47 protein-coding genes and 1 tRNA gene (2 of these 48 cut by a window edge) are annotated in these 57,671 nt (G+C 49.0%); 24 read left to right on the forward strand and 24 right to left on the reverse strand.

What is annotated here, in order from left to right; translation table 11 throughout:
- Positions 1 to 448, forward strand: the 3' portion of a protein-coding gene (locus tag BMW71_RS16730; RefSeq protein WP_143057659.1) for a hypothetical protein. The gene continues 83 nt to the left of window position 1, outside the view; the window shows 448 of its 531 coding nt (coding positions 84–531); its start codon lies beyond the left edge, outside the window; the stop codon is at positions 446 to 448.
- A gap of 132 nt (positions 449 to 580) precedes the next feature.
- Here the strand turns inward: BMW71_RS16730 and BMW71_RS16735 are convergent, their stop codons facing one another.
- The 17 genes from BMW71_RS16735 to BMW71_RS16815 all read right to left on the reverse strand — a co-directional run bounded on the left by BMW71_RS16735 (position 581) and on the right by BMW71_RS16815 (position 17,681).
- Complete coding sequence (locus BMW71_RS16735; RefSeq protein ID WP_177179684.1) at positions 581 to 1,162, reverse strand: hypothetical protein; 582 nt, start codon at positions 1,160 to 1,162, stop codon at positions 581 to 583.
- On the reverse strand, positions 1,117 to 1,443 hold the full coding sequence (locus tag BMW71_RS23915; protein WP_449390439.1) for a GDCCVxC domain-containing (seleno)protein: 327 nt from the start codon (positions 1,441 to 1,443) through the stop codon (positions 1,117 to 1,119). The genes BMW71_RS16735 and BMW71_RS23915 overlap by 46 nt, the downstream gene beginning before the upstream one ends.
- A gap of 6 nt (positions 1,444 to 1,449) precedes the next feature.
- Positions 1,450 to 2,289, reverse strand: coding sequence for a metallophosphoesterase (locus BMW71_RS16745; RefSeq protein WP_092176571.1), 840 nt, complete (start codon positions 2,287 to 2,289; stop codon positions 1,450 to 1,452).
- A 192-nt stretch (positions 2,290 to 2,481) separates the two neighbouring features.
- Complete coding sequence (dnaN, locus tag BMW71_RS16750) at positions 2,482 to 3,606, reverse strand: DNA polymerase III subunit beta (RefSeq protein WP_092176574.1); 1,125 nt, start codon at positions 3,604 to 3,606, stop codon at positions 2,482 to 2,484.
- 235 nt (positions 3,607 to 3,841) lie between these two features.
- Positions 3,842 to 5,536 carry a gliding motility-associated ABC transporter substrate-binding protein GldG gene (gene gldG / locus BMW71_RS16755; RefSeq protein WP_092176577.1) on the reverse strand — a complete coding sequence of 565 codons (1,695 nt, stop codon included), beginning with the start codon at positions 5,534 to 5,536 and terminating at the stop codon, positions 3,842 to 3,844.
- Positions 5,529 to 6,251 (reverse strand): gliding motility-associated ABC transporter permease subunit GldF, encoded by a 723-nt coding sequence (gene gldF, locus BMW71_RS16760; RefSeq protein WP_092176579.1) that lies wholly within the window; start codon positions 6,249 to 6,251, stop codon positions 5,529 to 5,531. The genes gldG and gldF overlap by 8 nt, the downstream gene beginning before the upstream one ends.
- 4 nt (positions 6,252 to 6,255) lie before the next feature.
- Complete coding sequence (gene gldA / locus BMW71_RS16765; RefSeq protein ID WP_092176582.1) at positions 6,256 to 7,164, reverse strand: gliding motility-associated ABC transporter ATP-binding subunit GldA; 909 nt, start codon at positions 7,162 to 7,164, stop codon at positions 6,256 to 6,258.
- A 238-nt stretch (positions 7,165 to 7,402) separates the two neighbouring features.
- On the reverse strand, positions 7,403 to 8,602 hold the full coding sequence (locus tag BMW71_RS16770) for a phosphoglycerate kinase (RefSeq protein WP_092176584.1): 1,200 nt from the start codon (positions 8,600 to 8,602) through the stop codon (positions 7,403 to 7,405).
- 37 nt (positions 8,603 to 8,639) lie between these two features.
- Positions 8,640 to 9,602: an L-threonylcarbamoyladenylate synthase gene (locus BMW71_RS16775; protein WP_092176587.1), complete on the reverse strand. Its 963-nt coding sequence runs from the start codon at positions 9,600 to 9,602 to the stop codon at positions 8,640 to 8,642.
- The gene (locus BMW71_RS16780; RefSeq protein WP_092176590.1) at positions 9,602 to 10,315 is read right to left on the reverse strand and encodes a tetratricopeptide repeat protein; all 714 of its coding nucleotides are present in this window, start codon (positions 10,313 to 10,315) and stop codon (positions 9,602 to 9,604) included. Before BMW71_RS16780 ends, BMW71_RS16775 begins: the two co-directional genes overlap by 1 nt.
- 83 nt (positions 10,316 to 10,398) lie before the next feature.
- Positions 10,399 to 10,950: an NUDIX hydrolase gene (locus tag BMW71_RS16785; protein WP_092176592.1), complete on the reverse strand. Its 552-nt coding sequence runs from the start codon at positions 10,948 to 10,950 to the stop codon at positions 10,399 to 10,401.
- A gap of 3 nt (positions 10,951 to 10,953) precedes the next feature.
- Entirely contained in the window at positions 10,954 to 11,541 is a 588-nt protein-coding gene (locus BMW71_RS16790; protein ID WP_092176595.1) for a hypothetical protein, read from the reverse strand.
- Positions 11,538 to 13,460 carry a RecQ family ATP-dependent DNA helicase gene (locus BMW71_RS16795; protein ID WP_092176597.1) on the reverse strand — a complete coding sequence of 641 codons (1,923 nt, stop codon included), beginning with the start codon at positions 13,458 to 13,460 and terminating at the stop codon, positions 11,538 to 11,540. The genes BMW71_RS16790 and BMW71_RS16795 overlap by 4 nt, the downstream gene beginning before the upstream one ends.
- 67 nt (positions 13,461 to 13,527) lie before the next feature.
- Entirely contained in the window at positions 13,528 to 15,588 is a 2,061-nt protein-coding gene (locus BMW71_RS16800) for a ComEC/Rec2 family competence protein (RefSeq protein WP_092176602.1), read from the reverse strand.
- An 87-nt stretch (positions 15,589 to 15,675) separates the two neighbouring features.
- Positions 15,676 to 16,242: a DUF3575 domain-containing protein gene (locus tag BMW71_RS16805; RefSeq protein ID WP_143057661.1), complete on the reverse strand. Its 567-nt coding sequence runs from the start codon at positions 16,240 to 16,242 to the stop codon at positions 15,676 to 15,678.
- 30 nt (positions 16,243 to 16,272) lie between these two features.
- On the reverse strand, positions 16,273 to 16,722 hold the full coding sequence (locus tag BMW71_RS16810; protein ID WP_092176607.1) for a GNAT family N-acetyltransferase: 450 nt from the start codon (positions 16,720 to 16,722) through the stop codon (positions 16,273 to 16,275).
- A complete protein-coding gene (locus tag BMW71_RS16815; protein ID WP_092176609.1) occupies positions 16,719 to 17,681 on the reverse strand; it encodes a PhoH family protein in 963 nt (320 codons plus the stop codon). The genes BMW71_RS16810 and BMW71_RS16815 overlap by 4 nt, the downstream gene beginning before the upstream one ends.
- A 101-nt stretch (positions 17,682 to 17,782) precedes the next feature.
- On the opposite strand from BMW71_RS16815, the gene BMW71_RS16820 reads away from it, so the two are divergent.
- The 6 genes from BMW71_RS16820 to BMW71_RS16845 all read left to right on the forward strand — a co-directional run bounded on the left by BMW71_RS16820 (position 17,783) and on the right by BMW71_RS16845 (position 22,500).
- A complete protein-coding gene (locus tag BMW71_RS16820) occupies positions 17,783 to 18,553 on the forward strand; it encodes an SAM hydrolase/SAM-dependent halogenase family protein (RefSeq protein WP_092176612.1) in 771 nt (256 codons plus the stop codon).
- Between the two features lie 166 nt (positions 18,554 to 18,719).
- Positions 18,720 to 18,803 (forward strand) — tRNA-Leu (locus tag BMW71_RS16825).
- Positions 18,804 to 19,059: 256 nt separating this feature from the next.
- On the forward strand, positions 19,060 to 19,215 hold the full coding sequence (locus BMW71_RS24140) for an Arm DNA-binding domain-containing protein (protein ID WP_177179685.1): 156 nt from the start codon (positions 19,060 to 19,062) through the stop codon (positions 19,213 to 19,215).
- Positions 19,216 to 19,278: 63 nt separating this feature from the next.
- Entirely contained in the window at positions 19,279 to 19,578 is a 300-nt protein-coding gene (locus BMW71_RS16835) for a hypothetical protein (protein WP_177179686.1), read from the forward strand.
- Positions 19,579 to 20,045: 467 nt separating this feature from the next.
- Positions 20,046 to 21,749 (forward strand): asparagine synthase-related protein, encoded by a 1,704-nt coding sequence (locus BMW71_RS16840; RefSeq protein ID WP_092176620.1) that lies wholly within the window; start codon positions 20,046 to 20,048, stop codon positions 21,747 to 21,749.
- A 370-nt stretch (positions 21,750 to 22,119) separates the two neighbouring features.
- Positions 22,120 to 22,500, forward strand: coding sequence for a hypothetical protein (locus BMW71_RS16845; protein ID WP_092176622.1), 381 nt, complete (start codon positions 22,120 to 22,122; stop codon positions 22,498 to 22,500).
- A gap of 14 nt (positions 22,501 to 22,514) precedes the next feature.
- On the opposite strand, the gene BMW71_RS16850 is transcribed toward BMW71_RS16845, so the two are convergent.
- The 3 genes from BMW71_RS16850 to BMW71_RS16860 are packed head-to-tail and all read right to left on the reverse strand — an operon-like array spanning position 22,515 to position 25,558.
- Positions 22,515 to 23,234 carry a DUF4197 domain-containing protein gene (locus tag BMW71_RS16850; protein WP_092176625.1) on the reverse strand — a complete coding sequence of 240 codons (720 nt, stop codon included), beginning with the start codon at positions 23,232 to 23,234 and terminating at the stop codon, positions 22,515 to 22,517.
- Complete coding sequence (locus tag BMW71_RS16855; RefSeq protein WP_092176627.1) at positions 23,231 to 24,169, reverse strand: hypothetical protein; 939 nt, start codon at positions 24,167 to 24,169, stop codon at positions 23,231 to 23,233. Before BMW71_RS16855 ends, BMW71_RS16850 begins: the two co-directional genes overlap by 4 nt.
- Before the next feature lie 6 nt (positions 24,170 to 24,175).
- Positions 24,176 to 25,558, reverse strand: coding sequence for an MBOAT family O-acyltransferase (locus tag BMW71_RS16860; RefSeq protein WP_092176630.1), 1,383 nt, complete (start codon positions 25,556 to 25,558; stop codon positions 24,176 to 24,178).
- A 683-nt stretch (positions 25,559 to 26,241) separates the two neighbouring features.
- Between BMW71_RS16860 and BMW71_RS16870 the strand changes: the two genes are divergently transcribed.
- From BMW71_RS16870 to BMW71_RS16890, 5 genes are all read left to right on the forward strand, one after another.
- Positions 26,242 to 27,306, forward strand: a complete 1,065-nt coding sequence (locus tag BMW71_RS16870) for an AI-2E family transporter (RefSeq protein WP_092176635.1) — start codon at positions 26,242 to 26,244, stop codon at positions 27,304 to 27,306.
- A 307-nt stretch (positions 27,307 to 27,613) separates the two neighbouring features.
- A complete protein-coding gene (locus BMW71_RS16875) occupies positions 27,614 to 28,516 on the forward strand; it encodes a helix-turn-helix domain-containing protein (RefSeq protein WP_092176638.1) in 903 nt (300 codons plus the stop codon).
- A gap of 79 nt (positions 28,517 to 28,595) precedes the next feature.
- A complete protein-coding gene (locus BMW71_RS16880; RefSeq protein ID WP_092176640.1) occupies positions 28,596 to 29,078 on the forward strand; it encodes a DUF2141 domain-containing protein in 483 nt (160 codons plus the stop codon).
- Entirely contained in the window at positions 29,075 to 29,971 is an 897-nt protein-coding gene (locus tag BMW71_RS16885) for an oxidoreductase (protein ID WP_092176643.1), read from the forward strand. The genes BMW71_RS16880 and BMW71_RS16885 overlap by 4 nt, the downstream gene beginning before the upstream one ends.
- A 19-nt stretch (positions 29,972 to 29,990) precedes the next feature.
- Complete coding sequence (locus BMW71_RS16890; protein ID WP_092176645.1) at positions 29,991 to 32,363, forward strand: TonB-dependent receptor; 2,373 nt, start codon at positions 29,991 to 29,993, stop codon at positions 32,361 to 32,363.
- Positions 32,364 to 32,731: 368 nt separating this feature from the next.
- Here the strand turns inward: BMW71_RS16890 and ffh are convergent, their stop codons facing one another.
- Entirely contained in the window at positions 32,732 to 34,069 is a 1,338-nt protein-coding gene (gene ffh / locus BMW71_RS16895) for a signal recognition particle protein (protein ID WP_092176648.1), read from the reverse strand.
- Positions 34,070 to 34,353: 284 nt separating this feature from the next.
- On the opposite strand from ffh, the gene BMW71_RS16900 reads away from it, so the two are divergent.
- The 6 genes from BMW71_RS16900 (at position 34,354) to BMW71_RS16925 (ending at position 44,907) form a co-directional block, all read left to right on the forward strand.
- Positions 34,354 to 34,842: a DUF6508 domain-containing protein gene (locus BMW71_RS16900; RefSeq protein ID WP_143057663.1), complete on the forward strand. Its 489-nt coding sequence runs from the start codon at positions 34,354 to 34,356 to the stop codon at positions 34,840 to 34,842.
- A gap of 299 nt (positions 34,843 to 35,141) precedes the next feature.
- Positions 35,142 to 39,500 (forward strand): T9SS type B sorting domain-containing protein, encoded by a 4,359-nt coding sequence (locus BMW71_RS16905; RefSeq protein WP_092176653.1) that lies wholly within the window; start codon positions 35,142 to 35,144, stop codon positions 39,498 to 39,500.
- Between the two features lies 1 nt (position 39,501).
- Positions 39,502 to 40,479 (forward strand): PorP/SprF family type IX secretion system membrane protein, encoded by a 978-nt coding sequence (locus BMW71_RS16910; RefSeq protein WP_092176656.1) that lies wholly within the window; start codon positions 39,502 to 39,504, stop codon positions 40,477 to 40,479.
- A gap of 45 nt (positions 40,480 to 40,524) precedes the next feature.
- Positions 40,525 to 43,014: a glycosyltransferase family protein gene (locus BMW71_RS16915; protein WP_317041159.1), complete on the forward strand. Its 2,490-nt coding sequence runs from the start codon at positions 40,525 to 40,527 to the stop codon at positions 43,012 to 43,014.
- Positions 43,011 to 44,066, forward strand: a complete 1,056-nt coding sequence (locus BMW71_RS16920; RefSeq protein WP_092176658.1) for a glycosyltransferase family 4 protein — start codon at positions 43,011 to 43,013, stop codon at positions 44,064 to 44,066. Before BMW71_RS16915 ends, BMW71_RS16920 begins: the two co-directional genes overlap by 4 nt.
- Positions 44,050 to 44,907: an FkbM family methyltransferase gene (locus BMW71_RS16925; protein ID WP_092176661.1), complete on the forward strand. Its 858-nt coding sequence runs from the start codon at positions 44,050 to 44,052 to the stop codon at positions 44,905 to 44,907. Before BMW71_RS16920 ends, BMW71_RS16925 begins: the two co-directional genes overlap by 17 nt.
- On the opposite strand, the gene BMW71_RS16930 is transcribed toward BMW71_RS16925, so the two are convergent.
- The gene (locus tag BMW71_RS16930; RefSeq protein ID WP_092176664.1) at positions 44,908 to 47,862 is read right to left on the reverse strand and encodes a T9SS type B sorting domain-containing protein; all 2,955 of its coding nucleotides are present in this window, start codon (positions 47,860 to 47,862) and stop codon (positions 44,908 to 44,910) included.
- A gap of 195 nt (positions 47,863 to 48,057) precedes the next feature.
- Here BMW71_RS16930 and BMW71_RS16935 point away from each other — a divergent pair, with 195 nt between their 5' ends.
- Positions 48,058 to 49,548, forward strand: a complete 1,491-nt coding sequence (locus BMW71_RS16935; protein WP_092176666.1) for a lipopolysaccharide biosynthesis protein — start codon at positions 48,058 to 48,060, stop codon at positions 49,546 to 49,548.
- On the opposite strand, the gene BMW71_RS16940 is transcribed toward BMW71_RS16935, so the two are convergent.
- Together BMW71_RS16940 and BMW71_RS16945 are read right to left on the reverse strand one after the other, a co-directional pair.
- Positions 49,545 to 50,831, reverse strand: a complete 1,287-nt coding sequence (locus tag BMW71_RS16940) for a glycosyltransferase family 4 protein (RefSeq protein ID WP_092176669.1) — start codon at positions 50,829 to 50,831, stop codon at positions 49,545 to 49,547. The genes BMW71_RS16935 and BMW71_RS16940 overlap by 4 nt on opposite strands.
- A gap of 63 nt (positions 50,832 to 50,894) precedes the next feature.
- On the reverse strand, positions 50,895 to 52,361 hold the full coding sequence (locus BMW71_RS16945) for an NADP-dependent isocitrate dehydrogenase (protein ID WP_092176671.1): 1,467 nt from the start codon (positions 52,359 to 52,361) through the stop codon (positions 50,895 to 50,897).
- Positions 52,362 to 52,675: 314 nt separating this feature from the next.
- Between BMW71_RS16945 and BMW71_RS16950 the strand changes: the two genes are divergently transcribed.
- The 5 genes from BMW71_RS16950 to BMW71_RS16970 all read left to right on the forward strand — a co-directional run.
- Complete coding sequence (locus tag BMW71_RS16950) at positions 52,676 to 53,461, forward strand: enoyl-CoA hydratase/isomerase family protein (RefSeq protein WP_092176674.1); 786 nt, start codon at positions 52,676 to 52,678, stop codon at positions 53,459 to 53,461.
- A gap of 18 nt (positions 53,462 to 53,479) precedes the next feature.
- Positions 53,480 to 55,009 carry a lipopolysaccharide biosynthesis protein gene (locus BMW71_RS16955; RefSeq protein ID WP_092176676.1) on the forward strand — a complete coding sequence of 510 codons (1,530 nt, stop codon included), beginning with the start codon at positions 53,480 to 53,482 and terminating at the stop codon, positions 55,007 to 55,009.
- Positions 54,999 to 55,430 (forward strand): dUTP diphosphatase, encoded by a 432-nt coding sequence (dut, locus tag BMW71_RS16960; protein ID WP_092176679.1) that lies wholly within the window; start codon positions 54,999 to 55,001, stop codon positions 55,428 to 55,430. Before BMW71_RS16955 ends, dut begins: the two co-directional genes overlap by 11 nt.
- A 193-nt stretch (positions 55,431 to 55,623) precedes the next feature.
- On the forward strand, positions 55,624 to 57,369 hold the full coding sequence (locus BMW71_RS16965; RefSeq protein WP_092176681.1) for a tetratricopeptide repeat protein: 1,746 nt from the start codon (positions 55,624 to 55,626) through the stop codon (positions 57,367 to 57,369).
- Positions 57,362 to 57,671, forward strand: partial view of a lipoprotein insertase outer membrane protein LolB1 gene (locus tag BMW71_RS16970; RefSeq protein WP_092176684.1) — the start only. The gene runs 434 nt beyond the window's last position; 310 of the gene's 744 nt are visible here — the first part of the coding sequence; it begins with the start codon at positions 57,362 to 57,364; its stop codon lies beyond the right edge, outside the window. The genes BMW71_RS16965 and BMW71_RS16970 overlap by 8 nt, the downstream gene beginning before the upstream one ends.

Consider the following 57,671-nt stretch of genomic DNA (forward strand, 5'->3'; position numbering starts at 1 on the left):
TTTTGAAACCGAACGGATACTGGATACCGAGACCGGAGATGCCTATTACGTAAAGAATCCAGACACCTTGACCGTGGTACACATCGATGGGGTGGCCGAACCAGTGACGGTAAGCAGTACACCCTTTGCAGAAAGCGAAGAATTGGAGCAACTGATGGACCGGTACGAAGAAAAGCTTGAAGCGCGGAAAGATTCCGTCCTGAGGGTGCAAAAAGCACAGATTAAAGAAAACCGGAAGCAACGGTACGCCGCTTACAGCGACGATGAATTGATGAATCGCTTCAATGAATTGAAAGAAGAAGGTGCCCCCTTTGCGCAGCAAATGGACATGATGGCGGAACTGGTTCGACGGGAGGTCGTCCTGGAAATAGACCTTCCAGAAATCCTGGATATTGATCCGGAGGACATCGATATGGACATGGAATACGATCCGGAAGCAGAAAGCTAATTCGTCAAAGGCGTCCGAACGGGCGTCTTTTTTTTTGCCATTTGCCAGGTTGTTTTTCTTCGAATGCTTTTTCCCGTTGAGAAACATTTTTGGTTCCGGGGTTCGCTGCCTGGCAAAGAAGGCGCTTTTTCTCTATTCGGTTCCTTGTCTCCCAGGCTTGGTGGATTGCGAAATAGGAAGGACCAATTTGCATTTCAGGGCTGAAGCCAACAACTGTGCCTGTTCCAGCGCTTTGTCTCCATTTGTATACACGAAGACAAACAGCGGACGCGGGGCCGATGCATACATTAGGATTGTGAATTCGATGACATTACCGGAGAGTGTTGGGCTTATTCCATTCGGTTGGTTGGTACGCCTCCGCTTGGTTTCGATCAATTCCACCCGCACAATGAGAGGAAGTGTTTTCCACGCGCCCTGTCTGAACCCGGCGATGGACCGATAGTTTTTGTAGCGATTGCCTGAAAAATCAATGCGCGTGCCCCCGTAGGTAGAAAGGATAGGTAGTCCCAGGAGAATGGCAGCCATCCCAACCGCAAGATTTCTTTCCAGGGAGTCGCCGAGGTTTAGGAATGACGTGCCTACCAAGGCAAGTATACCGGACAGGATCAGCAGCGAGCCCAGCAAATGGGGGCCTGAAATCAGGGTGCGTCGCTTAAAGTCAAAGGTGATTACGTTCGGTTGCAGCAATTCGTATCGGCTTGTACGGGTGGACACTTAACGGTAGCGTAACTGCAATACACGCAACAATCTCCCGGCTTTGGTTTTAGTACGTTGCTGCAATTATTGCATGTGTAAAAATACACACAGGCGTCGGTAGGCATGGTTTCCGCTTTTTGATGGCCGCATACCGGGCAGCGGATGATGGTTTGGCGTTGTATATTCATTCCTTTTTTGCCCCTTGTCATTGGACCGATTTCTGAACCAAAACACAGAAGCGTGCAACGGTTCTTTTTTACGAAGGGTATTCTGACCAACAGTTTGCCCAGGCGCGCCATAGGACGCTAGTTTACGAAAGATGTAGTGGGTACGGAATCGGCTCCCGTAGCTTCCAGGGGCACAAAGTGATGGTACAGGCTGTCTGCCGATACCTGCCATACCCGGAAGCCCAATGGCCGCCCGTCAAAGTTCTTGCTGCTCGTCTCCCCACTTACCAGTTGGATGTTCTCGTAGGTATTCTTCGTCAATTTGTGCGTATGACCAGACAAATAGGCTACCACGTTATTTTCCACAAACAAATCCAGCAATCGCTTTCGCGTTGGCAGGGGCAGGTTGTAGTAGTGTTCTTCTTCGTCCGGATGCTCCGTATACAGGGGATAATGCCCCAACACAAACACCGGATACCCACGCTCCCCTTGTTCGATAAGGCTTTTTTCAAACCAGGCTCGGTGTTTTTCGGATTCCTCTTCCACCGCTACTTTCCATAACTGCGTATTGGTGACTACGAAGGAGTGGTTTTTGTGGTCGAATTGGTAGTAATCCTCCCCAATGGTTTCCCGGTAATACCGCAAGCTGGAGTCGGTGGGTGTATTGCCCACGTCATGGTTTCCGGAAACCAGGTAACTGGGGAGCTGTAAACCGTCCCGAATGGTCCGAAAGTCGGCGTAGGAACGGTCGTTGGCATCGTGAACCAAATCGCCGCAAATCACCACAAAATCTACCTCCAGTTCGTTTATCTGCCTGACAGCCTGCTGAAATGTCAGCAGATCGTGTTCGTAGCCACCCATCCCCAACTGCGTATCGCACATTTGTACAAAGGCGAAGGGCTCCAGCGGTTTTTCGGAACAGGAGGTGTTGCCGAAAAGCAAGGCAAACAGGGGAATCAAGAGAGGTAATCGTCGCATCGCATGGTTTGGTTTCGTAGTATCCGGAAGCCATTTACTGCCGACCCGGTATTCCTGCCCTTAGGAACGGCCCTGCTCCTTCAAAAGCGGTTGGACAGGCCCGGTTTCCGTCAAGCACCGCATTTTTCAGGTGTCTGGAACGCTCGGTTAGGTGGTTGGCGCTCCCAATAACAGCAACCTGTGGCGCCCGATTTACACGTAATTGCTCAGCATCACCGGCATCACCAGCATGAGGATATCCTCGTTTTCACTCATATCGGAGGGCAAAATCAAGCCTGCCCGGTTGGGCGCACTAAATTTCAGCGTCACTTCTTTGGCTGAAATATTGTTGAGCATTTCCACCAGGAATTTGGCGTTGAATCCGATTTCGATGTCTTCGCCCTCGTGTTCACAAGAAAGCCGTTCGTTGGCCTCGTTGGAAAAATCCAGGTCTTCTGCAGAAATTTGCAACTCGCTCCCGGTCAGTTTCAAACGAACCTGGTGTGTGGTTTTGTTGGCATATATGGCAATTCTCCGCAGGGAGCCTAAAAACTCCTGTCGGTTGATGACCATATCGTTGTTATTATCCATTGGGATGACGTTTTCGTAATCCGGAAAACGTTCGTCAATCAACCGACAGATCATCTTGATGGTGTTGAATTTAAAGTAGGCATTGCTGCTGTTGAACTCGACGGTTACGGGTACATTCTCGGCCGGAAGAGTAGTCTTTAGCAGGTTTAGCGCCTTTCGCGGTACAATGATGCTGGCTGCTTCCGGTGAGGCGATGTCCACCCGTCGGTACCGGATAAGGCGGTGCCCGTCTGTGGCGACAAAAGTGGTATTGGTATCACTAAGATTGATATACACGCCGGTCATGGCAGGCCGGAGTTCGTCGTTGCTGGTAGCAAAAATGGTATTTGCAATGGCGCTACTCAACACCTCGGTGGACATCTCTACGGTTGTGGCGTTGCTCACTCCGGGAATTCGCGGGAAATCCGTGGCATTTTCACCGGCCAATTTGTACCTACCGTTATCGGAACTAATTTCAATGCTGTAGGTATCCTTATCGATGCTAAAGGTAACCGGCTGTTCGGGAAGGTTTTTGAGGGTTTCAATGAGTATCTTCGCAGGCACCGCAATATTGCCATCTTCTTTTGCCTCCACCTCTATTTCGGTAATCATGGATGTTTGCAGGTCAGAAGCCGTCACCGTGAGTTTACTGTCTTTGATTTCAAAGAGAAAGTTTTCTAAAATCGGCACCACCGGGTTGGTAGTCACTACCCCATTGATGGAAGACAGCTGCTTCAGTAGGGATGAAGAAGAAACAATAAATTTCATAGGTGTATTTTATTTATTACGTCGGTCAATTGATTGCACTGCAGTTCCGTTTAATCACGGAAAAGAACGCCGATAAAAAAGATGATTTCGGATAGACAAAGCTTTGCCGGTAAGCAAAATTTGATTCCCCGGATGCATCCCATGTATTTAACAGGGTAAAGTTATAAATAAAATCACAAAAGCCCTCATAGGGATTTGAATAGATGGCATAAAATTAGCCCCGGATTTTATCAAACTAGCTGTTACGGGAATCCTTTTCGTACTTTCGCTTCTTAAAAATGTATTGTACCCAGCCGATGAGGAATACCATTCCTACCGGTACTAGCAGGTTGATGGTTTGCCAAAGCGTCTTTTGACGGGATACTTTGCGTTTATTCAAGGGCCGGATTTCAAACTGCTTGCGCTTCGATGCCATGATTCCATCCGGATCAACCAGAAAATTTACTGCGTTCTGTAAAAATTCCCGATTTGCCATCTGATTTTCTGAAAAAGGGCTGATTCCCAGGGGAAGCGGCTGCTTTTCGTTGGGATCCACCCAGCTTTTTACCACATCTGCATCACCGGCTACGAGTATGCGTCCTGTATTGCCTTCCGGAAGAAACAAGCTGGCATCAAACTCCTCTGGCACAAATCTGTTTTTAAAATACGAGGAAAAGGTCCCTTCCAGCAGGTATACCAAGGGTAGATTTTGCAACGTAAACGAGGCCATGTCGGGTTCTACAGACATGTCTTCAAACGCTACCCGCACCGGAGCACTCAATCTTTTGGTGAAATTACTGCTGAATACCAGGGGCGTCTTTTTCACACCATCCGCCTTTACCGTATCCAGCGTACTGACAAACCGAAATTGTACCTGATCCAATCCCTTGGTGATGGGGTGATTGGCCATGTTTCCGGCATGCACGTAGAAGGGCCAGGGCAAGGGGACGATTTGGGACTGATTCCCAAAATCTCCGGCCACCACCGGATGGTAGCCAAAATTCAAATCCTGAATCAGGTCTCGGTTGATGCGGATCCCGTACCGGAACAGCATCTCGTCCAATCCGTTATCAACCGGCATGGCCACCGTACCGCCATCTCCGGCATCTTCCAGGTTTACCTGCAGCTGATCCACAAAAAACAGCAGGTTTCCCCCGTACATTAAATACTGGTCCAGCAGGTACTTTTCCCGCTCCCCATAGGCCTCCTTTGGGCCTGCTACCAACAGCACTTCGAAGCTGAGCAGGTCCTCTACCGACTTTGCCTGTTCAAAGGGCACTTTGTACACCTCGTAATCTTCGTTTAAGGCCTCCACCATCCCAAATCCGTTATCCGCATCCATTTCCCCCTGTCCGATAATGACGCCCACAGCCCGTTTGTTTCTTGTATAGAGCCGTTTCAAGGCCTGGGCAATTTCGAATTCCAGGTTTTCGATGGAAAGGTTTAGCGTCTCATCCGGGCTCATTCCCATTTCTCCCTTTAATAGCAAGACCCCTAATTCGTAGCTTTCGGTGCGCAGAACGATTCCCGGAAATATCAGACGGGAGGTTTGCGCCCCATTTTGGGTGCTGAAAAGGTTGGTAGGGTTGATACCAAAGGCAGCAAGGTCCGCAATGTAGGCCTCCCGGGACTCGCGATCCAGTTGTAGGGGATCCTTGTAAACAATTCGGATGTCTTCGTTGGCGTAATTTCGGAAGGTTTTGACGGTTTCTTCTATTCCCTTCTGAAAGCGCTTCATTCCGGCAGGCAAATCGCCTTGCAGCAAGATCTCTACTTCCAGCCGTTCGTCCATATTTTCCAGAATCTCCAGGGTCGCTTCCGAAAGGGAGTAGCGTCCCTCTTCGGTAAGGTCCAGGCGAAACTTCCAGCTACTCTCAAGCATTCCCAGGGCCAGCCATAGGAGAAGCAGCGCCATAACTCCGATCAAGATGGTGCGGTTGCCTCTAGCCATTTCTCTCTATCAGCATCCAGGTTAACATAAGCCAGGTCAGAATCATACCCAGGAAATAAAACAGGTTTTCGGAAACGATCACTCCCCTTCCCATTTGTTCAAAATGGAAACTGATTCCAAGCGATTCCAAAAAAAGCGCCAAATCGCCAAGGGCCAATGCGGCCAGTGCGCCCATCCCTCCGTAAAACAGAAAACATAAAAAAACCGCTAGTACAAACGCCATGATCTGATTGGACGTGAGCGAAGAACTAAACAAGCCCATTGCCGCAAAAAGGGCCGCCACCAGAAATAAGCCGATATACGACCCGAAAAATCCGGCACTGTCAATATTGCCCACGGGGTCCCCCAGTTGCACTACACTGAAGTAATAAATCAGGGTGGGAAGCAGCGCAAAAAGAACCAGCAACAAGGCGGCCAGGTACTTCGCCAGGATGATGTGGTGGCTTCGGAGCGGCGACGTCTTCAATAGCTCCCAGGTTCCGGTGTTTTTTTCCTCCGCCACCATCCCCATGGTAATGGCCGGTATCAAAAAAATAAACACAAACGGCGTATACGTAAACAAGCTATCCAAGTCTGCGTATCCGTATTCCAGCACGCTACTTCCGGGAAATACCCAGACGATCAAACCCAGTGCCACCAGAAAAATACTGGTAATCAAATAGGCCGATAGGTTGCTGAAAAACGCATGTACCTCCTTAAACAACAAACTTACCACGACGTCAATGTTGGGTTAATTGGTGAAAAATCGATTCCAGGTTATTTTCCTGCTGCCGGATACTGACCAGGTTTACATTTCTCTCCTGCACCAGCCGCATGAGTTCCAGGCGCAATTTTTTGGAATCCGGACAGGAAAAGACACAAGTAGTCGGATTGGGACGGGAAAGCTTGGAATACGACAAATCCTCAAGCCATTCCGGAGCCAGCGTTTCTTCGGATTCAAAGACCAACTGACTTTCCTCCTGCCCGGACTTCAGGTGTTCCAGCAGATCCTGTGCCACCACCCTTCCTTTGTGAATGATGACCACCTTGTCGCAGAGTGCCTCCACTTCCTGCATGATATGGGTGCTCAAAATGAGCGTCTTGTCCCTGCTGACATTTTTAATCAGCTGCCGGATTTCCACCAGCTGATTGGGATCCAGCCCGGAAGTGGGCTCGTCCAGCACAATGATCTCCGGATCGTGTACCAGGCTTTTGGCCAGCCCGACCCGTTGCTTGAACCCTTTGGAAAGCAGGCCGATTTTCTTCTTCCTTTCCGGCATCAAACCGCATTGCTCCATGACCGTCTGTACCCGCTGCGCCAGATCGCGACCCCTGAGCCGGTACAATCCCCCGACAAAACGTAGAAACTCGGGAATGTACATGTCGGGATACAGGGGGTTGTGCTCGGGTAAATAGCCGATAAGCTTACTGCTGATCTTCGGATACCTCGCTACAGAAATCCCTTTCACCAAAACCTCGCCTTCGTCCGCCGTCAGGTAGCCGGTCAGAATCTTCATCGTAGTGGATTTACCGGCACCATTGGGCCCCAGAAAACCCAGAACCTGGCCCGGTTTGGCCTGAAAGCTCACTTGCTGGAGCACTTGCTGCTGACCGAATTTTTTTGATACCTGATGGATTTCTATGGACATGAAAAGCTATACATTTAAACCAAGATCCATTTTCCAAACGAAACGGGAACCCTGGCTATTGCCTTGTAAGAAAATTCCTCCTGCCGGGCAACTCCCGTGCAGGAGGACGCTTTCTTGCCAACAGCATGCCGTCATGCCTACGGCTGTCGGCAGACTCACCCACCAATTCCGGCTCGCACGCGATCGAGCTTGCTAGAGGGCGAGCTGAAGCCGTCACGGGCATCCGTTGGAGCAATACTTAGGGTTCCAGCGCTTTAACGCCGGGCAGAATTTTTCCTTCCATTAATTCCAGCAAGGCACCGCCGCCTGTAGAAACAAAGGATACCCGGTCTCCATACCCAAATTTGTTGACCGCAGCGGCCGAATCGCCGCCTCCTATTAAGGTAAAGGCTCCTTTTTCTGTAGCTTCGACTACTGCTTCGGCAATGGCCTTTGTGCCTTTTTCGAAACTAGACATCTCAAACACGCCCATAGGGCCGTTCCACAAGACGGTTTTGGAAGCGAGAATAACATCGGTAAACTTTTCCCGGCTTTCCGGACCGATGTCCAGCCCCATCCAGCCATCCGGTATTTGCCCTTTTTTGGCCGTTCCCTGTTCCGCATCGTTGGCAAATGCCTTGGAGGTAACCGAATCCGCCGGCAACAGCAGGTTTACGTTTAATTTTTTGGCCTTTTCCACCAATTGGAGGGCCAGTCCCATCTTATCTTCTTCCAACAGGGAGTCGCCGATGGTGCCTCCCTGCGCCTTGGCAAAGGTGTAGGACATACCCCCTCCGATGATCAGCGTATCTACCTTGTCCAGTAGCTTATCGATCAGCAATATTTTGTCGGAGATCTTGGCTCCACCCATAATGGCCGTAAAGGGCCTTTCTGGCGCTTCCAGTACTTTTTCCGCATTGACCAATTCTGCCTGCATCAGGTATCCAGCCACCTTATCGTTAAAAAATTCGGCGACGATTGCCGTGGATGCATGGGCGCGGTGGGCGGTTCCAAAGGCGTCGTTTACGTAGATATCGCCCAAAGCCGCCAGTTTCCTCGCAAATTCCTTGTCTCCTTTTTCCTCTTCTTTGTGAAACCTCAGGTTCTCCAATAGCAATACTTCTCCAGGATTAAGGCTGGTAGCCAGTTGCGTTGCTTCCGTGCCAACGCAATCTTTTGCAAAAGTGACCGATAGTTCCAGTGCCTTGTTTAGCTCGGTTACGATGTGTTTCAAAGAAAATTTATCTTCCGGGCCAGACTTTGGCCGTCCCAAATGCGACATCAGGATAACGGCACCGCCATCGTTCAAAATTTTCTTGATGGTAGGCAGGGCGGCAACGATACGGGTGTCGTCGGTAATGTTAAACTGATCATCCAGGGGAACATTAAAATCTACCCGAACCAGGGCTTTCTTGCCTTTAAAATCAACATTATCGACTGTCTTAATTCTATTATTCATACGTTGTAGGTTTAAAATTCACTCAAAAATAATCAATTTATTTGGCAGCTGCCCGTCTCAGTCGGTCATTTATGGCTTTTCCTAAATGAATTTCGGGCAGTTCCTCCGCCAAAATCACATCCGCCTCGCTGGCATCCAGTAGGCGCATGGAAGAAAATAGGTTTCGGGCCGCTTCGTCGTAATCCCCGTCCGGACTCAAGGCCAATTGCAGGGATTCGGGTAAATCCGGAAACGTACGGGTAAAAGACAGCACCGCAAAAACGGTTCCTTTTTGCCTATACCCTTCAATCAATGCCTCCAGGTCTCCCAAAACCACCGGTTTTTTCGGAGCATAATGACTTTTTAGCATGCCGGGAGACTTGGGATTGCTGCTGGATTGCGGAAGAATCAACACCTTTCCTACCGTTTGTTCCAGATCGGAAACGGATATGCCACCCAGGCGGTATACGATGACCTGTCCCTCTTCCATGCCCACGATGGTGCTTTCCAACCCCACTTCGCAAACGCCCCCATCCAAAATGTATGGAATCTGCTCGCCCAGTTGGTCCTGCACGTGGCTGGCACGGGTAGGACTGATGTATCCAAAGGGATTGGCACTTGGGGCCGCAAGGGGATAATCCAGGGATTGCAGCAATTTCCGGGTAAGCGGATGACGGGGAATACGTACGCCAACCGTATCCAATCCGCTGGTTATCAGATCGGAGATGACTGGTTTTTTGGAAACCAGCAAAGTTAGGGGCCCGGGCCAAAAACGTTCGGCCAATCGCTGCAGTTCTTCGGGTATTTCCCGAACGTATTCGTTTAACTGACTTTTATCGCCCAGGTGAATGATCAGGGGATCAAACTCTGGGCGCTTTTTTGTCTTAAAAATTCGCAGCACCGCCTGCTCGTCCAGCGCATTGCCGGCCAGACCGTAAACGGTCTCCGTGGGAATGGCTACTAGCTGCCCCGAGGACAATATTCGAGCCGCTTTTTCAATGTCTTTTCCTATTTCTGCCATTATTCCTCGCAAAATTCATCCACCCATTCTTTGGCCTGCGTGTAGCCCAAAGATAGGGCCATTTTCAATTGGGTGCAGCCCTTTTCCTTGTTTCCGAGGGCACTCATCTCGGTAACGCCCAATAAGTAATAGGCAGACGCATTGCGCTGATCGAGACGGACCACTTCGTTTAGGCTGGCAATGGCGTTTACCGGATCGTTGTTGCCCAATTGGGCTTTTGCCTTATTGAACAAAACCGCCGGCTGCTCCGGATTTGCCTGCAAGGCCATGTCAAAGTCCACCAGGGCATCTTCGTACATTTCCAGCCCAAGCAGGGACAGGCCCCGGTTGTAATAAATATCGGACTGCTGAAAATCCAGCCCGTTTGCGCGGTTGTAATCGATCAGTGCTTCCCGGTAGGACTGCTTCTCCATCCAGGCATTGCCCCGGTTAAAAAAGGGCTTGTAATTGAGGGAATCCAGTTTGATGGATTTGGTAAACGATTCGATGGCCTCGTCGAGAGCACCTTGCTGAAAAAATGCGATGCCCCGTACATTCCAGGCAGCTGCATGGCTGCTGTCTTTCTCTACCAGCCGGTCTAAGTACGCGATGGATTCTTTGTAATTTTGTTCTTCCAGTGAAGTGACCCCTGCCTGAAAGAGCTCCTCCACAGAGGGTTGGCAGGAAGCCAAAAGGAGAAACAGGGCCAGGGAAGGGAAAAGGTAGTTGTACATCTCAAAATTTTTGGCGAAGATACGAATTCCCCGGCGCAGAAACCCAATAAAGCGCCTACAAAAACCAAAAGTGCCGCTTCGCCTTACAAGAGTATTTCCGATCGGCTGGTTTTTTCCAACATGCGCAGAATAGAGGCGTTGTATCCGACGAGTTCTGCCGTCATATCAAAACCCACCCATGCCAGGTCCTTGCTTTCGGGACTGATGAGCAGCGGCTCGTCCATCTCTGCCTCGATCAAAAACCGGACATCGTAGTGAAAATGCTGCGCATCCACCGCATTTGCCGGGATAAGGTGCACATCCAGGTCAAAGATAAACCGGTCCACCAAGCGCAGGGAAGTTAATCCGCTCTCTTCGCGGGCCTCGTTCATGGCTACCTCCAGCAGGTTTTGGTTGTCATCGGCATGCCCCCCGAGCTGCAGCCATTTTTCCAATTTCCGGTGCAGGGTGAGCAAGGTATGCGTCCTCCTTCGGTTGACAATCCAGGCGGAGGCCGTGAAATGCCCTTCTTTTCGGTCCCGGCTAAAGGCCATTGGGTCGGCAAGTAGCTCCAGAAAATCCGGGATCATCGCCATCTCTTCCTCGAACGGCGTTTTGTAATTACGTATATATTCCCCGAGTAGTTTGCTATCCATAGTTTAGTCCTGCTTGAATAATTCTTCCATAAAACGATCAAAAGGCGCTGCCTTGTGGTACAAGCTATCCGCATACACCGTGACCAACACTTTTAGGTAACTGGGAATATTGTTTACGTAAATTTTCTCGATACTAACGTTTCCAAACAGCTGATCGATCTTGCTTTTGAGATCAGCGGCCGAGAGGGGTGGTTTCAGGTAGCATTTCTCGGTCACCTTCACCTGCTCGTTTGTCTCTTCGATTTTGCGATCCAGACTGACGCGTCGGTACCCCAGGCCGGAAACTCCCTGTACCAACCCGAAAAACAAATTGGAAAACGTTTTTTCGGTAAGCGGGTCCTGGAAAGTCACCGCAAAACCGTTGGCATACGGTGACTGCAACACGTGCACCTCCGGTTTTTTGTTGATACCGGCCATTTTAAGGTGGTAGTTGTCATAGATTTGCCTGGCAAGTTCCTTTCCTTCCGATGAAATCATCCAATCAGAAATGCGGGTTTCTTCCTCAGCCGACACGGTAAAGTTTTCCCTGATGGACACTTTTCGGTCGTTATTGGGAAAGAGTCCCCCTAGTAATTCATCGATAAATTTCATTTTAATCTAATTTTTCCGTTCTCACCCGTATAGATGACCCCTTCGTCCTCCAGCCCGCGAAGCAGCCCGACGGAGAGATCGTCTACCTCTTCCCCACAATGCGCAAGCAAATCCCGCAAAGAAAACGCTTCTCCCCCTGCTAAAGTTTTGAGTATTTTACTTTCCAGCATTTTTTGGTGCTCGGAAAGGGCATTTTCCTTCTTTGTTTGAATACAGGTATCGCAAATCCCGCAGCTATAATCATTCTTATCCCCAAAATAATCTAAAATAAGGGAGGTACGGCAATTTTTTACATTTTTTACGTAGGCGACCATGCGAGCCGCCTTTTCGGAGGCCTGTTCCCTGCGCTGCCCGATGCGTTTTCTATCCAGCGGCAGCGAACCCGCATCCATTCTTGGGGTCAAAAAGGTCACTTGGGGTTTGTCTTTTTTCGCCATGTATGCCGCTAACCCCAATTCGTCCAGGCGATGCAGCATGTGTACCACCTCCTTTTCCGGGAGGTTTAGGAGCTGACCGATTCGACTTTCCTGTATGCGAACGTAATTGACGAAAAGCTCGCCTCCGTACATTCTGAGTAGTAGCTTGATCAGCGGATCCAATTTGGCATAGGCAATTTGCGCTTCGTAGATTTTGGTCTGGGATACACGAAAATGGAGCGAAGAAGGCACGAATACACTTTCAGAAAACAGCAGCAAGGCGACTTCCTGCAGTACTTTGATCGCATTGTACGCCATTTTCATATCCAGCGAATAGGTTTGGGTAAAATTGCCGAAGTCAAAATCGAAACTGCTCATCTCGGCACTGCCTACCGCCAGCCGGTAATGGTTTGCCAGGCATTGGTATACCCGCTTGACCTGCTCTTCCGGCGGATAGGCTTCCGCCGCCCGTTGTATAAGTGCCTGGCAGTCCTGTTCTTGCGTCATAAGCACCGCATAGGCCTTGATCCCATCCCTACCGGCCCTACCCGCTTCCTGGTAGTAATGCTCCAGGCTTTCCGGCAAATCCAAATGCATGACCAAGCGTACGTCCGGCTTGTCGATCCCCATCCCAAACGCATTGGTCGCTACCATCACCCGCACCCTGCCCTGAATCCAATCCTGTTGGCGCTGCGTTCTGACCGACTGCTCCAGGCCGGCATGGTAAAAAGTCGCCGAAATCCCCAACTGCAGCAGGTGCTGGGCCGTTTCCTTGGTACCTTTGCGGGTTCGGTGGTATACAATCGCACTTCCCGGTACTTTGTGAAGGATTTCGACCGCTTTTTCCAACTTATTTTCTACCCAACGGACCGCATAGGAAAGGTTTTTTCGCGCAAAGGATTGAACGAAGACCTTACCGGGTTTCAAGGCAAGCCTCTCGATAATGTCTTCCCGTACAGCCAGGGTGGCCGAGGCGGTGAGGGCGAGCAGGGGCACGCCGGGAACGAGCTCCCGGATTTTCACGATCTCCAGGTACGAGGGCCGGAAATCGTATCCCCACTGGGAAATGCAATGCGCTTCGTCCACCGCCACCAGGTTGACCTTCATTTGCTTCACCCGTTCGATAAAGAGTTCGGTCTTTAGGCGCTCCGGTGAGAGGTACAAAAACTTGTAATCCCCGTAGATGCAATTATCCAACAAGGCATCGATTTCGCGTTTTCGCATGCCCGAATGAATAGCAAGCGCTTTAATCCCCCGATTTCTGAGCTGATCCACCTGATCCTTCATCAAGGCAATTAGCGGACTGACTACCAGGCAAATACCCGGCTGCATCAGGGCAGGTACCTGAAAACAAATGGATTTCCCCCCACCGGTAGGCATCAGGGCCAACGCGTCCTTTCCCTGAGCTGCATGCATGACAATATCTTCCTGCAATGGCCGAAAATCCAGGTATCCGAAATACCTCTTCAAGGTAGCCAATGCCACTGTTTTCAATTCATCCATTCCGAAACGGTGCGATGGTACCCCTGAAAGTAGCAGAATTTTATGCAAAAAAAAACCCGTCTGCCTATCAGAACGGGTTTGACAAACTGGGAAAGGTAATTTTCATCGCCGCCTGCGGTAGGGAAAGGTCCGAAGCGGAGGGCTCGTGCAGCTGCCACCGCCCCTCTTGCCAGAAATACAGCCGATAGCTCCCTGCAGTAAGGGGACGCCAGGAACGTTTTTCCAGATCTAGCTTTTTCCCATCCGGCAATTCCAGCCGAATCAGCTTCCCCAGGTCCCTGACCAGGAGTTTTCCGGCCCGTATACCGGTCTGTTTGATCCGGTGGGGAAGCACCTGATAGGTAAAATCCTCGGCGGACACCTGCGAAAGCGTACTGTACAATTGCCCCCGGAAGGTATAGTCGACCGCCAGACCCTGCCCCACCCGGTACACGAGCAGGTAATGTTGGCTGGCCTTTTGCCAGGTTTCACCGATCCGGTAGGCGCCCAGAAGGAGCAGCACCAACAGGGTCAGGTAGTAGTGCTTTTTTTTTCGCTGGGTTACCAGCAGGTAGGCAAAAAACAAGCCTATCCAGATCAGCAGCATTTGAGGAAGGCTAAAATGGAGAAAATCGATTTTAGCGTAGGGCAAGCGCTGAAAGCTGAAAATGCCTTCGTTGACCAGCCAGATCGCTTTGTTGACCAATTCGCCGAGAAATCCGGCTATAATGGGAAAAGAGGTCAGCAATAAAAAAGGCAATCCAAGCGCCATGATTAAAAACGCACCCGGAATCGCCACCAAATTGGAGAGGAAAAAATAGGCGGGAAAGGCATGAAAATAGTAGATAGACAAGGGGAAGGTAGCCAGCTGAGCTGCCATGCCCACGCTGCTGATGTCCCACAGGTAGCTCAGCCATCGGGCATCCGGATGCCATAAGGACCGAATCATCGGCTGAAACAGCAGGATACCCAGCAAGGCAATGTAACTCAACTGAAATCCCACGGCGTATATCAGAAAGGGATCGTATACCAAAAGCAGCATGGCCGAAAGGGCCAGGGGATTAAAAATGGAAGGATTTCGGGACTTCATCTGTGCCAGGGAAATAAATGTAAACATGGCAGCGGCCCGAAGCACCGAGGGAGAAAGCCCCGTAATGGCGGCATACAGCCAAATAAGCAGGATAACGGCGCCAAGGAGGACGATTCGCTGGTAGCGCCCGGCCCGCTGGGGTTTGAAAAACAAAAAAATAAATCCATAAATGATGCCTACGTGCAAGCCCGAAACAGCCAAAATGTGCATGGCTCCTGCGGTGGCATAGGCCTCCCCGATCTCCTCGTCCAGGTCTTTTTTTTGACCCAGCAGCAGGGCTTTTGCAATTTGGGCAGAGGCATCGGTAGTGATGTACCGATCCACCTGTTGTTCGAGGTGCTGGCGTAGCCAGAGGATTCCCGCCTGCCAGGGAGCCATATTTCCGGCCTGCAGCAGCCTAAAATCCGTCCCAATAAAATGGCTGAAATAGATTTGCTTCCGGGCCATAAACGCGGCGTAATCAAAGGCCTCTGGATTTTTTGCCGGTGCAATTCGTTGGGGAAAGCCCCGGATAAGCAGGACCGATCCGGGCAACAGGGGACTGGGAGATCGGTGGTACACCTGTACCTTTCCCCTTGCTTCTCGCCAGCCATCGGCTGTGCGTACCGCATATACTTCCACCAAATTGGCCACACTTTTTGGCTTTTGCTGATCCGTTTCCCTGACCGCTACCAGATAGGCCTCTATTCCCGAAAACTGAAGCAGGTGCTGTGGGTCATGGCTCACATCCCGGAGGGAGGCACAGTACATTCCCATGACGATCAGGTTGGTATAGGCCAGAAACGGGATGAGCTGGAGGTATGTCCGCCGAATTTTGGGGAAATAAACCAGAGCCAACACGCCATACAGCACCGTTCCCAGCACCAGGCAGGTAAGGAAAGTACGAGGCGTAACATTCTGACCGATAGATGGATACACCAGCACTCCCAGGATAAAGAACGCCGTGTACCGGAGGAAAGGGAATTCATTGAATTTCATCAACCCAAAAAAAGTGGACCCAAAAACGTAGCGGTTCGTTTCTTTTCCGCCGGAGCAAACGACCGGCAGTCCTTTGTGCAAACGTAGAACTTAAGGTAGGCACTTTCGGACAAAAAAACAATACAGTGAACTGAATTTCAGGGAAGTAAAAAAAAACGGCGCTCTTTCTTAGAAGCGGAATCCGATGCTAAAACCGGCGTTGAATTCCACGGGATGGAAACGTTCGCTTACCTCCTCGTTGAATCCCCGCGCGATGTTTACATAGGGACCCAGGGCAAATTTATCCTTGTGAACCCATTTGTACCCGGCCCCAAACCCGATGAGTAGGCCGTCCATGTCGATCTCCCGCAGCCCATTCTCCGGGTTCGTTTCCGTGAACGTGCCTGTTCTGAATTTCGTGAAAGGGACTACGTAAAAGCCGGAGGGATTTGCCGGAGAGACAAAATAATACGTGTACGAAAGGGCCATACTGGTCAGGTTGAATTCCTCCCCACTGCCGTTTTCCGACACGTACGAAAACCTGTCCATCAACAGCAACTCCAGGCCCAGGGACTGATTTTGGTCCAGAAACCGCTCGTAGCCGAGTTCCACGGAACCAATCGCAATGGTGTTGGCAATATTGAGTTTGCCTTCGTTCGCATTCCACTGCCGGGGCGGTGTCGGCTGCGCATGAACGGCCCCAACCAGGCACAAAAAACTTAAACTAAAACACAGGCGACAAAATGAATTTCTCATGATACAGAATCAAAGGGTTTGGCTGTACGGTCAACGTACAGTATTGGCCCTTCGTTCCATGAGGTAGTGATCGATTCCGCACTCGACGAATAGCGGACCGGATTTCTGGAAACCAAATTTCTCGTACAATCCCATCGCCGTGACTTGTCCGTGCAGGTAGATGGTTTTACCGGCGCTTTCGGGATGATCCTGGATATCGTCCAACACCGCTTTTACAAGCGCTTGACCGACACCCCTACCTCTGAAGGGCTTTAATACAGCAAACCGCTCAAGTTTGATGCCATTTTTTGTGAAGCGCCATCTGGCCGTACCCACTTCCTGCACGCCCGCGTAGGCGATAAACTGGCTCGCTTCCTCTTCAAAGGAATCGTATTCTTCATTTGGATCGACGGCTTGTTCGCGAACGAATACTTCTTCCCGGATGCGGAACGCCTTTTGTAGCGTGTCGGCATCTGCAATTTTTTTTACCGAGAGCTTCATTGGGGTTGCTTTATTTCCACTTCGTTTTTTTCGTAGGCATCGATGATGGACTTGACCAGTCGGTGGCGAACCACGTCCCTGCCCGATAGGTGTACCACGCCGATACCTTTGACGTCCTTTAGGATGCGCAAGGATTCCCGAAGGCCCGACTTTTGTTTGGGGGGCAGGTCCACCTGTGATTGATCCCCGGTGATGATCACTTTGGAGTTGGGGCCCATGCGGGTCAGGAACATTTTTATCTGTTCGCTGGTGGTATTTTGTGCTTCATCCAGCAAGATAAAGGCGTCGTGCAGCGTTCTTCCGCGCATGTACGCCAGGGGTGCAATTTCGATGACGCGGTTTTCCTGGTAAAAGCGTAATTTTTCCGAGGGGACCATGTCTCCCAGCGCATCGTAAATGGGGCGCAGGTAGGGGTCCAGTTTTTCTTGCAGATCACCCGGTAAAAATCCCAGGTTTTCGCCGGCTTCTACGGCGGGGCGGGTGATGATGATGCGTTTTACCTCGCGATTTTTGAGTGCACGAACGGCCAGGGCCACGGCGATGTAGGTCTTACCCGTACCGGCCGGTCCCAGGGCAAAGACCAGGTCGTTGGCAAACGCAGCATCCACCAATTTTTTTTGATTGGAGGACTTCGGCCGCACCACCAGTCCTTTGTTCCCATACAGGATAATGTCATTTTTCGCATCCGATGGTCCGGAGGGCGTACCTTCCAGTGCAATGTATTCCTTCACATTATCCGGCGTCACCTGCCCGAAGCGACTGAAATGTTCCAGCAGCATGTTAAGAATATCATTGATTTTAAGGATTTCGGGGGCTTGTCCTTTGATCCGGATTTCATTTCCTCTGGAGACAATCTTGCTCTGGGGAAAAGCAGCTGATATTTGCCGGATGTTTTCATTTTCCGATCCCAGGAAGTCCAGGAGGGAAATGTTTTCCAATGTAATGACTTTTTCTACCAATATCTTTTCTTCTGTTTTACCGAATTCAAAAAACTAATTTAAAATGCCTATTTTTGTTTAAACGTAACACAAAAGTACGAATTTTTAATTGACTTGCTTGTATGGCTTTGGTAACATTCATCTCTGATTTTGGTAACGCAGATTACTACGTACCGGTGGTAAAAGCAAAGATGTTATCGATTAATCCCCAATTGTCCATTGTGGACATCAGCCACGAAATTGCCATTTACGACATTGCGCACGCGGCATTCGTACTCCGTGCAAGCTATAACGAATTTCCGAAGGGCACTGTTCACCTGGTGGCCTTAAATGCGACCAGCAATATTACGGATGGGTACATAGGGATCAAATTAAACGAGCATGTTTTCATCGGTCCGAACAACGGCGTACTGAGTATGTTGGCCGATAATGACCCGGGCATTGTGGTCAAATTTTCCGACATTCATATCCGGAACAGCAGCTTTCCGGCAAAGGATATTCTGGCGCCCATCGCTGCCAAGGTGGCCAGCGGGGCCGCCATCCATGATTTTGGCGGTCCTTTGCCCGCAATCAAAAAAATGATGGGGCGGCAATTCAAGGCCAGCAAGAAGCAGATTGTGGGCTATGTATTGCGGGTCGACCATTACGGAAACCTGATTACCAATATCCCGCAGGATGTATTCGACAAATTAAATCCCGGAAAGTTTCAGATTGCCTTTGGTCGGGAGACGTTGGAATCGATCCAGCAGAATTACGACGAGGTGGAACCCGGCGATTGCTGGGCCTTTTTCAACAGCCTGGGTTTGTTGGAAATTGGCATCAATCACGGTCACGGTGCGGATTTATTGGGCTTGAAATACGACAGCGCCATTTACATCAATTTCGATAGCTAAGGAATTGATTGCGAAGAAAATGGGCCGAAGCGCGGCGGAAATGGGCCTGTTTTTCGCGCAAAAAGGGGAAAAAAATGCCGGTCGTGGGATGCAAAAGTATTGTTTGAGAAAAATTCTTTGCTCATATTTGCAACCCATTCAGCAAGGAACGGGATTTGAATCACCTGCCCAGGTGGCGGAATTGGTAGACGCGTTGGTCTCAAACACCAATGAGGTAACACTCGTGCCGGTTCGACTCCGGCCCTGGGTACATATTAAAGGCTCCTTCTTGGAAAGAAGGGGCCTTTTTCGTTTTATAATGCCGGAGGAGAAGTTTATCCCGATGCAGCGCAGCGGAATCGGGAACTCCGGCCCTGGGTACAAAAAAAGGGAAAATCGGCCTTTAAGGTACTGTTTTGGTAGATTTTATGTTCACATAAAATTTACACAAGATGCCTTCAGTGATCAAAAAAGGCAGATCGCTAGCTCGCAGTTCACATTTTTTTCACACGAAAAAAGATCGTGGGATGCGAGCTAGTGTTATTTGTCGAATTCGTAAGGACCGGGTTAACAAAGCCGGCACGGCACCTGTATACCTGCAGGTGACCATCAATTCAGAAAAACTTCAGATCCCTCTAAAAATCTCCTGGCCGGTCGAATTATTCGACAATAAAGCGGGTTAATTTCTGCCCCGGAACGCCCGCGACCAGGATGCCGACGATTACAACATGTTGGCCAAAATGCAGATGTCGAAAGTGAATGAAATCTTCATCTATTACCGGCATTCTGACCTGGATTTGAGTACTGAAATCTTTTTGAAAGAATTCAGTAGGTTTGGCGCAAGAAGCAATTTTCTGCAATGGGCTACTTACGAAATCGAAGACCGGTACAATGCCAACCGCATTGCCCTGCAGACACGAAAAAACTCGCTATCCAACATCAACAAAATCAAACTTTGGCGTGAAGAGATTAAATTTTCTGAGCTCAACAATGAGCTGATGAAAGACCTGCAGGCATGGGAGGCGAGCAGTTCGTGCTTCGGATAATACCCCAGAATTTTTCGCTTACTTTCTTTATCGTACTTTTTCCCTTTGACCATTCGATTGCCGATAGTTGTGTCTTATGGATGAGACACAAACCCCATAGCATCTCATAGAAACGAAAATAGGAGACGCAACGTGTGAAACGAAGCCAAAAATCCTCCAATAGAAAGCTACGCTTCATTGTCCGCAGCGAAATCCTCTGTACATGTCGGGCATGGATACGATTCCTTGGATACGTATTCCTCCGGAGAACCCTATTCAATCATTTGTATCCTGAGAGAAAAGAGCTACCTGTTGTCAGCACGCAATGCATGCCATTTTTCCGGAAGGCTTGCTGTCTTTACCTTAAAAAATAATCGTTTTACATTCTTTTTTTTGAATTTAAAATACATTTTTATACCTTTAAAAACATTTTCAAACGAATCAAATTAAATTTTCCAGCACCGCTACTGGTTCACCTTTTTCCAATTATGCTCGGATTATCTTTATTTTCACGCGAAGACGGATGGGAAAATTCCGCTTCCTCACACACCGTGTTGTTTTCCAATGAACAATTGGTCGTAACGGTAAACAGCACGTACGAATATCCCTACAGCATTCGCAGGACGGCTCCGGATACGGTCCTGGTTTTGGAGGGGAAGGTCTACGATCGGTCCACTTCGGCCCTGTTCGACAGTATTCAGCAACTACTAAGCTCTGAGGATGAACTTGAGAAATACCTTTTTGATACGGATGGGGAGTTTTACCTGTATGTACTAGATCTCCAATCCCATACCCTAAAGGTGTTTGGGGATCACCTGAATCGCCTGCCCCTTTACCACGGCAGCCGCAACGGAAGATGGATCGTATCGCGGGATATCGGATTTGTGCAAGGGTATTTACAGGCGCCAATAAATCCGCTACACCTCGCCGAATTCCTCGTTTTTGACTACAACCTGTCCACCCATACGCTTTTTGATCAGGTCTTCCACCTCCAACTCTACGAAAAACTGCTGGTGGATGTAAAGGCAGGCAAGATCACCGCCCCAAAAAGGAGTTATTCCTATGATTTTTCTGCCAAATCAATTTCCCAGGTAGATGAAGTTGCTTTGGATGGCATGGCCTCGGTATTCCTTACCGCATGCAAGCAACGAGCTACGGCACAAAACATCCTCTCACTTAGTGGCGGTATGGATTCTCGATCGGTAGCCGCCGGACTGCACAAGGGAGGAGCGCGGGTTACGGGAGTTACGTTTGAAGATGAAGAAAAATCGGCTACTACCGATGTGGTGATTGCCCAGGAAATTGCAGCTAGCTTGCAACTCGACTGGCAAAAAATCAGTTTAAGTACCGCCAATTTCAGGGAGGACATTGCCGAAACCATCCGGTTTAAAATGGGAATCCAACCCACGCGGTACTATTATTTGAACCAATTTTGCCGAAAAGTATTTGATCGATACGGTGGGAACATTACTTTTTTTACCGGCGACGGAGGGGATAAAGTGTTTCCCGATTTAACAAACAACATCAGGTATTCGGACAACAAAAAGTTGGTTGACCTAATTCTTCGGGAGAATTACGAGTTTTCCCTGCCGCAAGCGGCCAGATTGACCGGAATTGATGAAAAACGACTTTCCGATTCTATCTACCAAACCTTATCAGATTTTCCAGGCAAAAACAGTGGGGACAAACACGCGTATTTTCTGCTAACCTGCCGGATGAAGCGGTATATCTTTGAGGGAGAAGATAGAAACAGGCGCTTTTTCTGGGCTACCACGCCCTTTTTAAGTAGGCCTTTTTTCGGTATCATGAGCAAAATCGATCGGAACGTAAAGATAAACGACGACTTCTACAGGCGCTTTATTGCGAAGCTCAACGAACAGGTAGCCGTAATCCGGGACGAAAATTATTCCAGTGGAAACGTTTCCGTAAGTAAAAATCTCTACCGGTTTGTGAAAAATAAGGCCAACGCGCTGCTAAGCAGAAAGCGCAAGGAACAACTCAAAGCCCTATTTGAGGGAAGAAAGGCTTCGAAAACCGTCTCGCTCTACAAAAACCTCATACTGGAATGGGAATCAAATGAGGTACCGATTGACATGAAAGTGGTTCGAAAAAAGATCAATGACTACAGCTTGGGTCAATTGTCATTGATCGCAACTGCCCAACTGGTCAGTGCCATCGTAACTAAGAAATGATTCACAACCCGATAGCACGCTTTCCGATGAATGCGACCCGCATTTAAAACACCCTGCATTCGGTACAAGAAACCACCACCTGCATCTCGACGCCAGACATTACGGATCATTTATGTAGCGAAAGCCGTCTTTGGACGGGTACGCTCTTGGGAAAGCCAATAAAAGAATGGCTTTTCCTGAGTTTTGGCTCTGCTTGCAATGGACGAAACGTCGTTTTTTTTTGGTAGAAACCCCTATCCGCAAGCGATTCGGTCGCTGGAAGCATTGCAGATCTTATCACCGCTTTTCCTCCACAATGCCTGTTTATTCAACGCGTTTTCCGTACTTTGAATTTCCTACTGTGCTTTGACGAAAAAAAACAAAACGAACCATGCTTACACTCGATCTGGTAATTACCAAGGAAAATGGGACCTACACCGGTAGCCTGACCTACAACGACAACCGCCTTACCCAATCGGCACCCAGCATTCCGGGACTGGAAACACAAGTGAAAAAACTGCTGGCGGAATTTGAAGGCATGGATCCAAATGCCGTCACGTTCAACCACTATTTTCACTGTCCGGCCTTTTTTGAGGCTTTCAAGGTATTGGATCTGGACGAACTGGCAAAGTTGGCTGCTATCGATACAGGAAAGTTGCAGGCATTCGCCGCCGGTACCCAAAAACCGGTTCGGGAAGAAGCCGAAAAGATCGAAAATGCCCTACAGAACCTGGCCTCCCGCCTGATGAAAGCCTCCCTGGTGCTTTCCTGAGGGAGCAGGGCTACTCAATTATCCTGGGCGGCAAATACCCGGCGCAGCAAGGCCGTGGTCCGTTCCGCAGGATTTTCCCGAATGGCTTTTTCCTCTTGCGCAATCAGGACGAACAAGCCCGAAATCGCCTGCTCCGTCACGTATCCCTGCAAGTCGGGATCTAATTTCCGGGAGGTAGTTGGAAAGGTATTGTACGCCGAAACCAAATCCCCGTAATAGCGGGTAGCACCGACCTCATCCAGCGCCTCTTCGATATGCGGCGCAAACAATCCGGTCAATTTTTCTGAGGTCTTCCCCTGCAAATACCGGGTAGCGGCGTCCTCGCCACCGTTTAGTAGCTCCCAGGCATCCTGCACGGTGAGCTGGCGGATGGCATCTACAAACAAAGGCTTGGCTTCTTTTGCGGCGGCTTCGGCGCCACGGTTGATCGTCAACAGCACCCGGTCCACTTCGGCCCCCAGCCCCAATCGCCGCAACGTAGACTCCACCCGTTGGACATCCTCCGGCAGGGCGATCCGGATCAGTTCGTTGGCAAAAAAACCGTCCACCTGTGAGGCCCGGTCGCTGCCTGTAACTATCCCTTTTACGAGGGCTTCTTTTAGGCCATCGCCCACATCCTGCTCGGTCAGACTGGCTTCGGTAGCCCCCTGGATAAAGCGGTTGACCTCTGAGGCCGTGCAGCCTGCGGCAAACACAAACAGGCATGCCATACACACTATTTTCAATTTTCTCATCGACTAATTCGGTTTAGTTCTTCTAACAAACGTTTCTGACCTTTCGTGCTCAAATGACCGTGATCGATGAAGTTTGTTGTGTCCGAAGAAAAGAAATCGTACTTCGGTTGGTTGAAATTTTCAAAAGTAATCCGGGAGCCTTCCGCGGGGTAGCTTGCTTTTATTTCCTCCCAGTACCTGCGAAACCTCTCCGCATGCGCGGCACGAATCGGCAAGGGCACCGGATGAAAATATACCGTGGTTTCTATGTGATGGGATTCCAGTAGTTGCCAGAGGCGATTCAATGCCTGTTCCGCCACCGGCGAAATTTCGAAATCCCCGGCATTCACCAATGCTTTCTCTGCTTCGATTTTAGCGGCAACATTGGGTACCCGAAATAAGGGTTCAAATTGATTGGTTCCATTTTCCAGGTATTGATTGGGCGGGTATTTGCCGGGAGCCAGCCGCAGCCACCGGAGCAGCGCAAAGCCATACACCCGCAGCAAGTGAATGGACCCAAATGCGCTCCAATAGGAACTTGGCCTCATCAATGTGTGCTGCTCTACCCCCTCCTGTTGGGTCATGTAGGGGTGCAGGCAGATCCATGCCTTTCGCATCCGGTGATCGGAAGCGAGTACCTGTTCGAGTAGGGGAACCATCGTTTGGATGCGTGCCCCCATCAGACTCGCATTAAAGTACCGTACATCGCTGATTGGTCCAGGGTTAAGGTTGGCCGAAAGCGAGGGACCCAGAATAATGCCGTCGAAGTTTTCGGGAATGTACCGAAAGGCCATCAGGTACTTAGAGATTCGTTCTTCCCCATACACCCGGGTGCGTTGGGTCATTCCAAACAGCCCAAACACATCCAGCCAGGCGGCAAGCAGCACGAATCCGGCCACTGCCAGAAAACAGGAAGGGATGATACGCTTAAAAAACCGGTGAAATGCCTTGTCCATGGTAACTTAGAAATCAAAATACAGAAAGTCCGTCTGCACAACGGAGTTAAGGAAAATCATGTTCAACAAAAACAAGAGTACCGTCGCAATGCCGTAACCGGGTGTAGGTTTCATTTGACGGCCCAGTTGCATGTCGTTTGGTAAAAAAAGTAGCACCACTCCTGCGATCCAAATAGGTAAGTTATGCAGGTTACTAACCAGGAAAAAATCCGGAGCACCGCCATTGGAAAAGTGAAACATGGCAGAAAGCAGGCCCAGCGCATCCTGGAAATTTTCGGCCCGGAAAAACACCCAGGTCAGGTTCACGAAAAAAAAGGTGATCAGAATGGCAAAAAAGGCAGGAATCTCAACACCGACTTTTTTCCAATACCGGTGAACCACCAGCGCGGCCCCATGCAGCAGGCCCCAGACGATAAACGTCCAGCCCGCCCCGTGCCAGATTCCCCCCAGTAGGAAGGTAATCATCAAATTGGCATTGGTCCTACCCGGACTCACTTTGTTGCCACCCAGGGGAATGTACACGTAATCCCGCAAAAACCGGCTCAGCGTAATGTGCCAATTTCTCCAAAACTCCTGTATGGTGGCCGACCGGTAGGGGGAATTGAAGTTTTGCGGCAGTTGGATGTTAAAAAGCAAGCCCAAACCGATCGCCATGGAGGAATAACCGCTAAAGTCAAAGTACAGCTGGAAGGAATAAGAAAGCGAGGTAATCCAGGCGTCTTGTACTCCCAGGAGGCCAATGTTCCCATAGCCCTTATCTGCCACAAGGCCAAAGCTATCGGCAAGCACCACTTTTTTTGCCAGCCCCATCATAAAAATAAAAAAACCTCGGGAAAGGTTTTGGTAGTTGGCTCGGGTTAAAAACGGGTTGCGAAATTGTGTCATCATCTCTTTGTGATGCACAATGGGCCCCGCAATCAGCTGGGGAAAAAAGGAAACAAACAAGCCGTAGGAGACAAAGTTCGTCTCGATCCGGACCCCTTTGTAGCAATCCACCAGATAGGCAATCTGCTGAAACGTATAAAACGAGATGCCCAGGGGAAGCGCCCAATCCAGGTAAGAAATGGAGGAATGGGATAGCACATTGATATTGAAAATAACAAAATCTGCGTATTTGTAGAAAAACAGGATTAGAAGGTTAAAGGTGATGCCGGCTACCAAAAATGACTTTTTGCCTTTCCCTGCTTGTTTGCTGATGAAGTAATTGAGTACAATGGAAATGCCTATCAGGATTAAATAACTGGGTTTCCACCATCCGTAAAAGAAAAGGGAACACAGAAAGAGCCAGCAAACGATGTAGGAATTTCTGATTTTCGACCCCAACCCGTAAAACCCCGCGAGCACCACTGGCAAAAAAACAAACAGAAAAACAAAAGAATTAAATAACATGGCTAAAAAAGCATTATCACTCAAATATACACTTGTTTGTTTTATTTTGACCAAAAAATCCCCGGAAACCTGCTGAAATCGAAAGTATCCTGCGTTTTTTTTCCAAAATAAGGCGCTATTGGATGGGCCATGGAATGGGGTATGCCGGCGATGACCCGGAATACCGATGGCTTAGGCTTGTTAACTTTTACTGCTCGCCTTCCGCGGAGAACCGCAACGCCCACCCGTAGAACCGGGTAGTCGATCCGGGCAAAACACTGAATCATCCGTTCAAAAAAAATTCCCGGATCGGATGTCATTTTCCCCATGCACTGCATTTTCGGTACCGATACACCACCGTTCAGTTGATGGATGTGCCCATCAGTACCTGGGAAGTACGTTTGCAGGTGAGATTTGGGTCGAGGGTATACCCGGATGATGTGGAAAGTAATGGCACCCACAAATCGTGCAATTTTATCTGAAAATCGCCGGTTACGCAGGTACTTCTTTCCAACACAGCTAATTTTTCTGTATCTTAAACCAATGAACGAACAAAACGCATCCCTTCATTTGCCGGTGCACTCCATCGCAGCGACAGAAATCCTGCCTTTTCAATCAATGCGGCATAACGATTGTACTGTTTTTAAAAAAAATCGATTCGCTTCTCCAATAATCCAGTAAAAACGCTAACCCAGGCTCAACCCATGCAACTCTCCTTTCAACATTTGTTTTTCACGCTGGCCTTTACATTTCTGCTAGTAGCGGCCCTTGTCCTTGCCAAAACCATCCTCATCCCCCTGGGCCTGGCCCTGTTGCTTTCCTTTATTTTACACCCCGTGCATAAGAAATTGCGGGAGAAGAAATTTGGCAATATCGGGGCTGCCCTAACCGTGCTGGTGCTGTTCTTTTTGATCCTAATCGGTATCTTGGCGTTCTTTTCTGCAGAAATCCTCTCCCTATCGGATCAACTAACGGATTTTGGTGACAAATTAATGAATATTTTCACCGACACCGTTGTCTTTCTGAACGAAAACTTTAGCTTTTTGGGCAATTTAGAAAAAGATGCCCTGCTGGAAGATGGAAAGACCTGGCTGAAGGATGCAGGAGCTGGATTACTCGGGAGAACGTTCAGTAGCACGGCCAGCATTTTTACCGGTTTGTTTACCATGATCATCTATACCTTCTTGTTTCTGATTTACAAACAGGGGCTGGTCAATGCCTTCGTTAAATTTGGTCCGGACGATAAAAAGAGCCAATACCTCACCATGCTAAAAAACATCCAGCAGGTGGGGCAAAAATACCTTTCGGGGATGTTGACGTTAATTTTGATTCTGGGTCTGGCCAACAGTGCCGGGTTGTGGATCATCGGACTGGACAACCCATTTCTGTTTGGTTTTTTAGCTGCCACGCTATCCATCATCCCCTATATCGGAACCACCATTGGCGCAAGCATACCGGTGCTTTATGCGTTTATGTCCAAAGACGAGCTTTGGGTACCTCTGGCTGTAGCGGCCATGTTTTGGCTGATTCAGGTGATTGAAAGTAACTTTCTGAGCCCAAAGGTGGTAGGGAATAGCGTAAATGTCAATGCATTTGCAGCCATTCTGAGCCTTATCATTGGCGCATCGGTCTGGGGTGTGGCGGGGATGGTGTTGTTTCTGCCATTTGCCGCCATGCTAAAGGCCATTTGTGAAAGCTATGTTCCCCTGCAGCCCCTGGCCATGTTGATCGGGCAGGATGCGTTCAACGACAAGCCAAAAAAAACGTAGCCGGTCTCGGTTCTTACCGTTGGGCTCAAGAAGAACTGACTGAAATATAAATCTTCCTGAGGTAAAAAATAGTCACTTTGCAGTCTTTAAACCATAAGGTATCCAGAATGCATTTCAATAAATGCCAAGTGGTGAACATGACACACTGCTGGATACCGAACTAAAAGCATTTAGTTCTTCTGCGACATAAAAATAGACTCGAATGATGAAAGAAAAAAATAGTGTAGGTTTGATTTTCTCTGATTCCCACTGAGGAGTTTGTGCCAGTTAATTAAAGAATATACGAGAAAAATGAATAAATAATACAATGAAGTTAGGATCGAAATATTTTGAAGAAGTAAACTTCGATAAATTTGTGGCTTCTTACATGTCTTCAGAGGCTGATCGACTTCAATTCCGTTCAGGTCCTATCCAGATTTATCCATTACAGATGGCTACTTATTTTATCAAGGTGCCAAGTCCGCTTTTTAGAACAGAATATAACTTTCTACTGCTTTTTTCTTCAGGGGGTGGAAAGCAACAAGTAGACACTGAATTACTTGAACTGTCGGAAAATGATATATTGTTCATTCGTGAGGGCCACCTGAACGCCATTAAGGAAATCTCCCCAGACACAACAGGTTTCTATGTACATATCGATAGTTCACTATTGTCCGGAATCTTTCCAGATGAAGACCTTTTAAATAGGTTTACCTTTTCTCCAAAAATCAGTGTTCCTTTTTCTACGATGTCTTGGTTAATCAAATGCTGTGAATTACTTTTTGAACAGAGGTTGGTGGACATCAAGAGTATTGAAGTTCAACTTTCCATATTGAAAGTACTCATTCAAAAACTTGCTAATTCTCTGCCTTCACGCATAGTAAAACCTACCAGGCAGTCGGAAATCACCATGCGTTTCAGGGAGTTGGTTTACTATCATGCCCACAAGGAAAGGAATATCTCGTTCTATTCAGGGAAGCTTGCCGTGACCGATAACTACCTAAATAGATGTGTGAAGAACCTAACGACTAAATCGGTTAAGCAACACCTCAATGAAATGGTTGTGGCAAAAAGTAAGATACTGCTTAACAATACCGCCAAAAGCATTTCTGAAATAGCCTATGAATTAAATTTCTCCGACCCCTCCTACTTTGCAAGGCTTTTTAAACAAGTGACAGGGATGAAGCCATCAGCGTACAAAGATTCAATTATGCACGATTTGTCCGACTAACAGCACGTTTTCTACCAGATTTTGCCTTAACCTGTCTCAGTTTTTACTGTTTATTTTTAAGACATTTAATTAAATAAACATGAAGGCAGTCGTAGTAAAACCCGTAAAATTATCATCAAAGAATCGGCCATTGAGGACCTCACGCTATTTAGTGCTCTGTGGAGTACTTGGTCTATTTTGTTCCTACAAAACCATTGAAAAAGAAGAAAATCGGCTAATGATTACCATTGAAGGAATTAAAAAAGGGAAAGGAGAGGTGATCGTAAGCATTTTCGAAGAAGAAAAAAACTGGTTAAAGAAGCCATTCCAGGTAATCAAAATGAACGCCGATAGCGACACAAAAACAGTCTCATTTTCTGTGGAAAAGGGTAAATATGCCGTTTCGGTATTTCAGGATGAAAATGCTAACGGAGAGCTTGATCAATCGTGGATAGGTATTCCGAAAGAGCCGATAGGCTTCGGGAATAACTATAAGCCTTTTGGACCACCTAAATTTGGCCCGGCACGTGTAGACCATAACAAATCAGAATCTTTTTACACCATTACCCTTTATAAAGCATGAAATGGTCTGTTGAGAATGCCGAAACGCAAGAAGGTAAGGTCGCCATTATAACTGGCGCGAACAGTGGGCTTGGGTTTGAGACTGCATTAGGTTTAGCTAAACTTGGATGTGAGGTGATTTTAGCGTGTAGAGATATGAAGAAGGCTAAAAACGCTGAAGAAAATATACGGAAAGTAGTCAATGAGGCCAGGTTGAAGAGTATGAGCTTGGATTTGAGTAAGTTGAGCAGTATTCAGACGTTCACCACCGAATTCAAAGCACATTATCAGCAACTGGATTATCTGGTCAACAATGCCGGTGTCATGATGCCTCCTTTTTCGCTAACTGAGGACGGCTTTGAACGTCAGTTGGCGGTGAATTACCTTGGTCACTTTTCATTGACAGGAAATCTACTTCCTTACCTTATCAACACCAAAAATTCACGCATTGTAACATTGACTAGTCTTTCTTTCAAATGGGCTGAAATAAACTTCAAAGATCCCCACTTCGAAAAGGGATACAGCAAAAAAAGCGCTTACGGACAAAGTAAAAGAGCTTGCTTGGTTTTCGCTTTTGAGTTACAAAGAAGGCTGGAGGAACACAGACATGCTGCTCAATCAATTGCAGCTCATCCGGGACTATCCAATACAAACCTTGATCGTTATTTTCCGTCCCTTATACGACCATTAGGAGCCTTATTCCTTCAAAATGTCAAGAAAGGCGCGTTGCCAATCCTCTACGCAGTTTTAGACGATAGCGTAAAAGGAGGGGATTTTATCGGGCCTGACGGCTTTCAGGAAATAAGAGGATATCCTACAAAAGTAGAGGCAGACGAATATTCCAACAACCTGATAATCGGTCAAAGACTCTGGGACTTAAGTGAACGCCTTACAAAAACCGACTATCCATTCTGACGAAATAAACGGTAAACCAATGAAAAATTTAGTCTTCTGTGCCGTAATTTTTTTAGTCGGTATGTTATCCGCTCATGCCCAAAATACAGGGGCAATTTCAGGGTATGTCAAAGATGCAAAAACAGGCGAAATGTTGATAGGTGTAACGGTTAGAGTCGTCGATACACCACAGGGAGCTACCACAAACCTTGATGGTTATTATACTATCAATGAAGTACCTGCCAAGGTTATAAGTGTACAGGTATCTTATATAGGCTATCAGACGCAAACGAAGTACAACGTAGTAGTTCGTTCCGGAGGTATTCCCGATGTTAATTTTGAGATGGAAGAGTCCGCAACTCAACTGGAAGATGTTGTTGTTGTAGCCAACCCATTTGAAAAACTGGAAGAAACCCCGCTATCCATCCAGCGGCTATCACCTGAGGAAATTGCCACGTATCCGGGCGGCAATAATGATATTGCTAAGGTAGTGCAGTCATTACCCGGGGTGTCAAGTTCGGTGGGCGGATTCAGGAATGATGTTATCATAAGAGGAGGTGCACCCAATGAAAATGTGTATTACTTGGATGGTGTTGAAATACCAAACATCAACCACTTTGCTACCCAAGGAAGTGCAGGGGGTCCAATAGGTTTGTTGAACGTAAGTTTCTTTGAAGGCGTCACGCTTTCTTCCAGCGCCTTTAATGCCCAATATGACAATGTTCTATCTGGGGTATTGCAGTTCGATCAGCGAAACGGAAATAACCGGGAGTTTCGGAGAAATTTTAGGGTGAGTAGCAGCGAAACAGCCATCACATTGGAGGGGCCTATTCTAAAAAGAGACAAGGAAGCCAGTAATACTTCTTTTATTGCCTCCGTTCGAAGATCCTATTTGCAGCTGTTATTTCAACTTTTGGAGCTTCCTTTTTTACCCGACTATTGGGACTACCAATATAAGCTCACCCATAAAATTGATGAAAAAAATGAAATTACGGTTACTGGTGTAGGTTCGATTGATGATTTTCGGGTGAATATCCTTGACGAATTCGACCCGCAGCAACAATCGAGCTTAGAACAGACTCCAATTATTAAGCAGCGGACCAACACGGTAGGGCTTACGTGGAAAATGAGGTTTAAAGAAAAGCCGGGCTTTATGACGACTACGGTCAGCCAAAATTACCTCCAAAATGACTTTACCCGATTTAAAAATAATGTCAATGAAGAGGGTGTTCTTTTCAAAAATGATTCAGACGAAACCGAGACTAAAATTAGGTATAACTATACCCAGTTTTTGTCCGACTGGACGGTAAGTGGTGGAGCTTCTTTTCAACGGGTAAATTACACCAATTCTACCTTAGATGCGGTAGATGGCTTTCAGTTCAGCACCGACCTGTCCTTTAACAGGTACGGCCTTTTTGGGCAGGTTTCCAGGAGTTTCTTGAATAACCGGTTAGGAGTCTCTTTTGGTGTGCGGATGGACGGCAACAGCTTCACCGATGATGGAAACGATTTACTTTCTACGCTAAGCCCACGGTTTTCTGCATCCTACAAACTCGATGAAAATCAAAAGTGGTCACTAAACGGATCCGTTGGGAGATATTACAAAATTCCTCCTTATACTATTTTAGGTTTTCAAGACAACCAACAAAGGTTTGTCAACCAAAATGCGCAATACATAGAAAGCGACCATTTGGTAGTAGGGCTGGAATACCTAGTGACTCCCGCTTCAAGGTTTTCCATAGAAGGGTTTTACAAAACCTATGGTGACTATCCGGTTTCGCTTACTGACAGCGTTTCCCTCGCCAACTTAGGGGCAGGATTTGAAGTATTGGGCAATGAACCAATAGCCAGTCTGGGCGTAGGCCGGACGTATGGGTTGGAATTTCTCTACCAAAAGAAACTGACTAATCGTTCCTATGCCATTCTTGCCTACACGCTCTTCAAAAGTGAATACACTGCTTTTGACACCGACAGTTACCTTCCTAGCGCATGGGATAGCAGGCACTTGCTTACCTTCACAGGTGGCTATCAATTGGGGAAAAACTGGGAACTGAGCAGTCGCCTCCGCTACCTTTACAGAACACCGTTTGCGCCGGTAGATGTAGAAGCAACCAACAATCAGGGAACCTATCCAATTCTTATCATCGATTATACTGAGATTGGAGACCAAACCCTTGATCCTTTCACACAAGTAGACTTACGGATCGATAAGAAATGGAATTTCCCAGCCTGGACATTTAACGTGTTTTTTGAAGTCCAGAATGTTTTGAGCCAACAAATTCCCGAACCACCTATTTATGGCTTAGACAGAACCGAAACTGGACAGGTTGTGACCCCTCAACTGGTAGTTCAGGTTAAGGAGATTGCGAATTCAACGCCCCTTCCCGCTATTGGAATTGTGGTCGATTTTTAAGAGTGGCAATACAAAAATTGATAATGAATCTAAAAAAAACTAAGCACACCAGCACCGAAAAAAAATGGGGCAGAAAGTGGTTTCCGCAAATTTCGAGCTCCTAGCAAGATTTGTCTCGGTGATTAGGTAGTCGCTCCGCAAAGCCCTACGTTTCTAACCTCCAGACCGTTTTCCCAGACTCCTACGGCCCTGACCCCTCCCAACCGTCAACCCAGGCACTTGTGCAGCGGCTGAGCACAGGCCGAAGTGTTCCAGACAACGAAATACGATGTGTACGTTTCCCGAAATTGCCTTACTAATCGGCTGTTTCGGTAGTCGGAGCTGATAAGAAAAAAACTGGGGGTATACAATGGGGTACCAGCAGCTGCCTACCTTCGCCTCATGTTGCCACTCATTGCTCCCAGTGCCTTTTGGGCACCGCCCATTTTATTCATTTGCTTCATCATCTTGCGCATGTCCGAAAATTGCTTCATTAGGTTATTGACCTCCTGTACACTGCGTCCGCTTCCTTTGGCAATGCGCTTCCTCCGGCTGCCATCGATCAGGGAGGGATTGCCCCGCTCCTGAGGAGTCATGCTGCGGATGATCGCCTCGATGGGAATAAAGGATTCGTCGTCAATATCCAGTCCTTTAATGGCTTTGCCCATCCCGGGAATCATTCCCAGCAGGTCCTTGATGTTGCCCATCTTTTTTATCTGCTCCAGTTGGGAGAGAAAATCGTCAAAATCGAACTGATTTTTTCTGATTTTGGCATTTAGCCGTTTTGCTTCGTCCTCGTCAAAGGATTGCTGGGCCTTTTCTACCAGGGAAACCACGTCTCCCATTCCCAGAATACGCTGCGCCATCCGGTCGGGATAAAACAGGTCCAGGTTTTCCATTTTTTCCCCGGTGGAAATAAACTTGATGGGTTTATTGACCACGTGACGAATGGAAATGGCGGCCCCACCACGGCTATCCCCGTCCAATTTGGTAAGCACCACCCCGTCAAAGTCAAGGCGCTCATCGAAGGTTTTGGCGGTGTTGACCGCATCCTGACCGGTCATGGAGTCGACCACAAAAAGTGTCTCCGAAGGGTTGAGCGTTTCTTTCAACGAAGAAATCTCGTTCATCATGGCCTCATCCACGGCAAGACGGCCTGCCGTATCAATAATCACCGTTTTCTTTCCGGATTTTTTGGCAAATTCGATGGCGTTTTGTGCGATCTGAAGGGCATTCTGATTGCCCGGCTCGGCATACACCTCGATTCCTATTTGGCTACCCAGCGTCTTCAGCTGCTCCACGGCAGCCGGACGGTACACGTCGCAGCCCACGAGCAGCACCTGTCGGCCTTGCTTTTTGAGGTAAGCACCCAGTTTGCCCGAAAAAGTCGTTTTACCCGATCCCTGCAACCCGGAGATGAGAATCACAGCCGGATCACCTTTGATGCTGATTTCTTCCTTGCTACCCCCCATCAGTTGGGTGAGCTCCTCCTGGGTAATCTTTACCAAAAGCTGTCCCGGAGAAACAGCGATCAGTACGTCCCTGCCCAGGGCTTCCTCTTTGATTTTGTCGGTAACTTCCTTCGCTACCTTGTAGTTCACGTCTGCATCGATCAGGGCTCTGCGGATTTCTTTTACCGTAGTGGCCACGTTTATTTCCGTGATTTTGCCCGTTCCCTTCAGGGTTTTAAACGCTCTGTCTAATTTATAACTCAGATTGTCAAACATGTTTTTTTCTTTTGGAAGAACAAAAATACGTTTTTTTTTTTAAGCTTGTCAGGTATCCGAAGAAAGTATTCGGGCAAAGATAAATGCCTTATTTTTTGGAATTGCGGGGATTTCTACTAACTTTTGTTACCAAAAAAAGACAAAAAGGTGTATTTAATATACAAAAATACCCCGATCGGGGTATTTTTTTGATGAAAAAAAAGTTGTTACTTACACGCTCAAATAAATCATTTTCAAGTGCTTACCAGAAAATTCGTATTTATTTAACCAAAAACCAAAAACCGATGATGAAAGACCAAATTCCGCTGTTTATTCCCCTGGGGAATTTTTCAGACCACTGCAACTCCCTGGACAGGAAAAAGCTGGTGCCAATAATTGAACTGGTTCACGAAATGGAACTAAAGTTTTACAAGGCCGAAAAGCTACTGGGCACACAGGATCTCAGCGAATTATCGCTTCGTACCCTGGGCTTGTCCGGGATCCATGTTCGCTTGCTGGATGCCATACTCAAACTTCGCCTGGTCCCCTTATTTGACTGGATGGCCTGGAAGAGTGAGGCCGAGCGGTATTACAAAGACGCCAGCAACCTGTACGAATTGGACACCGTCACGCTGGGCAAGGTAATGACCGTACTACTTCGTTCGCAAACCCTCTACGGCCCCGAATTTCTGGAGTCCAAAATCAAAGACCGATTTGTGCTGAATCTGCTAAAAGCAATTCTCCATTCCGTGGACGGCATCAATTCTTGGAACTATTCAGAAATTTTGGATTAACGCTGCGAGATTTACCCTACAACTACCGAATTGCTTACGGATCGACTTTTTCAATGCTTAATCACCCTAATTTTACTTTTTTGAGCCAAATTCGATTCGCAGGAGGATCGTGCCTTTTTCAAGGCACGGCGCAATCATTTTGCCGGATTTCTGGTAGAAACCCACAAATATTTTCATAAAATAAGTGCATACAACCAAGCTTTTCTGACAAATTCTACGTTATTTCAAGACGAGAGTAAACGAGTGCTTCTGGCATTTTTATTGCTTCGGGCTTGGTTTAGAATTGATGGTAACTAACGATGGTATTGTACGCAAATCGCTTCGCCCTTTTTTTACTACGATGCTTGCTTTTAGCTGCCGGCATTTTGTTGCAAGTTGAGGCGAATGCACAACAGGAACCCCGACTGGCACTGGAAACGAACCCCGTTACCTGTTCCGGCGACGGAAGCATTACCGCTACCTTTGAGTACGATGGGGATGTTTCCGACCTTTTTTTCCAGCTATACCGCCTGCCGGAAGAAGCCCCTCTCGACCAAAATACATCCGGCGTTTTTTCCGGCCTGGCAACCGGAACCTATCGAGTCGCCGCGAGCTTTACAGCCAATGGCACATCGCTGGAGATTGCCGAAGAAACTACCCTTGCCTCCGAATTCGAACCCTTATCGTATTCCATTCAGGCGCAAAACCTGTGCGAAACCGAATTCGGCAGCATTGAAGTCGTCGTCAACCAGGGAAATCCGGCCACCTTTGAACTGCGGGGAGATACCGAACGCCCGCCGCAACAAAGTCCGGTTTTTGAATCACTTCCCGCCGGTAAATATACCGTGATCGTTACGGATACCTGCGGAGACCGCCTCTCCCAATCCTTCGAGGTGCAGAAAGCCGAATTCATATTGGACCCCGAATTTCAGCAGTTTCAATCGGAACTAAACAGCTGCGGAGAAATACGTGTCGGCCATTTGATTCGCTCGGTCGGCGCCGAAATTGCCTATCCCCTGAACGCTCTTTTTACCGTTCGCAATCCGGATGGGGCCGTTGAGGAAGTCTCCGTGCAGGTGACTGAAGGTGGGGCCACCGAAGGAGTTATCGTCGGAAACCTTCCCTTTTTTCCCGGGGAAGCCTACAGTTACGACCTGTCCGTAACGGACAATTGCGGTCAGGTAGCGCTCCTGGAAAACAATCCCATCGACCGAAGACTTTCCATTTCTAGAGACCTCTTTTGGGGAGCAGGCCTTTGTGGCAAGCGAAGGCTATCCATCAAACCCGCCAATTTTGTTGCTCCCTATACCGTTACCTTTGCCGAATACCCCGAAGATTTTGACCCTGTGCTGTTCAACGAAGCCCATCCGGGGCCGTTTAGCGAGGAAAACCTTTTTTACGGATCCGAAGAAATGCCACTACCCTTCGGTACCTACAGCTTTAGTATCGAAGATGCTTGCGGAAATACCGCCTCCATAACCGAGGAATTTAGAGACTTGCTTAGTGGACCCGTTTCCACCGTCTACAAAGGCTGTGGCCCCACTACCGGTTCCCTCCAATTGAATAGTTTTGATTACGAATTCACCCGCATCGAAATGACCGAAGGACCGGAATCCTTCGCCGGGCAACTTCCCCTGGATCTTTCCGAAAACATCAGTCAAAGCGACCCTAGAAGGTTCTTTATGAATAGCCTGCCGGCCGGAGAATACGAGTTTGTTTCCAATACCACCTGCGGTACGGAACACAGCACCCGGGTCAGCATCGAAGGCGCCAGTATTCTAACGAACGAAGTGGCCGTAGAAGAAAACTGTGGCTCGTTCAATTTATCGCTGTTCCATGAAGACAACCTGGAAGAAAACCAAACCACACGCTTTGGTATTCAGCGACTGAACCCCGAAACCGGCGAATGGGGTCACCCGGAAACTGGGCTTGCATATACGGAAGGAGAAGAGCTGACCGACGAAAATTCCATCCTTGTCGTCAACCGTGCCACTACCATCAATTTAAGCTATTACGGCAACCTACGCCTGGTAAAGTCCATCCGGATATGGAAAAACGGAAGCGACATTGTCCCCAATCAACCGTCCCATAATTTCTGCCTGGAAACCCTCGAAACCTTTGAAGTAAAGGAGCGCAGCAGCTTTACCAGCTTAAATACCTTTCAATGTGTGGAAGGAAGCTATGAATTATCCGTGGATGCGACCGGCTATCCGCCCATTACCTACAGAATCGTAGAAAAAGACGGGCTGCCGTTCGCTATCGACAATGGCCAAAACCCGCTCTTTCAGAACCTGGAGGCAGGAAGGTACCGCTTGCAACTGGAAGATGCCTGTGGCAACCTGACCAATACCACCGTTCAGGTCCGTGGAGAAAACCTTCCCAAGATCATTCCTGAAAACCTCTGCGAGGGAGAGAATGGATCGCTTTCGGTAAGAAACCTGGACTTCCTGACTTTCGAATGGTTCAATACTGCAAACCCCGATGTCATCCTCAGCCGCGAACCCAGCCTGGAATTCACCCCATTTACCCTGGCACTACACGCAGGCGTTTACGCCGTGCGACTGCGTGACGATACCCCCGGAAGTTGTCTAAACGAAGTACTTGAATTTACCCTTGATGAGGATAGCCTCAACCCCCAGTCGGGGCAGGGGCAAGAGGTAACGGTATGCAAAGGTGAAATCGTCGACCTCTTCGATTTTCTGGATGGCCCGTTTAACGACTACGGGTCCTGGGAGGAGCTTAGCGGCAGCGGGGCCTTGGTGGGCAATGTATGGTCATCGGCCAACCTGGATGCGGGCACGTATACCTTTGCATACACCATCTCCGGTATTTGCTCCGGGGAACAATCCACCCAGGTCACCATCAACCTGAGTGAGGTTCCGCCACCACCTCAAGGAGCAGGCGTGCAGGAATTTTGCAGCCCCGGAGTGTATACCCTGGCAGACCTGATCGTAACCGGAGAAAACATCCGTTGGTACCTCACCCCGGAGGGGGCCGATGCCCTTCCTGCGGAAAGCGAACTGGAATCCGGAAGGACGTATTACGCAGAACAGCTCTCTGCCGGATGCCCTTCCGATCGGCGCCTGCCGGTAGCCGTACAAATCTACCCCCAGGTGGCGGGGGTTGATATAGGCGCGTCCCAAACGCTGTACCAGATGGAAGTACCCGCTGTCCTGGAAGGCGAACAACCCGCCGGCGGGTCGGGAAATTTTTCCTTTCAATGGGAGATTCAATCCGAAGAGGGGCCCTGGACAGCTGTGACCGGGGCAACCGAAAAGGATTTTGCTCCTCCCCCCCTGATGGAAACCACGCAATTCCGACGAATCACCCAGGACGAGGTCTGCGGAACCTTTATAAGCAACGAAGTGACCCTCAGCATAGAAGTGGCTCCCATTGTTGCCAATAATGATGTCTTTGGCCCATTGAGAAACTACGAAGAACACCGGCTGCCCTCTATTCTGGCGAATGATAGCCTCAAATTGGCCCTCGTATCCGGTGGTGAGGTATCCATTTCTATTCTCTCCATCACGGATGAAGCGGGTGTGGAGCAAAACCTGGTGTACTCCCTGGACGAAAACGGTTCGTTTTTTATTCCGGAAGATACACCGACCGGCACCTACCGCATGGAATACCGAATCTGCCAATCCGAGGTACCGACTAATTGTGCGGACGGGATCATTCGACTTCAGGTAATCGGAATCTCCGTGGATCTGGAAAAATCGGTTGACCGAAACCAGGCGGTGCGGGGCGAAATCGTTGACTATTTCATTTCCCTTACCAATACCAGTACCTTTCCTTTGGAAGAGGTTTTGGTGACCGAACTGCTGCCCGAGGGATTGGTATTGCTGTCCAGCAGCCCTGCGGTTTCGGAGCAAGCGACCTGGACCATCCCGGAGATTCAACCAGACGAAACCGTTCGATTCGAACTATCCGTGCTGGCCGCTGAAGAGGGAAATTACATCAACCAAGTTCGGGTAGCGGTGAAAAACGTCGAAGAAACGGTTGCAAGCGAAGAGCTTCAAATACGACCAAAGATGGTCGACGTGGCCATCCGGGTAAGCTCCGCGATCCAAACGATCCGGGACGGAGACGTGTTCGAATACCTCCTTACCATTACCAATCAGGGAATGGACGAGGCCGAACAGGTCAAAATCGTTGACTTTTTGCCACCGAACCTCATTTACCAGGCGTCCAGTAGCCAGAACAGCGGATTGCCCCAGGATCCGCAGTTCCGTCAGGACGGGCAACAATTGATCTGGGAAGTGGACAGGTTTCCGGTCGGGGCTGAATTGCAAATCCGGGTGACTGTCTTTGCGACGGATGACGGACGGATCAACAACCGGGCGGAGGTGAGTGCCGGCGGCATCGACACTTCTCCCGAAAACAATACCGCGCTGGAGGAAAAAAATATTCTACCCCTATTTATTCCAAACGTGATTAAGCCTGATTTTGACGGGAAGAATGATACCTTTGTTATACGGGCAACCCATAAGTTTGAACGGGTGGAATTACTGATTTTCAATCGCTGGGGAGATCTGGTATTTGCTTCGGAAGATTACCAAAACGACTGGTCCGCCGAAGGGCTGCTTGCAGGCACCTATTACTATCAGGTTACCGGCACCGATCCTCAGGGCAAACGAAAAGAATACAAGGGTTGGGTTCAAGTGATCAAAGAATGAGATGAGAGGAAGCTATTTTTTATACGGAATGGTGGGAATGCTTGGGCTTTTGACGTTTCAAATCCCCGGTAACGGACAACAAATTCCCCAATTCAGCCAGTATACGTTCAATACCTTGCACGTAAATCCGGCCTATGCGGGCTATAAAGTAGATCCCTTCGTACAAGCCACTTACCGGTCGCAATTTGTACATTTCCCAGGAGCGCCTCAAACCTTTACCCTTGCTGCGGATATGGGAAACGCCGAGGAGAGCATGGGCTATGGCCTGTCCATTAGTTCGGACCAATTGGGCCCCAATTCGGTTCATTCCCTACTACTGACCTATGCGTACAAAATACGATTAAACCGGGAAAGTTTTCTGGGACTTGGGATCAGTTCCGGAATCTCCGAATACCTGCTGGACGGGGCAAAACTCCTGCCGGATGACCCCTCCGATCCGGGTATTCCGCAGGGACGTATCAATGCCTTTACCCCCAATCTAAATGCAGGACTGCTCTACCATTCCCCGCGGTTTTTCTCCGGAATCAGTGCCTTCAACCTATTGGGGCAACAGCCACTGCGAAACAAAGACCTGGCTTTGGCTACGCACAACTACCATTTCTATTTTCAGGCCGGCGGACTGCTGCCCCTAAGTTCAGCGGTGACCGTCAAGCCCTCCATTCTGGTTCGGGAAGACCTCAACGGTCCGGGCAGCTTCGACGTGAATGCCATGTTTTTATTTAACGAACGTTTTTGGCTGGGTACCTCGTTTCGTTCCGGTTTTGGCAAAAATGAGCTCCCGGAATCCAGTAACTTTGCCACGCGAAGGGCCATCGTGCTGCTAATGGACCTGTTTATCACCGAAGACATCCGATTCGGCTACGCGTACGACTTCAATTTGACTAGCCAAAACAACTACCGAAACAACAGCCACGAATTTTCGATCGGGTACTACATCCAAAGCAGCTGGCTCAAAAGCCCCGAAAAGCGGTATTTTTAGCCGAGGGGCGTTCGCCGGGAATCAATCCCACGTACCAATATTCCCATGAATTTGCTTAATTTGCACGGCATACTTATCGAAGAACGCAGACCAACCTTTTGGATCATGGATTTTACAAAGAAAAACACGATTGTCCCGCATTTTTTGGCCATACTTTCCTTTTATCTACTCGTGGTGGCCTACTTTTCTCCCCTGGTATTTGAAGGGAAAATGATGTTTCAAACCGATATCCTGCAGTGGGAAGGTTCCGCCAAAGAGCTGCTTGACCACCGCGAAGGCACCGGGGAAGAAGCCTTGTGGACCAACCGAATGTTTGGCGGCATGCCCGCTTACCTGATCCACCTCGATCCAAAGGGAGACTTTACCAATACCCTACTAAAGGTTTTTACGCTGGGATTACCGCACCCCATCAGTGCCCTGTTTTTTGGCATGACTGCCATGTACCTGCTCTTGCTGGGATTTCGGGTACGCCCGCTGGTAGCCGTCCTGGGTGCCTGGGCATTTGCGTTCAATACTTTTAACTTCCTGAGCCTGGAGGCTGGACACAATGCAAAAATATGGGCCGTATGCCTCATTCCCTTACTTCTGACGGGCGTTCACCTGGCCTTTCATGGGAAAAAATTGCTGGGCATTGCCCTGACGGCGCTTGCCGTATTGCTCCAACTCAAGTTCAACCACCTGCAAATCACCTATTATACGCTAATCCTGGTAATCGGCTACGGCATCGCACAGCTATTGGTCTTTTTTCGGGAAAAACGCTTGCCCGAGTTTGCAAAAATCACCGCTTTCTTGCTGGCTGCGGCCATCGTGGGTGGATTGGGAAATTTGGCGCGCCTGTCCTCCGTATTGGAATACGGCGCCTATTCCATCCGGGGAGAAAGTAACTTGCCGCAGGCGGGACAAAACACCAGCGGGCTGGACCGGGAATACGCATTTAACTGGTCCAACGGAAAACTAGAATCCTTTACCTTGCTGATTCCCAATTATTTTGGGGGTGCCAGTCAGCAACCCCTTCCCGAAGATTCAAAATCGGAACAAGCGCTGCGCGCACAGGGAGCAGACCCCGCACAAATCAATCAATTTGTACAGAATGCCCCCACCTATTGGGGAGACCAACCCTTTACCGGAGGCCCCATTTACGGTGGAGTCATACTGGTGTTTTTCTTTGTATTGGGCCTGTTTTTTGCTCCTGCCCCCTACCGCAACGTCTTTCTTACCCTTACCTTGCTGAGCCTGATGCTCTCCTGGGGAAAAAACCTTGCCTGGTTTAATTTCACGCTGTTTGATTACCTTCCCGGATACAACAAGTTCCGGGCCGTGTCCATGGCACTGGGAATCACGCTATTCCTCGTCCCCTTACTCGGGGCGCTGGGGTTGGAAAACCTGCTGCAAAAACCCCAGACGCCGCAGACCAAAAAAGGCTTTTTTATGGCAGTGGGGATTACCGTCGGTTTGATCGTACTGGCAGTAGTCATTGCCTTTGGTTTGAACTTTCAGGGGGCCAATGCTGCCGGTTACCCCGATTGGCTGCTAAATGCGCTGAAAGCTGACCGGCAGCGCCTGCTGCTTTCGGATGCCTACCATTCCTTGTTTTTTATCGGTGGGGCGGCCTTGTTGATTGCCCTGATACGCTACAAAACGCTGCCATCCCGATGGGCCTTGCTCGGAGTAGGTCTGCTGATTCTGATAGATGTATGGACCGTCAACAGGCGGTATCTGAACGAGGAAAGCTTTACCGAAGACCCAAGTGCGCAGCACTTTGCGCCAAGCCCGGCGGATCGCAAAATCCTTCAGGATAGCGGCTATTTCCGGGTACTAAACATTCAGAACCCCTTCAATGAAGCCCGGACCAGTTACTACTTCAACAGCATCGGTGGGTACCACGGTGCCAAAATGAGCCGGTACCAGGACCTTATCGAGCGGGTACTAACCCCCGAAATGAACGAATTTATCAAGAAAGCGCAGGAAGGAAATTTTGACTACGAGGCCATTCCGGTGCTCAACATGCTGAATACCCGATACATCCTGGCAGGCAGGGCAGAAAATGCCGTTTTTACCAATCCGGAGGCCAACGGCCCAGCCTGGTTTCCCGAGCGGATCGTTCCGGTCGGTTCCAACGAAGAAGAAATCAAAAAATTGGCCGAACTCCAAACCAAAACGGAGGCTACCGTTACTCCCGCCGATGGCGAAAACGTACCTGCGGCCGGGAGTGGAATCCTAACGCTGGAGAGTCGGGGTCCCGACCAGCTCAGCTATACTGCCAAGGTGGACAAAGCCGGACTGGCGGTGTTTTCGGAAATTTACTACCCCAAGGGATGGAAGGCCTTTGTCAACGGGACCGAAACGGACATCCACCGGGTGAATTATTTGTTGCGCGGCATCGTGCTGCCGGAGGGTGAGGTGGACGTAGAGATGGTTTTTCAGCCCGACCGCTACTACCAAACCCGTACCTTATCGACTATCTTTCAATATGCGGTGGTTTTGCTGCTACTCGCTGGCGGCTACCTGGAAACGAAAAACCGCTTCCAGGCATGAAGAAAAAAAACCTGCTTTTTGTCACCCCCTTCTTCCCTTCGTTTGTGCGGAGTGACATTCAGCTGCTTCAAGAAACCCATGCCGTCCGTATCAACAGGTACCCCTGGCAGCACAAAGCCCTGGCTCCCCTGTTCTTTTTTCTTCAGTTTTTTTCGGTGCTGTACCACATTTTCAGAACCGATGCGGTCCTGATAAGTTTTGGTGGGTACTGGTCGGTCTGGCCGGCTGTATTCGGGAAGCTCTTTCGAAAAAAAACGCTGATCATCTTGCATGGAACGGATTGCGCTTCCATCCCGGAATTAGGCTACGGCAGCCTAAGGATTCCGTTGCTAAAAATGGCTTGCGGGCTTTCGTACCGGTATGCCAGCGACCTGGTACCTGTAAGCGAATCGCTTGCCGGAACGGAGCTGGATTTTGATCCCGCCATTCGTAACCGATTCCAGGGAATACGCCACCACTTCCCTGCTGTCACCACGCCGATACACGCCGTACACAACGGCTTTGACCCGGACGCCTGGCCGTTTGAGCAGGTCGAAAACAAAGCCCCGGGCTCCTTTCTGGCGGTCATGTCTGCTGCGCAGTACCGGTTGAAGGGAGGAGACCTGATCGCAGCAGTGGCTCCCTCGTTTCCCGAGTATCAGTTTACCATCGTGGGAATGGATGCACCCGAAACGACCCATCCGGTCAACCTGCGTTTTGTGGGAAAAGTACCCCAGGCAGCATTGGCCCGGCTTTACCGCCAAAACCGCTACTACCTGCAATTGTCCTCCTTTGAAGGATTTGGCTGCGCACTGGCGGAGGCCATGCTATCGGGTTGCATTCCGATCGGCTCTTCCGTCAATCATATCCCCGCCATCATAGGAAACAACGGGTTCGTCCTTAGTAAAAAAGATCCCGGCATGCTGCGCCAACTGATCCTTCAACTGGTAAACCTAACCGACCCCGAAAAATGGGCATTGAATGCCCGCAGGCACATCATAGCCAGCTACTCGCTTGCATTCAGAAAACAAGAACTCACCCAGCTACTACACGGTCATGCGAAACAGACTTGAAAACTTTCTCGCGGGCATTTCCCGCCAACTATTTCGGATTCCCGGTGGTTTTTTTATCGTCGTACTCCTCAAGCGAATCTTTCCCGCTCCCAATACCTCGCCATCCTGGAAAACCTTCCGATTTAGAGGCATGGTGTTTCGGGTAGACGTGTCAAAGGGCATGGGAAACGCAATTTTTTGGCGGGGAGCCCATGATTGGGGCCCGTTGTTTGTATTGGAACGAGTGTTGAAAAAAGGAGAAACGTTCATCGATATCGGGGCAAATCAAGGGGAATACACCTTGTGGGGATTGCGCAAAGTGGGGCCGGAGGGAAAGGTAATTGCCTACGAGCCATCCACCGCTATTTTTCAGCAACTGGAAGAAAATATCCGGCTGAACCCAAGGTACACGCAAGCGATAACCGCCCGTAAATTGGGGCTATCGGACCGTCCCGGAACGTTGAAATTGTATACCAAATCCGGAATCAACGAGGGGGTAAACAGCATGTTTCCCTCGGCTGAGCACGATGTGTTTTTAAACGAAATCGAATTATCCACCTTGGATAGCGAAGTGAGAAGATTGGGTTTGAAACGCGTGGATTGCCTAAAAATTGACGTGGAAGGCGCCGAGCTACCTGTTCTCAATGGAGCGGAGCAGACAATAAAAAAACACAAGCCCGTGATCATCGTAGAAATCAACCAGAGTTCCTGCAAGGCCGCAGGATACGAGGCCCTGGAGCTACTTCAATTTTTAGAAAATCTACACTACAACCTGTTTACGATCGGTCTTCGTGGAAAATTGATCCCCCTAAAAAAGGATGCCATTCCCGAATTTAGTAATACCATTGCGTTTCCCGTTTGATTAGTTGACGAGGCTGAATGAGCCCGCTTGTTGGTTTTCCACCGCTTGTGAATCGGTGTACCTAAGCTTGTACAAATAACTCCCAACCGGCATTTCGATTCCGTTGTGGGTACCATCCCAGCCCTTGCTGTGGATGTCTGAGGTAAAAAACAGCAGTTCTCCCCACCGGTTAAACACCCAAAACTGAAGCCCTTTCACCTCGGAAAAAACAGGGAAAAAGTAATCGTTGGGGCTATTCCCGTTTGGGCGGAAAGCAGTGGGTACCCTAAGAAAAAATCCGCTTATTTCTACATATTCTTCGTAGCTGGTCTGACAACCATTTTCGTCTGCCACGTCCAGCCGCACCAAATAGGTGCCACTTTCGCCATACCGCACAATGGGACGCTGTTGGGTACTTTCCTGGCCATTTCCAAAATCCCAATGAAACGAATGTCCCTCTCCTGAATCTACCTCAGCGAAAAACTGAATTTCGGAATTTTGAAACAACACTCCGGATTCGGTATAGGAGTCAGACGTGAAGGAAAAGGTCGCCTGCATGTCGGGATTCACTACTTGGGTTAGTTCAACGGTTTGACTTACCGTGCAGCCATTCAGGTCAGCAAGGGTAAGTTGGTACACGCCGTCCGCCAAATCAGGGATTAGATGCTGTCCACTTTCCGGGATCACAACTTGTTCAGAAAAAGTGCTCGCGGTACCACTTTCTCCTACAATATCCAGTACAAAAGGTGAGTTTTCGCCCTCGACCGCTAGCACAATCATTCCAACGGCGTCCTGATCGCAACCCAGGTCCAGGGTGCTTTCACTTTCCACAACCTCCAGCGCAAAAACCGGAGGGTCGGGTACGATTAGTGTGGTTTCGTCACTGCAACCCAGGGAGTCTGTCACTTTCACCGTGTATTCACCCGGTGCAACACCTGTTAAGGTAGCGGTGGTAGCCTTGGTGGGGTCGTTCCACAGATACGAAAAAGGCGCCATTCCGCCAGTCACCGATACGCCGATTTCGTTTTCGTTCTCCGGTCCACAGGTAGTCGAAATAGTCAGCTCTGGCACCAGCGATAAATCATTCTTGTATAAAGTAAACGCCTGGTAGCAGTCGCTCTCGGGAGAAGGTAAGGCATAGAGCGTCAATTCATCGGTATCCATTGCAAGGGACTGCCCCAAAACAACCCCTTGTTCACCCGGATTATTGGGTGGACTCTCGTAAAAATCAGTACCCTCTGGGAAAAATCCAGCAAAGCTGCCAACGATCACCCGATTGGTTTCCGAAACGCATACCGGAATCTCCAAACCATTTGAATTCCATCCACAGTTCTCTTCGAGAAACGGGTTGCTCGCAACCTCAAAAACCAGCGGGCCAGGGATGGATTGGTTAAAGCAGGTCTCTGATTGGTTGTAACCCGTAATAAAAGGTATAGGATCAAGGGGAGTTTGGGTGAGCGCATTGTCTCCAAACAGCGTACCGTCAATGGCTACTTCACCGTTACAGATCAGCATTAGTTCTGAACAGTTTTCCGAAACCTCTACCACATAATCAAACGTACCCACTACATCCTGATTGTCTTCCGTTACCGGTAATTGCCCCATTTCCCATACGATCGTCCCGGCGGGTCCACGCGCTGGTTCAAATGAAAAAGCGCCATTGGAGTTTTCGTCAAGAAGTAAATTCGGAGCAGCCTGCGAAAACGTGAGGCCTTCCGGTAATGGTATTTCAAGCCTGGATCGATCTACCGCGATCTCACCATTATTTTTTACGGTTGCCCTGAATTCCAACGCATCGCCAGGGAAGATCTCGGGGGACACTTCGTTTACGGCGATTCCATTTATCGAAATCAATTCGTGAAAAGTCTCCACCTCCACATCATTTGCATCAATGGCCATGGTGATGTTGTAGATAACATACACGTCCCAGGTGGACCCATACCGGAATCGGGTACGCGTTTGGTTGTTTCCTAGTATTCCATTGTTCGGATTATCGATTTCAATGATAGCAATATCCATTCCCGTGTTGTTTTTCAGGTTCGGATTTCTGGGATTCCCTCCGGTGTAAATGGAGGAGTTAAAGAAATTAGAAACGTCGTTATTTCCATGGCTCAGTCTTTCAAAATCGTTCGTCTCCCCTCGTTCGATTGCAAAATAATCGCCATCTGCACCTACGTCCCCCTCACCTGCCATTACCCCCAATTTCACATGTACATCTCCACTTTCCGTCGCTGAAAAACCAGATACGTCTATGTCATAGAAGGCTGCGCCCTGACCTCTTACAAATGCATAGCCATCAAAAACGGAAACGTCTCTTTTTTTCATGACCGGATTTTCATATACAACTACCATTCCCCAGCCTCCATAGTGATAATTTGTACCTTCGATCAACCCAATATCTGCAACCGTATAGGCTCCTTCTCCCCAGGCCCGTACCCACTCGGTAACGTCCTTGTATCCGACAAACAACCCCAGATCCTCGTTGAGGGAAGCAGGATACCTGATCTCGTTATCAGCTGCTTCAAGTTCTAGGTATTCTTGCTGACCCGGCCCTTTGAATTTCACTTTTCGTTTGTCAAACGGTTTGCGGAAGATACCTTTGGTCACATCAAACGTAACATCTGAGGGTCCTCTTCCTGACCAGTACAAGCCAGCAAACAAAACCCTGGAGCAAGCGGAATTGGCACCATTTTCTTCAGAAAACTGAAGGGTGGCCGTCGAACTGTTAAACGTCTCCGGGTCATTGTCCACATCGACGAATACCATCATCCCGTCGTTCATCAAATCCTCTCCGTAATTCGACAAGGTCATATTCGTATTACCGATCATGGAGAAATCACCGTTGATACTGTAAATGGACCGGGATGGAGAGAGAATGGACGTCCGTTCTGAAAAGTCAATTCTGACCTGCGAAAATAAGGTCTCGGTACCCATAAAAAACAAGAAAATAAGACCTGCGAAAAATTGCCTCTTCATAATTCCCTACAAAACCGATGCGCGTAACTCAACTTTAAATTGCAAGAATACTACAAAATCTAGTTTTTCCATGCCTCTTGTCAAATTAATTTTCTAGTACAAAGACCAGTAATTAAAATCCAGTAAATAGACCCAAATTTCATGAATACCGGATACCTTTACTTTTTAGGTTTTATGTAATCCGTACTCGTCACTTTGGATAAACTAGCCAAACAAAGCATCCTCACCACCATCTCGGCCTACCTTGGCGTGGTCATCGGGTATTTTAACCTGCTGTGGCTGCTACCGTTTGTGTTGGAACCGGAGCAAATTGGCCTGTTTAAAACCATACAGGACATGGCCCTGCTGCTGATGCCCTTTGCGCAGATGGGGGTGGGTAATGGAATCACCCGGTTTTTCCCACAAGTAAAAAACGATCCACATTCCTTCTTTACCTTTAGCCTGTTTCTGGGACTGGTAGGCTACACGCTGGTTTTGTTTCTTTTTATCCTGTTTAAGGAGCCACTCACGGCTGCATTTTCCGAAAAAGCGCCGGAAGTAAACGAATACCTGCTGGTAGCCCTGCTGATCACGTTTTTGTCGGTGGTCAACAGCCTGTTGGATGCGTTCAGCCGCTCCTACTTGAAGATCGCCATCCCCTCCCTGATTCGGGATGTGCTCTTGCGCCTGTTGATGGGACTACTGGTGCTCGGCTATTTTTTTGAGGGGTACTCCTTTCCGCAAATGATCTGGGGAATGGGGCTTGTGTATTTTCTCACCGTGCTGAGCATGCTGGTATACATGCGGAAAGCCGGCATGCTGAACCTAAAATTTGACTGGGCCGGGATACCCAATTCGCTAAAAAAGGCCTTTTTCAGGTACAACAGCATCACCCTGCTGGGGACGGCAGGAGCCCTGCTGATTATGAAAATCGACAGCCTGATGGTGAGTTCCATGATCGGCCTGGATGCCAATGCCGTGTATACCATTGGCTTTTCCATTGCGGTGGTGATCGAAATGCCCCGAAGAGCGATTTCCCAGGTGGCCATGCCGGTCATTTCGGGTAAATTCGCCGACAATCGGCTGGATGAAATCAATGCCCTGTACAAGAAAATCGCGGTGCATCAATTATTGGTATGCGGTCTGGTCTTTCTATTGATCTGGGTTAACATCGATACCCTGTACCATTTTGTACCCAATCGCTCGGTCTACGAAGCAGGGAAATGGGTGGTGCTGCTCATCGGGCTGGGAAAACTGACAGACGTGGTCTTTTCGGTCAATGGAGAAATCATTGTCTTTTCCCGGTTTTACCTGTTCAATATCACGGCCACCCTCCTGATGGCGGCTGCGGTGGTGGTGTTTAACCTGGTTTTGATTCCGCGCTACGGCATCGAGGGGGCGGCATTTGCCTCGCTGCTCGCCATGTTTTTTTACAATTTGCTGAAGTTTTTCTATGTGAAAGCCAAGCTTGGATTCAACCCCTTTACCAAAGCGGTGTTTCAGCTGCTGTTTGCCGGAGGCCTAAGCTGGGTGGTGGCGGGTCTTTTGCTGCCCAAAATGGATACCATCTTGCTGGACTTACTGCTGCGAAGTGGCCTGCTACTGCTCGTTTACCTCTCGCTGGTGCATTGGCTAAACGCCGCTCCAGAGGCAGAAAAGTGGCTGCGAGACCGGGCAGGCAGGTGGCTGAAATCGGGTAGCAACTAAGCATTCAGCATCCCCTGCAACAGGTCGGCAAGTTGCCGGGTCAGGTTCCGCCGGTGAAATCGCTGCCCTTGGTTTTCCTGCTTTTTCGCCTCAGGTAGGCTACGCAGGTCGGACAGGTAACCTATCAGCCCGGCAATATCCTCATGGGCGAATACCTTACCCGCTCCCGCCTGCGCGATAATTTTTGCCGCATCCCCTTCCGGGTCGCCCATCCCGATGATCTCCCTTCCGGTAGCCATGTATTCAAAAAGCTTCCCGGGAATATTGCCCCGGGCATTTTTAGTCTGGGTCAGTATCAGCAATAGTCGATGCGCTTTTTCGTAGTAGGAAAACACCTCGCCGTGATTCAGGTAGCCGGTGAGATGCAGGTGCTCTTGCAGCCAATCGTCCTCCCGAATCCGATCTTGAAGCTGCTGGCTTACTTTTCCAACAAAGGTTAGGCGTACCCGATTCCGGCTGGAACCAAAAACTTCCTTCAAGGCCTGCAAAAAAGGAAACGGATTCCGTATACTGTCAATCACGCCCGTGTACACAATCTCCAGGATTTCACCCGGGTCGGCAGCTGGCGAAAAACCCGCCGGAAGGTCCTCCGGATCAAAGCCATTGGTCAGCACATGAAATTTTCGGGAAGCCAGCTGCTCCATTTCCCGGGCAAAGGTTGGCGAAATGGTCACCAGGGCATCTGCCTCCCGGAAAACCGACATTTCGAGTTTCCGGTGTTTATTCCTGGCCACTGACGTCAGCTTCAAGGTATCCAAAAACTCCCAGGTTGACCAGGGATCGCGAAAATCCGCCAGCCAGGGCGTACCGGTTTTTCGCTTCAGGTTTCTACCGATCAGGTGCATGCTGTGGGGAGGGCCGGTGGTGATGATGGCCTCAAACGCGTTGTCTTCCCAAATGCGCTGCAAAAACTCAACGGAGGGCTTTACCCAGAATCGTCTTGGATCGGGTATCAGGGCATTTCCCCGCAACCATACGGCAACTTGATCCAGCAAGGAGGGCGCTTTCTGTTCCAGAATACGGGAAGTATCTTTGATTTCCCCTTTCCTGATTCGCCTAAAAAGCTGGTAAGGTTCCCATATGGGGAACTTCATCACTTCGGTATCCGCTCCTACTTTTGCTTCAAGAGAATGGTCTTGCAAGGCAAAATCGGGGTTTTCCGGGGTAAAAATTACGGGCTGCCAGCCGAATTCCGGCAGAAATTTAGAAAACTTAAGCCAACGTTGTACGCCCGATCCGGCGCTTGGGGGCCAGTAATACGTGATGATCAATACCCGCTTCATACCTTAACTAAGCAAGGCCTGCAGGTTGAAACCCAACCCGCAGGCAATCGTGAACGCCCGCATTTATTCCCCTTGCGCCAGGGAAAAACCCCTGACCCCGTCAAACGTGTACAAATTTTCGGTCTTGATAAAGTCAAACCCCAGTTGTTTGACCTGCTGTAAGACATCGATCAACTGCTCATGGCTGATGGCACTCTCGTCGGCATTAAAAAACCGGACCCGCCAATGATCCGAACAGAAGGTTTCTTTCATTCCGCCCGGATACACCCGCACGCCCCTGTTGGTGATCAATTGCATTTTTAGGCCGGCGGCATCTACTGCCCGCAAGGCCTCGCCCAGCACGTTTGGATCCCGATCGTCTTCCTTCCAATCGATGAAAACATCCAGTCCTATCAGTACTTTTTTGGAGGTTTTACCAGGGCCAATGGCCAGGGCCGCTTTCAGTTCCTGCTCAGACCGGGTAGACCTGGGAAAAGATGCTTTTTTCATGGTTACGGGTGCTTTACCTATTCGTTCTACGACAGCGGCTGCAAATTCCTGGGTTCCGACCCGCTTTTTGCTGATGCTTTCCTGATAAATATCCCCGGTGTGGATGCCGTCCTCCAGGGTTCGCATCCAGGCATTGCTAATCGTTTCAGCCACAGCCGGCTGCCCGATATGCACCAGCATCATGATGGCGCCGTTGATCAGTCCGGAAGGATTGGCAATATCCCTTCCGGCGATATCCGGAGCGGAACCGTGGATGGCTTCAAACATGGCCACTTCCTCTCCTATATTCGCTGACCCACCCAGGCCTACGGAACCGGTAATCTGAGCGGCGACGTCGGAAATGATGTCCCCGTATAGGTTCAATGTCACGATCACGTCAAACATCTCTGGCCGGTCGGCGATCAATGCGGTACCAATATCGATGATCTTATGATCCGTTTGAATATCCGGATACTCCCTGGCTACTTCGTTAAAAACCTGACGAAATATACCGTCCGCCATCTTCATGATGTTGTCTTTGGTCATGCAGGTGACCCGTTTGCGATTGTTCATGCGTGCATATTCGAACGCGTACCGAACAATCTTCTCGCTTCCCGGTCGCGAGATCAATTTGAGGCATTGGTAGACCTCCTCAGTTTGCCGGTGTTCGATGCCTGCATACAGATCTTCCTCGTTTTCGCGAATAATCACCATATCGGTCTCCGGGAAATGCGTGCGAATGAAGGGGGAATAGGCCTTGCAAGGCCGGACATTGGCGTACAGGCCCAATGTTTTTCGAGTCGTTACATTCAGACTCTTAAACCCTCCTCCCTGAGGCGTGGTAATGGGCGATTTTAAAAACACCTTTGTTTCGCGTAGCGAATCCCAGGCACTGGGCTCAATTCCGGAACTAATCCCTTTCAGGTATACCTGCTCTCCGATTTCGATGACTTCAGTTTCTATGGCTGCGCCTGCAGCCTCCAAAATGGAAAGGGTGGCCGTCATGATTTCAGGACCGATTCCATCCCCATAGGCAACTGTAATTTTTCTTTTGTCGGACATATAATTTGATCTCGTTAGGTTTTAAGATGGTACAAAAATAGGAAAAATTGGTACAGTAACATTTCAAGTGCTCGTTTATTAAGTAGGAATACGAAGATTCACCCGGCCAGCGCGGTAAGCGCATACCGGTAGCGCGCATTTCTCCGTCAAATTTTTGGCGGTTTTGGATTTGAACAACTGATTTATAAATTCAAACGGCATTTTTTTAATTATTTATTTTATATGTCCGTTTCTGCCAATCACGATTTTTAACCGAATCTTTTGTGATTGTTTGCACTCCTCGTATATTTGAGCCGTATCATTGAAGAATTGGAATGGCAGAACAAAAAAATATTCTTTTCGAAACGAAAGACGGAATACTTTACCTGACCATCAGCCGGGAGTCCAAACTCAACGCCCTAAACTTCAACACCTTGGAGGAGTTGAAAAACATTTTCAACGAGGTGAACGATAACAAATCCATCCGTGGTGTTATCATTACCGGAGCGGGAGATAAGGCGTTTGTGGCAGGTGCTGACATCAATGAAATTTCGGAGCTCAACGAACTCAATGCCCGGAAATTTGCTGAATTTGGTCAGGAGGTTTTCGAAATCATTGAATCCTGCCATAAACCAGTGGTGGCCGTGGTCAACGGCTATGCCCTCGGAGGGGGCTGCGAACTGGCGATCGCCTGTCACATGCGCATTGCGACGACCAATGCCAAATTTGGGCAGCCAGAAGTGAATTTGGGCCTCATCCCCGGCTATGGCGGAACGCAGCGGCTCACCCACCTGATCGGAAGAACCAAAGCCACGGAGATTTTGATGACGGGAGATATGCTCGACGCCAATGAAGCTAAGGCACTCGGACTCCTAAATCACGTTGAAGCCACCAAAGAGGAAGCCATCGCCAAGGCCGAAGAAATCTTGAAAAAAATCATGAGCAAGGCCCCGCTCTCCATCGGAATGATCGTGGATTGCGTCAATGCGGTTTTTGCCAACGACGAAAACGGCTACCAGATCGAAGCCAATAGCTTTGCCAGGTGTGTCAAATCGGAAGATTACCGAGAGGGCACCAAAGCCTTCCTGGAAAAAAGAAAACCTAACTTCAAAGGGGAATAATCCCCTTTTTTATTTTTTATGGGGCTGTTAAAAAAATTAGCCGGGCAATCTGCCATCTATGGTGTCAGTAGTATTCTGGGAAAATCCATCAACTTTTTACTGGTCCCCCTGTATACCGGTTACCTACCCAAAGAAGATCTCGGTTCCTTCACCATTCTGTACGCGTTGATTGCGTTTCTTAACGTGGTGTTTACCTTTGGCATGGAGACCTCCTTTTTCCGTTTTTCCACGGGCAAAGGTTTGCCTCCCGAAAAGGTTTACCGAAATACGCAGTCACTGGTCTGCCTCGTTGCCCTGGCCCTGGGATTAATCCTGTATCTGGCCGCAGCACCGCTGGCCGATTTTTTCGATTTTTCCGGAAAAGCCCACCTGTTTCAATGGGCCGCGCTGATTCTCACCATTGATGCCCTGATGGCCATCCCTTTTGCCAAATTGAGGCTGGACGGCCGGGCCGTCACCTTTGCCACGGTCAAACTGGCGAACATCTTCCTCAACGTGGGATTCAATATCTTGTTTATCGTCGTTGCTTTTCACGTGGTAAATGGGGACATCCTTCCGGATTTGCAGCCCTGGGTCAACCAATGGTACCGGCCGAATGGGGGAGTGGATTACATTGTATTAGCAAACGTCCTGGCCAACTTCCTGATTTTACCGCTGGTGTGGAAACTCGTAGGCACCTGGAAGTTTGAGCTCAAGGCGTCCATACTGGCCCCCATGTGGCAGTATGCCCTACCGCTGCTTTTTATGGGGCTGGCCGGGGTGACCAACGAGGTCTTTTCCCGGGGGCTTTTTGAATACGCCCTCCCGGAAAACAACTACCCGCAGCTGAGTGCACGGGAAGCAGGCGGAGTATTCGGAGCGAATTTTAAGCTAGCCATCATCATGAGCCTGATCATTCAGGCATTTAAATACGCCGGCGAACCCTTTTTCTTTCAACAATCCGAAAATAAAAACAACCCACAGCTATTTGCCCGGGTCATGCACTGGTTCATTATCTTCTGTTCGGCACTCATGGTGGCAGTGGCAGTCAACCTAACGCTAATCGGCAGCCTCTTTTTTCAGGCCGACGGGTACGAAATCGCCCTTCCCATGGTCCCCATCTTACTGATGGGCTACCTGCTGTTAGGGGTATATTACAACCTGAGTATTTGGTTTAAGATCACCGATCAGACCCGCTACAGTTTTTACATTACCTTTGCGGGAGCGGTGGTCACCGTGCTCATCATCCTGACCCTGGTGCCGGTCCTCGGGTTTATCGGCGGGGCACTCAGCACCCTGGGATGCTACCTGACCATGGTGATTTTGTGTTACCTGACCGGTCAGAAATACTACCCCATACCCTATCAGACCGGCAAAGGTCTGAGCTACCTGGGAACGGCTTTTCTGTTTAGTTATGCCGGATTTTGGCTGGATACGGGGAATGTGGCCGTCGATTTTCTGCTACAAAATGGCGTATTTCTGGTGTTTTTGATACTGATTTTCTTCATGGAAAAAAAGGAACTATATTCACTATTTCATTCCATACGTAAGCGCAACCATGCAAATTAACGTCATCAATAAATCCAAACACCCCCTACCCGCCTACCAAACCGAATTGTCCGCCGGGCTGGACCTGCGGGCAAATCTTGATTCGCCGGTAGTACTGAAGCCCCTGGAGCGGCAATTGATCGGGACGGGCTTGTTTATCGAGCTTCCGGCCGGATACGAAGCCCAGATCCGTCCCAGGAGTGGTCTGGCCTTTAAATTTGGAGTGACGGTACTCAACAGCCCCGGGACGATCGATGCCGACTATCGGGGGGAAATTAAAATCCTGCTTGTCAATAATTCCAACACCGATTTTATCGTTCAGGATGGAGAACGGATAGCGCAGATGGTGGTAGCCAAACATGAGCAGATCCAATGGAATGCGGCCGAAACCCTGTCCGAAACCAACAGAGGATCAGGGGGCTATGGAAGCACCGGAAGGTAGTCCGGGTCGGCTTCCGGGGCACCAAGCGACAGGCCTCCTGGGAACCAATTGCCCGCATTAATTGTAAGAAAAGATGATATGAGCAACTCCTTCCGATCTTCTATTAAAACACCCGGAGCCGGGTACAGGCCCGGCAACTGCCTGTGCACAGCGGAAAGGAACGGGTAGCAGGTACTAAACAAGCAAACAATCAATGAATAAGTGGTATCAACGAACGGTAATCTGGTTTTTTTCTTTGCTGATTGCTGCCCTGATGGGGCCTGAGTCGGTCCTCGCACAGGAAAAACTAAGCCGTAAAGAACGAAAAACACAGAAAAAGGAGATGATGGCTGACCGGCTGTTTATCGAGGGGCAAAAACACCTGATGCTGGAGGAATACGAAAAGGCCTATTTTTATTTTACCAAGGCCCTGGAATTTGACGAGGAAGAATCCGCCATTTATTTCAAACTATCCGAAATGATGGTACGCGCCAACCAACCTGAGAAAGCATTGGATTACGGCCAACAGGCACTGGCCCTGGATCCTGACAACAAATACTATCACCTGCAATTGGCCGAAATTTACAACGAGCAAAACGAAAGCCGAAAAGCCGCAGAGATCCTCGAAAAATTAATGGAGCAGGATGGGAATTACCAGCAATACATCCTGGATTTGGCCTCCCTGTACCTGACCTTACATGAATTCGACAAAGCGCTGGACGCGCTGAACAAAGCGGAAGACTACTTTGGAGTGGTGGAACAACTGACAGCGCAAAAGCAACGCATTTACCTGCGGAAAAACAACCTGGAAATGGCGATCACCGAAGGCGAAAAGTTGATCGATGCCCATCCCGGCAATGCCCGGTACGTCCTCGCCCTGGTAGAAATCCTCTTCAACAATAACCGGAACGAGCAGGCCCTGGAGCTGGTATTGGAATCCATGGCTGCCTATCCGAATCAGCCCGAGTTGAAAATGGCGGCGCACAGCCTGTATCAGGAACAGGGCAACGTGAAGGAATCCAGAAAGTTTTTACTGGAGGGAATCAGCCATCCGGACCTGGACCCGTCCGCAAAAGCCCGCGCATTTTCGGGAATCCTCGCTCAATTGCAAAATTCGGCCCGCGACCAATGGCTGGATACCCTTGCTTCCCACATGGAACCCCTTCACCCCCGCGACCCGGAGGTACTGGCAGCGTTGGGAAATTGGAAGCTGCAACAGCGGGAGACCGAAGCGGCCGTTTCGTATTTCAAACGCTCGCTTCAGGAAGCCCCGGATAATGCGGAACTGTACCAAAAGTTAGTCCCCTTGATGTTTGAGGTCCAGGAGCCCTTCGATGCGATCGCGGACGTGGCCAGGGCCGCCACCGAATCCGCTCCGGAAAGTGCCGAACTTTGGTTCTACCTGGGCACGGCTCACTTGGGCAACAAGGAGAACGAAGCAGCAAAAACCGCATTGAGCAAAGCCCTTTCCTTAAATGGAGGCGCCAATCGACAATTATCCCTCATGGCGAATGCCCAACTTGGAGATGCCCTGCATGCACTTGGCGAAAAAGAGGCCGCTTTCGAAGCCTATGAAAAAGTTTTGGCAGAAAATAAAAATTATGAGCATATTTTAAATAATTATGCCTACTTTCTCTCTTTGGAAAAAAAGGAGTTGGAGAAGGCATACGAGATGTCGTTCAAATTGGTAAATCGATTCCCTGAAAACGCAACCTATCTGGACACCCACGCCTGGGTATTGTTCCAACAGGGCCGGTACGAAGAAGCCAAAGCCTACATGAAACGAGCGCTTGATCACCAGAAAGACCCAAGTGGCGTCATGTTCGAACATTACGGCGATATTTTATACAAGTTGGGGGAAAAAGAGCAGGCACTTACCTACTGGATCAAGGCTGAAGAAATGGAGGACACGTCGGAGTTTTTAACGTTAAAAATCCAAAACAAAACATATTATGAGTAAGGGTAAGTTAGTTGCCTTCGTTTTAGGCGCATTGATGGTCTTCTCTTGTGCAAGGAAACCCCTTTCCTTTAGCGCTGACCGAGTGATGGACGAATTTGAACCGTATTATTTGAATTACAACTACCTTACCGCAAAAGGAAAGGTCACCGTAGAAGAACAGGACGGAAAAATCACCAAAGGCACCCTAAACATCCGCGCAAAAAAAGACAGCATTATCTGGTTTAACATGTCGCCCGGGCTTGGAATAGAGGCGGTGAGGGGCTACATCAGCACCGATCAGATCAAAATACGGGACCGGATAA

Source organism: Cyclobacterium xiamenense (assembly GCF_900109255.1).
Lineage (GTDB): Bacteria > Bacteroidota > Bacteroidia > Cytophagales > Cyclobacteriaceae > Cyclobacterium > Cyclobacterium xiamenense.

What these genes read in the sequence shown, in the direction of transcription:
- BMW71_RS16855 (WP_092176627.1), bottom strand. Translation starts at nt 24,169, where the DNA reads ATGGACAAGGCATTTCACCGGTTTTTTAAGCGTATCATCCCTTCCTGT.
- BMW71_RS16820 (WP_092176612.1), top strand. Translation starts at nt 17,783, where the DNA reads ATGGCTTTGGTAACATTCATCTCTGATTTTGGTAACGCAGATTACTAC.
- BMW71_RS16950 (WP_092176674.1), top strand. Translation starts at nt 52,676, where the DNA reads ATGGCAGAACAAAAAAATATTCTTTTCGAAACGAAAGACGGAATACTT.
- BMW71_RS16780 (WP_092176590.1), bottom strand. Translation starts at nt 10,315, where the DNA reads ATGTACAACTACCTTTTCCCTTCCCTGGCCCTGTTTCTCCTTTTGGCT.
- BMW71_RS23915 (WP_449390439.1), bottom strand. Translation starts at nt 1,443, where the DNA reads ATGGCGCGCCTGGGCAAACTGTTGGTCAGAATACCCTTCGTAAAAAAG.
- BMW71_RS16795 (WP_092176597.1), bottom strand. Translation starts at nt 13,460, where the DNA reads ATGGATGAATTGAAAACAGTGGCATTGGCTACCTTGAAGAGGTATTTC.
- dut (WP_092176679.1), top strand. Translation starts at nt 54,999, where the DNA reads ATGCAAATTAACGTCATCAATAAATCCAAACACCCCCTACCCGCCTAC.
- gldG (WP_092176577.1), bottom strand. Translation starts at nt 5,536, where the DNA reads ATGGCTAGAGGCAACCGCACCATCTTGATCGGAGTTATGGCGCTGCTT.
- BMW71_RS16905 (WP_092176653.1), top strand. Translation starts at nt 35,142, where the DNA reads ATGGTATTGTACGCAAATCGCTTCGCCCTTTTTTTACTACGATGCTTG.
- BMW71_RS16840 (WP_092176620.1), top strand. Translation starts at nt 20,046, where the DNA reads ATGCTCGGATTATCTTTATTTTCACGCGAAGACGGATGGGAAAATTCC.
- BMW71_RS16925 (WP_092176661.1), top strand. Translation starts at nt 44,050, where the DNA reads ATGCGAAACAGACTTGAAAACTTTCTCGCGGGCATTTCCCGCCAACTA.
- BMW71_RS16850 (WP_092176625.1), bottom strand. Translation starts at nt 23,234, where the DNA reads ATGAGAAAATTGAAAATAGTGTGTATGGCATGCCTGTTTGTGTTTGCC.
- BMW71_RS16945 (WP_092176671.1), bottom strand. Translation starts at nt 52,361, where the DNA reads ATGTCCGACAAAAGAAAAATTACAGTTGCCTATGGGGATGGAATCGGT.
- BMW71_RS16870 (WP_092176635.1), top strand. Translation starts at nt 26,242, where the DNA reads ATGCAACTCTCCTTTCAACATTTGTTTTTCACGCTGGCCTTTACATTT.
- BMW71_RS16885 (WP_092176643.1), top strand. Translation starts at nt 29,075, where the DNA reads ATGAAATGGTCTGTTGAGAATGCCGAAACGCAAGAAGGTAAGGTCGCC.
- BMW71_RS16790 (WP_092176595.1), bottom strand. Translation starts at nt 11,541, where the DNA reads ATGAAATTTATCGATGAATTACTAGGGGGACTCTTTCCCAATAACGAC.
- BMW71_RS16915 (WP_317041159.1), top strand. Translation starts at nt 40,525, where the DNA reads ATGAATTTGCTTAATTTGCACGGCATACTTATCGAAGAACGCAGACCA.
- BMW71_RS16805 (WP_143057661.1), bottom strand. Translation starts at nt 16,242, where the DNA reads ATGAGAAATTCATTTTGTCGCCTGTGTTTTAGTTTAAGTTTTTTGTGC.
- BMW71_RS16890 (WP_092176645.1), top strand. Translation starts at nt 29,991, where the DNA reads ATGAAAAATTTAGTCTTCTGTGCCGTAATTTTTTTAGTCGGTATGTTA.
- gldA (WP_092176582.1), bottom strand. Translation starts at nt 7,164, where the DNA reads ATGTCCATAGAAATCCATCAGGTATCAAAAAAATTCGGTCAGCAGCAA.
- BMW71_RS16880 (WP_092176640.1), top strand. Translation starts at nt 28,596, where the DNA reads ATGAAGGCAGTCGTAGTAAAACCCGTAAAATTATCATCAAAGAATCGG.
- BMW71_RS16770 (WP_092176584.1), bottom strand. Translation starts at nt 8,602, where the DNA reads ATGAATAATAGAATTAAGACAGTCGATAATGTTGATTTTAAAGGCAAG.
- BMW71_RS16775 (WP_092176587.1), bottom strand. Translation starts at nt 9,602, where the DNA reads ATGGCAGAAATAGGAAAAGACATTGAAAAAGCGGCTCGAATATTGTCC.
- BMW71_RS16930 (WP_092176664.1), bottom strand. Translation starts at nt 47,862, where the DNA reads ATGAAGAGGCAATTTTTCGCAGGTCTTATTTTCTTGTTTTTTATGGGT.
- BMW71_RS24140 (WP_177179685.1), top strand. Translation starts at nt 19,060, where the DNA reads ATGCGAGCTAGTGTTATTTGTCGAATTCGTAAGGACCGGGTTAACAAA.
- BMW71_RS16745 (WP_092176571.1), bottom strand. Translation starts at nt 2,289, where the DNA reads ATGCGACGATTACCTCTCTTGATTCCCCTGTTTGCCTTGCTTTTCGGC.
- dnaN (WP_092176574.1), bottom strand. Translation starts at nt 3,606, where the DNA reads ATGAAATTTATTGTTTCTTCTTCATCCCTACTGAAGCAGCTGTCTTCC.
- BMW71_RS16845 (WP_092176622.1), top strand. Translation starts at nt 22,120, where the DNA reads ATGCTTACACTCGATCTGGTAATTACCAAGGAAAATGGGACCTACACC.
- BMW71_RS16835 (WP_177179686.1), top strand. Translation starts at nt 19,279, where the DNA reads ATGTCGAAAGTGAATGAAATCTTCATCTATTACCGGCATTCTGACCTG.
- BMW71_RS16875 (WP_092176638.1), top strand. Translation starts at nt 27,614, where the DNA reads ATGAAGTTAGGATCGAAATATTTTGAAGAAGTAAACTTCGATAAATTT.
- ffh (WP_092176648.1), bottom strand. Translation starts at nt 34,069, where the DNA reads ATGTTTGACAATCTGAGTTATAAATTAGACAGAGCGTTTAAAACCCTG.
- BMW71_RS16860 (WP_092176630.1), bottom strand. Translation starts at nt 25,558, where the DNA reads ATGTTATTTAATTCTTTTGTTTTTCTGTTTGTTTTTTTGCCAGTGGTG.
- BMW71_RS16785 (WP_092176592.1), bottom strand. Translation starts at nt 10,950, where the DNA reads ATGGATAGCAAACTACTCGGGGAATATATACGTAATTACAAAACGCCG.
- BMW71_RS16900 (WP_143057663.1), top strand. Translation starts at nt 34,354, where the DNA reads ATGATGAAAGACCAAATTCCGCTGTTTATTCCCCTGGGGAATTTTTCA.
- BMW71_RS16920 (WP_092176658.1), top strand. Translation starts at nt 43,011, where the DNA reads ATGAAGAAAAAAAACCTGCTTTTTGTCACCCCCTTCTTCCCTTCGTTT.
- BMW71_RS16940 (WP_092176669.1), bottom strand. Translation starts at nt 50,831, where the DNA reads ATGAAGCGGGTATTGATCATCACGTATTACTGGCCCCCAAGCGCCGGA.
- BMW71_RS16955 (WP_092176676.1), top strand. Translation starts at nt 53,480, where the DNA reads ATGGGGCTGTTAAAAAAATTAGCCGGGCAATCTGCCATCTATGGTGTC.
- BMW71_RS16810 (WP_092176607.1), bottom strand. Translation starts at nt 16,722, where the DNA reads ATGAAGCTCTCGGTAAAAAAAATTGCAGATGCCGACACGCTACAAAAG.
- BMW71_RS16910 (WP_092176656.1), top strand. Translation starts at nt 39,502, where the DNA reads ATGAGAGGAAGCTATTTTTTATACGGAATGGTGGGAATGCTTGGGCTT.
- BMW71_RS16965 (WP_092176681.1), top strand. Translation starts at nt 55,624, where the DNA reads ATGAATAAGTGGTATCAACGAACGGTAATCTGGTTTTTTTCTTTGCTG.